This window comes from Tenacibaculum jejuense, assembly GCF_900198195.1.
GTDB lineage: Bacteria > Bacteroidota > Bacteroidia > Flavobacteriales > Flavobacteriaceae > Polaribacter > Polaribacter jejuensis.
In genome coordinates this window covers 3,495,144-3,552,814 of the sequence record NZ_LT899436.1, presented here as the reverse complement: position 1 = coordinate 3,552,814, position 57,671 = coordinate 3,495,144, and the positions used below count along the sequence as shown (strand labels likewise).

General features: G+C 30.0%; 48 protein-coding genes (2 of these 48 cut by a window edge). 41 read left to right on the top strand and 7 right to left on the bottom strand.

Going from position 1 to position 57,671, the window contains the following annotated elements; genetic code table 11:
* The 8 genes from AQ1685_RS15415 to AQ1685_RS15380 all read left to right on the top strand — a co-directional run.
* Positions 1–1,503 carry the 3' portion of a tetratricopeptide repeat protein gene (locus tag AQ1685_RS15415; protein ID WP_095073631.1) on the top strand. 1,503 nt of this gene lie to the left of the window's left edge, so only the last 1,503 of its 3,006 coding nucleotides appear in the window; its start codon lies beyond the left edge, outside the window; its stop codon occupies positions 1,501–1,503.
* A 13-nt stretch (positions 1,504–1,516) separates the two neighbouring features.
* Positions 1,517–3,298, top strand: a complete 1,782-nt coding sequence (locus AQ1685_RS15410) for a TonB-dependent receptor (RefSeq protein WP_095073629.1) — start codon at positions 1,517–1,519, stop codon at positions 3,296–3,298.
* Positions 3,299–3,380: 82 nt separating this feature from the next.
* Positions 3,381–4,523 carry a helix-turn-helix transcriptional regulator gene (locus tag AQ1685_RS15405; protein WP_095073627.1) on the top strand — a complete coding sequence of 381 codons (1,143 nt, stop codon included), beginning with the start codon at positions 3,381–3,383 and terminating at the stop codon, positions 4,521–4,523.
* Between the two features lie 104 nt (positions 4,524–4,627).
* Entirely contained in the window at positions 4,628–6,139 is a 1,512-nt protein-coding gene (locus AQ1685_RS15400) for an alanine/glycine:cation symporter family protein (protein WP_095073625.1), read from the top strand.
* A gap of 84 nt (positions 6,140–6,223) precedes the next feature.
* On the top strand, positions 6,224–7,672 hold the full coding sequence (locus AQ1685_RS15395; RefSeq protein WP_095073623.1) for a M20/M25/M40 family metallo-hydrolase: 1,449 nt from the start codon (positions 6,224–6,226) through the stop codon (positions 7,670–7,672).
* A gap of 34 nt (positions 7,673–7,706) precedes the next feature.
* On the top strand, positions 7,707–8,039 hold the full coding sequence (locus AQ1685_RS15390; RefSeq protein ID WP_157730248.1) for a DoxX family protein: 333 nt from the start codon (positions 7,707–7,709) through the stop codon (positions 8,037–8,039).
* A gap of 5 nt (positions 8,040–8,044) precedes the next feature.
* Entirely contained in the window at positions 8,045–9,658 is a 1,614-nt protein-coding gene (locus AQ1685_RS15385) for an amidohydrolase (protein WP_095073619.1), read from the top strand.
* Between the two features lie 194 nt (positions 9,659–9,852).
* Entirely contained in the window at positions 9,853–10,332 is a 480-nt protein-coding gene (locus AQ1685_RS15380) for a hypothetical protein (protein WP_157730247.1), read from the top strand.
* A gap of 16 nt (positions 10,333–10,348) precedes the next feature.
* Here AQ1685_RS15380 and AQ1685_RS15375 read toward each other — a convergent pair whose 3' ends face one another.
* Complete coding sequence (locus AQ1685_RS15375; RefSeq protein ID WP_162288583.1) at positions 10,349–11,899, bottom strand: tetratricopeptide repeat protein; 1,551 nt, start codon at positions 11,897–11,899, stop codon at positions 10,349–10,351.
* A 354-nt stretch (positions 11,900–12,253) separates the two neighbouring features.
* Here AQ1685_RS15375 and AQ1685_RS15370 point away from each other — a divergent pair, with 354 nt between their 5' ends.
* The 7 genes from AQ1685_RS15370 (at position 12,254) to AQ1685_RS15340 (ending at position 20,546) form a co-directional block, all read left to right on the top strand.
* Complete coding sequence (locus tag AQ1685_RS15370) at positions 12,254–16,306, top strand: InlB B-repeat-containing protein (protein WP_095073613.1); 4,053 nt, start codon at positions 12,254–12,256, stop codon at positions 16,304–16,306.
* A gap of 250 nt (positions 16,307–16,556) precedes the next feature.
* Positions 16,557–17,096 carry an RNA polymerase sigma factor SigZ gene (gene sigZ, locus AQ1685_RS15365; RefSeq protein ID WP_095073610.1) on the top strand — a complete coding sequence of 180 codons (540 nt, stop codon included), beginning with the start codon at positions 16,557–16,559 and terminating at the stop codon, positions 17,094–17,096.
* Entirely contained in the window at positions 17,096–17,680 is a 585-nt protein-coding gene (locus tag AQ1685_RS15360; protein ID WP_095073608.1) for a Crp/Fnr family transcriptional regulator, read from the top strand. The genes sigZ and AQ1685_RS15360 overlap by 1 nt, the downstream gene beginning before the upstream one ends.
* A gap of 69 nt (positions 17,681–17,749) precedes the next feature.
* The gene (locus AQ1685_RS15355; RefSeq protein ID WP_095073606.1) at positions 17,750–18,424 is read left to right on the top strand and encodes a type 1 glutamine amidotransferase domain-containing protein; all 675 of its coding nucleotides are present in this window, start codon (positions 17,750–17,752) and stop codon (positions 18,422–18,424) included.
* 411 nt (positions 18,425–18,835) lie between these two features.
* Positions 18,836–19,429: a Crp/Fnr family transcriptional regulator gene (locus AQ1685_RS15350; protein WP_095073604.1), complete on the top strand. Its 594-nt coding sequence runs from the start codon at positions 18,836–18,838 to the stop codon at positions 19,427–19,429.
* Between the two features lie 93 nt (positions 19,430–19,522).
* Positions 19,523–20,104: a YceI family protein gene (locus AQ1685_RS15345; RefSeq protein WP_095073602.1), complete on the top strand. Its 582-nt coding sequence runs from the start codon at positions 19,523–19,525 to the stop codon at positions 20,102–20,104.
* Positions 20,105–20,204: 100 nt separating this feature from the next.
* On the top strand, positions 20,205–20,546 hold the full coding sequence (locus AQ1685_RS15340; RefSeq protein WP_095073600.1) for a DUF1801 domain-containing protein: 342 nt from the start codon (positions 20,205–20,207) through the stop codon (positions 20,544–20,546).
* A 1-nt stretch (position 20,547) separates the two neighbouring features.
* On the opposite strand, the gene AQ1685_RS15335 is transcribed toward AQ1685_RS15340, so the two are convergent.
* Positions 20,548–22,497 (bottom strand): YgiQ family radical SAM protein, encoded by a 1,950-nt coding sequence (locus tag AQ1685_RS15335; RefSeq protein WP_095073598.1) that lies wholly within the window; start codon positions 22,495–22,497, stop codon positions 20,548–20,550.
* A gap of 72 nt (positions 22,498–22,569) precedes the next feature.
* On the opposite strand from AQ1685_RS15335, the gene AQ1685_RS15330 reads away from it, so the two are divergent.
* Positions 22,570–23,436, top strand: a complete 867-nt coding sequence (locus tag AQ1685_RS15330) for a DUF3667 domain-containing protein (protein WP_095073597.1) — start codon at positions 22,570–22,572, stop codon at positions 23,434–23,436.
* Here AQ1685_RS15330 and AQ1685_RS15325 read toward each other — a convergent pair whose 3' ends face one another.
* Entirely contained in the window at positions 23,437–24,159 is a 723-nt protein-coding gene (locus AQ1685_RS15325) for a DJ-1/PfpI family protein (RefSeq protein WP_095073595.1), read from the bottom strand.
* A gap of 154 nt (positions 24,160–24,313) precedes the next feature.
* On the opposite strand from AQ1685_RS15325, the gene AQ1685_RS15320 reads away from it, so the two are divergent.
* From AQ1685_RS15320 to AQ1685_RS15305, 4 genes are all read left to right on the top strand, one after another.
* Positions 24,314–26,812: a zinc-dependent metalloprotease gene (locus tag AQ1685_RS15320; RefSeq protein WP_095073593.1), complete on the top strand. Its 2,499-nt coding sequence runs from the start codon at positions 24,314–24,316 to the stop codon at positions 26,810–26,812.
* Between the two features lie 75 nt (positions 26,813–26,887).
* Positions 26,888–28,819 (top strand): CocE/NonD family hydrolase, encoded by a 1,932-nt coding sequence (locus tag AQ1685_RS15315; protein WP_095073592.1) that lies wholly within the window; start codon positions 26,888–26,890, stop codon positions 28,817–28,819.
* Positions 28,820–29,324: 505 nt separating this feature from the next.
* Positions 29,325–30,347, top strand: a complete 1,023-nt coding sequence (locus AQ1685_RS15310; protein WP_095073590.1) for a hypothetical protein — start codon at positions 29,325–29,327, stop codon at positions 30,345–30,347.
* A 68-nt stretch (positions 30,348–30,415) separates the two neighbouring features.
* The gene (locus AQ1685_RS15305) at positions 30,416–31,240 is read left to right on the top strand and encodes an endonuclease/exonuclease/phosphatase family protein (protein WP_157730246.1); all 825 of its coding nucleotides are present in this window, start codon (positions 30,416–30,418) and stop codon (positions 31,238–31,240) included.
* Positions 31,241–31,333: 93 nt separating this feature from the next.
* Here AQ1685_RS15305 and AQ1685_RS15300 read toward each other — a convergent pair whose 3' ends face one another.
* Both AQ1685_RS15300 and asnB read right to left on the bottom strand, forming a co-directional pair.
* Positions 31,334–31,780 carry a helix-turn-helix domain-containing protein gene (locus tag AQ1685_RS15300; RefSeq protein ID WP_095073586.1) on the bottom strand — a complete coding sequence of 149 codons (447 nt, stop codon included), beginning with the start codon at positions 31,778–31,780 and terminating at the stop codon, positions 31,334–31,336.
* A gap of 238 nt (positions 31,781–32,018) precedes the next feature.
* Entirely contained in the window at positions 32,019–33,680 is a 1,662-nt protein-coding gene (asnB, locus tag AQ1685_RS15295; protein WP_095073583.1) for an asparagine synthase B, read from the bottom strand.
* 245 nt (positions 33,681–33,925) lie between these two features.
* Between asnB and AQ1685_RS15290 the strand changes: the two genes are divergently transcribed.
* From AQ1685_RS15290 to AQ1685_RS15230, 13 genes are all read left to right on the top strand, one after another.
* Entirely contained in the window at positions 33,926–35,635 is a 1,710-nt protein-coding gene (locus tag AQ1685_RS15290; protein WP_157730245.1) for a glycoside hydrolase family 9 protein, read from the top strand.
* 179 nt (positions 35,636–35,814) lie between these two features.
* Positions 35,815–37,206: an anthranilate synthase component I family protein gene (locus AQ1685_RS15285; protein ID WP_095073579.1), complete on the top strand. Its 1,392-nt coding sequence runs from the start codon at positions 35,815–35,817 to the stop codon at positions 37,204–37,206.
* Positions 37,207–37,280: 74 nt separating this feature from the next.
* On the top strand, positions 37,281–37,862 hold the full coding sequence (locus AQ1685_RS15280; RefSeq protein ID WP_095073578.1) for an anthranilate synthase component II: 582 nt from the start codon (positions 37,281–37,283) through the stop codon (positions 37,860–37,862).
* A 5-nt stretch (positions 37,863–37,867) separates the two neighbouring features.
* The gene (gene trpD, locus AQ1685_RS15275) at positions 37,868–38,857 is read left to right on the top strand and encodes an anthranilate phosphoribosyltransferase (RefSeq protein ID WP_095073576.1); all 990 of its coding nucleotides are present in this window, start codon (positions 37,868–37,870) and stop codon (positions 38,855–38,857) included.
* Positions 38,858–38,883: 26 nt separating this feature from the next.
* Positions 38,884–39,237 (top strand): four helix bundle protein, encoded by a 354-nt coding sequence (locus tag AQ1685_RS15270; protein ID WP_095073575.1) that lies wholly within the window; start codon positions 38,884–38,886, stop codon positions 39,235–39,237.
* A gap of 85 nt (positions 39,238–39,322) precedes the next feature.
* The gene (gene trpC, locus AQ1685_RS15265; RefSeq protein ID WP_095073573.1) at positions 39,323–40,111 is read left to right on the top strand and encodes an indole-3-glycerol phosphate synthase TrpC; all 789 of its coding nucleotides are present in this window, start codon (positions 39,323–39,325) and stop codon (positions 40,109–40,111) included.
* 9 nt (positions 40,112–40,120) lie between these two features.
* Positions 40,121–41,092: a hypothetical protein gene (locus AQ1685_RS15260; protein ID WP_157730244.1), complete on the top strand. Its 972-nt coding sequence runs from the start codon at positions 40,121–40,123 to the stop codon at positions 41,090–41,092.
* Positions 41,093–41,172: 80 nt separating this feature from the next.
* Positions 41,173–41,796, top strand: coding sequence for a phosphoribosylanthranilate isomerase (locus tag AQ1685_RS15255; RefSeq protein WP_095075094.1), 624 nt, complete (start codon positions 41,173–41,175; stop codon positions 41,794–41,796).
* Positions 41,796–42,554: a hypothetical protein gene (locus AQ1685_RS15250; RefSeq protein WP_095073570.1), complete on the top strand. Its 759-nt coding sequence runs from the start codon at positions 41,796–41,798 to the stop codon at positions 42,552–42,554. Before AQ1685_RS15255 ends, AQ1685_RS15250 begins: the two co-directional genes overlap by 1 nt.
* 28 nt (positions 42,555–42,582) lie before the next feature.
* Positions 42,583–43,758 (top strand): tryptophan synthase subunit beta, encoded by a 1,176-nt coding sequence (gene trpB, locus AQ1685_RS15245; protein ID WP_095073568.1) that lies wholly within the window; start codon positions 42,583–42,585, stop codon positions 43,756–43,758.
* Between the two features lie 6 nt (positions 43,759–43,764).
* Entirely contained in the window at positions 43,765–44,238 is a 474-nt protein-coding gene (locus AQ1685_RS15240; protein ID WP_095073566.1) for a hypothetical protein, read from the top strand.
* A gap of 106 nt (positions 44,239–44,344) precedes the next feature.
* Positions 44,345–45,112 carry a tryptophan synthase subunit alpha gene (gene trpA / locus AQ1685_RS15235; protein WP_095073564.1) on the top strand — a complete coding sequence of 256 codons (768 nt, stop codon included), beginning with the start codon at positions 44,345–44,347 and terminating at the stop codon, positions 45,110–45,112.
* 201 nt (positions 45,113–45,313) lie between these two features.
* Entirely contained in the window at positions 45,314–46,582 is a 1,269-nt protein-coding gene (locus AQ1685_RS15230; RefSeq protein WP_095073562.1) for a DoxX family protein, read from the top strand.
* A gap of 79 nt (positions 46,583–46,661) precedes the next feature.
* Here the strand turns inward: AQ1685_RS15230 and AQ1685_RS15225 are convergent, their stop codons facing one another.
* The gene (locus AQ1685_RS15225; protein WP_095073560.1) at positions 46,662–47,315 is read right to left on the bottom strand and encodes a DsbA family oxidoreductase; all 654 of its coding nucleotides are present in this window, start codon (positions 47,313–47,315) and stop codon (positions 46,662–46,664) included.
* A gap of 110 nt (positions 47,316–47,425) precedes the next feature.
* Here AQ1685_RS15225 and AQ1685_RS15220 point away from each other — a divergent pair, with 110 nt between their 5' ends.
* From AQ1685_RS15220 to recQ, 8 genes are all read left to right on the top strand, one after another.
* The gene (locus tag AQ1685_RS15220) at positions 47,426–47,848 is read left to right on the top strand and encodes a hypothetical protein (RefSeq protein ID WP_095073558.1); all 423 of its coding nucleotides are present in this window, start codon (positions 47,426–47,428) and stop codon (positions 47,846–47,848) included.
* Between the two features lie 88 nt (positions 47,849–47,936).
* Positions 47,937–48,692, top strand: coding sequence for an SDR family NAD(P)-dependent oxidoreductase (locus tag AQ1685_RS15215; protein WP_095073556.1), 756 nt, complete (start codon positions 47,937–47,939; stop codon positions 48,690–48,692).
* A 15-nt stretch (positions 48,693–48,707) separates the two neighbouring features.
* The gene (locus AQ1685_RS15210) at positions 48,708–49,613 is read left to right on the top strand and encodes a helix-turn-helix domain-containing protein (RefSeq protein ID WP_095073555.1); all 906 of its coding nucleotides are present in this window, start codon (positions 48,708–48,710) and stop codon (positions 49,611–49,613) included.
* A 36-nt stretch (positions 49,614–49,649) separates the two neighbouring features.
* The gene (locus tag AQ1685_RS15205; RefSeq protein WP_095073553.1) at positions 49,650–50,432 is read left to right on the top strand and encodes a helix-turn-helix domain-containing protein; all 783 of its coding nucleotides are present in this window, start codon (positions 49,650–49,652) and stop codon (positions 50,430–50,432) included.
* Between the two features lie 80 nt (positions 50,433–50,512).
* Positions 50,513–51,145 carry an NAD(P)-dependent oxidoreductase gene (locus AQ1685_RS15200; RefSeq protein WP_095073551.1) on the top strand — a complete coding sequence of 211 codons (633 nt, stop codon included), beginning with the start codon at positions 50,513–50,515 and terminating at the stop codon, positions 51,143–51,145.
* Positions 51,146–51,252: 107 nt separating this feature from the next.
* Entirely contained in the window at positions 51,253–51,801 is a 549-nt protein-coding gene (locus AQ1685_RS15195) for a TlpA family protein disulfide reductase (RefSeq protein ID WP_095073550.1), read from the top strand.
* A 130-nt stretch (positions 51,802–51,931) separates the two neighbouring features.
* Positions 51,932–55,114 carry a S41 family peptidase gene (locus AQ1685_RS15190; protein WP_095073548.1) on the top strand — a complete coding sequence of 1,061 codons (3,183 nt, stop codon included), beginning with the start codon at positions 51,932–51,934 and terminating at the stop codon, positions 55,112–55,114.
* Positions 55,115–55,185: 71 nt separating this feature from the next.
* Positions 55,186–57,291, top strand: a complete 2,106-nt coding sequence (gene recQ, locus AQ1685_RS15185) for a DNA helicase RecQ (protein ID WP_095073547.1) — start codon at positions 55,186–55,188, stop codon at positions 57,289–57,291.
* Positions 57,292–57,339: 48 nt separating this feature from the next.
* Here recQ and AQ1685_RS15180 read toward each other — a convergent pair whose 3' ends face one another.
* Positions 57,340–57,671, bottom strand: the 3' portion of a protein-coding gene (locus tag AQ1685_RS15180) for a hypothetical protein (protein ID WP_095073545.1). The gene runs 289 nt beyond the window's last position; the window shows 332 of its 621 coding nt (coding positions 290–621); the start codon falls outside the window, past its right edge; it ends in the stop codon at positions 57,340–57,342.

The following is a 57,671-nucleotide window of genomic DNA, read 5'->3' as shown; positions in this document are numbered from 1 at the left end:
ATGGCTTATGCATATTTTAAACAAAAAGATTACGATAACGCCACTACATATTTTGAAGAGTTTTTAAAGGAAAATATAGACGAGAATGATTTAAACGATGATGCTTCGAATAGATTAGGTGATTCTTATTATGCAACAAAACGCTATGGTAAAGCTATGCAAGCTTATGAAAAAGTAATTCAAGAAGGCGGTAGCGGATCGGATTATGCACAATATCAAAAAGCAATGAGTAACGGATTAATTGGAGATAGTGATGCAAAAGTGAGTGATCTTAAACAGTTGATTAAAGATTTTCCAACTTCAAACTTAAAAGATGATGCACTTTTTCAATTAGGAACTACATATACCTCAAAAGGAAATTCTAATCAAGCTAAGAAAGCTTACAACCAATTATTATTAGAGCATGCTCAAAGTGGTTATGTACCTACTGTTTTGTTACGACAAGGATTGTTGGAGTATAATAAAGGAAATAACAAAGACGCCTTAATAAAGTTTAAAGAAGTCGTTGCAAAGTTCCCTAATTCTAATGAAGCCAAACAAGCAGTTGCAAGCGCAAGAAATGTTTATGTAGATATAGGAAAAGTAAATGAATATGCTTCTTGGGTAAAAACAGTTGATTTTGTTAATGTAACGAATAGCGATATTGATAATACAACATACGAAGCTGCAGAAAATAAGTTTTTAGAAAATGACCAAGTAAGAGCGATAAGTGGATTTAAAACATATTTACGAGACTTTCCTAACGGAATTCATGCTTTAAAAGCAAACTTCTATCTAGGTCAATTATACTTTAACGGAACAAAAAAACAAACAGCTGTTCCACATTATACTTATGTGATCAAAGCAGGGGTAAATGAATTTTCTGAAGAAGCATTAGCTAAACTAAGTCAATTATATTTAGAAAAAGAGAATTGGAATAAAGCTATTCCGTTATTAGAACGTTTAGAACAAGAAGGAAATATCGATCAGAATTTAATTTTTGCTCAAAGTAATTTAATGAAAGGCTATTACGATAGAAAAGATTATCCGAAAGCTGTTACTTATGCCGAGAAAGTTTTAACTAACGGTAAAATAGACCAAGTTGTTGGTGAAGATGCTCAAATTATTTTAGCACGTTCTGCAATTAAAACAAATGACTTTAATACCGCTCAAGATTATTATAGTGCATTAGATAATACAGCAACAGGAGAGTTGAAGGCAGAAACATTATATTACAAAGCATTCTTTTTACATGAAGAAGAAGCTTATGAAAGTTCAAATGAAGAAGTTCAGAACTTAATAGCAAATTACTCTAAATACCAATATTGGGGAGTAAAGAGTTATATCATAATGGCAAAAAACTATTATAAACTAAAAGATGCTTACCAAGCTACATATATCTTAGATAATATCGTGAAAAATTTTACTCAATTTAAAGATCTTAATGAAGAAGCTAAAAATGAGCTTAATAAAATTAAGAGTAAAGAAGCGAAAACAAATGAATCAATTAACTCTAAACAATAAAAGTTAAACGATAATGAAAAGAGGAATAGTAGTCACTATAGCAATGTTTGTTGTAAGCTTTTGTGTAGCTCAAAATAAACCCAAAACAGAAAAATCGAAAGATTCAATCATAAAAACTGAAATAGTAGAAGTAGTAACTTCTTATGCTCCAAAAGTTACAGATGCTTATAAAATTAAAAAGAAGCCAGTAATTAAATTATCAGATAAGGCAAAACGTAAAGCTTTAAACTATAAAATACAATCTGTACCTGTAGCTTCTAAGTTTAAGCCCAAAAGTGGAGTTTTAAAAGGAATAGATGTTGGTGAACGCGAACGTTTATTTGACAATTATTTATCACTAGGGTTTGGAAATAATTTAACTCCTTTTGTAGAAGCTTATTTCCAAAATACAAGTGCATTTGAATACGAATACGGTGGGAAAATAAATTTTATTTCTTCTCAAGATCCTGTTAAAGATGCTATTCTAAGTAGTAGTTATTACAATGCAAGCGTAGATTTATTTTTAAAGCAAGAAATGAGAAACTTTGATTGGAAAGTTGGATTTAATGCATACAGAAATAAGTATAACTGGTATGGTTTACCTTCTGATGTTGTTTTTTTAGATACAACAATTAGTACAATTGAAGAAGAACAAGTATATAAATACTATAATTTACAAGGATCAATTTATTTCCCGTATAGTGCTACTGAAGAGGTAAATACTTCCATAGGTTATTTTTCTGATGATCAAGATTCTGACGAAATTCATGCAGATGTAGATGCTAAATTTGCAATTTCTTTAGGAAGATTTGGATTAAATTATGAAGATTTACAGTTGAGAACTTCTCTTAACTTTATTTTAGGAGGATTTGATAGATCTTATGCAGATCCTTTACAAAAGATAAATTACAGTTTTGCTACTGCAGGTATAAACCCATCATATGCTTTTTCATTTAATGATTTCGATATCAAATTAGGAGGGAAAGCTTATTACTCTTTCGATCTTGAAAATACAGAAGGGAAGTTTTTTGCCTATCCAGATGTTGAAGTAAACTACCCAATTATTCCTAGATATGCGAATATTTACGCTGGAGCAACAGGAGATTTAACTGTAAATTCTTATGAAAGTTTTTCGAAAGAAAATCCTTATGTATCTCCAACATTAAACATTCAACAGTCTAGTGAGGCTATAAATACATTTGGAGGATTCAGAGGAATTTTAAGTGGAAATTTAAATTACAATGTTAGAGCTAGCTTTAAGAAAGAAGAAAACAGAGCATTTTTTGTTTTAAATGAATCTGCTTCAAACGGAATTACAATTGGGTTTCCAAGTGGTATTTTATTCAGAGGATATAATTATGGAAACTCGTTTGATGTAATTTATGACGACATTACTACAGTTGGTTTCTTTGGAGAAGTAACTTATGATTTTTCTAGAAAATTAAATTTAGGATTAAATGCTGAATTTAATACCTACAATACAACAAATCAAGAAGAAGCTTGGAATTTACCACAAATTAAAGCTGATGTCTTTGCAAATTACAAAGTGAAAAAATGGTACGCAGGTGCAAATTTATATTTTGTAGGAGATAGAAAAGGAGCGCAACGCAACGGAGCAACTTTTACAGCAATAGATTTAGATGCTTATATCGATTTGAATCTTAATGGAGGATATCATTTTAATGATTTATTTTCGGTATTCTTACAGGCGAATAACATAACTAATAGTAGTTATCAAAGATATACCAATTTCGATGCTCAAGGATTCCAAATTATAGGAGGATTCATTTGGAAGTTCGATGCACTTTTTAACTAAAAGAACTTTTTTTAGTTTGTAAACACAGCTATGCACATCATAGTTGTGTTTTTGTTTTAATAAAAAAACGTACCTTGAAGATATGTTAATTCATATTTCAAATTACATTACAGCCATAGTTTGTTTAATTACTTTTTTTGTAATTCAACGCATATATCGCAAAGAAAAATCTAAAAGTGTAACCTCTAATGCAGTTGAAGGTATTAAGTGGTTTGCTTTGGCAATTTTCTCTTGGGGATTAGGAGCTTTTTTGAATATCATATTGCATGAAATCTTTCAGTTAGAACAATCTAATAGTATTATAATTAGTTTAGGAGTTTTCTTTTCATTGTTAAACTCATTATTTATATTATTATCTATTCCATCAATTCAACATAATGAAAAAAGAAACATTGTAATTCGAATTATAGAACGTTTTACAAATAAAGAAGTATTTGTAATCTTCGGAGGTGTTTTGATCATGATCGCTTCCGTTTTTCTAATTTCATTTTATACAAACACACAATCAAACTCAAGTAACAATGTTATTTGGTTAATCGATATTCCAATATCTATCGTGGTTGCGTTTGCACTTTTACAAGAGTTAAATAAAGCATTTAAAAATAGAGGAATGCGTTTTATGGTATTACCAACTCTAGCTTTGTTTTTATTGATTATTGTTGCAGTCACACATCGGATTTTTTCTGAAGAAAGCATGTCGAATTGGATTGATAATACTACCTGGAATATCTTAGGAATAGTAACTAGTATTTCATTTAAGTTCTTGTTTATACTCTTGTTTACGATCTTATTATACAGTTGGAAATTATTAGCCGAGAAAGAAGAAAAACAAACAGAATTACAAAATACAAAGCTCTTACAAGAAGATTTAATTCTTGAAAATGAAAAGCTACAAATAGCAAACGAAAGTCATTTAAGCACAATAAAAAGTTTGAAATCAGAAATTTTAGCTGAGAAAAAGAAATTCAAAGAGTTGCAATTAGCTTCTAAAGTAGAGTTATCTGATCGTCAAAAAGAAGTATTAGGAAATTTAGGAATTTGTGGTGAAAAAAAATCTTATACTGAAATTGCTGAGGCTATGAATATAAGTGTTGACGGATTTCAAACTCATATTTATCAAATCAAAAAAGTACTTAATATTTCAGGAACAGGAGGAAAAGAACAGTTAATTGCTTACGCTAAAGATCATGAATTACTTGATTTTGCTACGATTCAACATGATTAACCATATGCTTAATCACTGCTACTTATAAAAAAGAGCATTGTGTAACCTTTACATGCTTTGTCTTTACAAACATTTTTGTGTGAAACATTTTAATCACACAAATTATGGCATTTCTCATTCAAGAAACACAAAGTTTAGATCAACAAATCAATCAATCTTTTCATGAAGCAACAAGTTGGTTTACCGATGCAATCTTATATCAAATACCGATAACAAATACTATTTCCATTCCTTGGGTATTAATTATTCTTGTACTTGGCGCATTGTATTTTTCAATCTATTTCAAAGGAATAAATATCCGTAGCTTTTTAACTTCAGTAAATATTATCAGAGGAAAATATGATCATATTGATATTCCAAATCAAGAAGATATTAAAGAAACAATACGAGTTGAAGGTAATGGAGAAGTTTCACATTTTCAGGCATTAACAGCTGCACTTTCAGCAACAGTAGGTTTAGGTAATATTGCTGGAGTTGCCATTGCTTTGTCTATCGGTGGAGCTGGAGCTACATTTTGGATGATTGTTATTGGATTACTCGGAATGGCGTCAAAATTTGTCGAATGTACTTTAGGTGTAAAATATAGAGAAATAGCAAAAGACGGAACTGTTTTTGGCGGACCGATGTACTATCTTAAAAAAGGTTTTTCACAATTAGGTTTTTCTAAATTAGGAAAGTTGTTGTCGATTTTATTCGCAATAATGTGTGTTGGAGGTTCTTTCGGAGGAGGAAATATGTTTCAGGTAAATCAAGCATTTAAATTATTCGAATATGTGACTGGAGCAGAAGAAAGTTTTATTTATGGAAAAGGTTGGGTTTTCGGATGTATCATGGCCATTTTTGCCGGAATAGTCATCATTGGCGGAATCAAAAAAATAGCTAAAGTAACAGATAAAGTTGTGCCTGTTATGGTGGTTGTATATGTGTTTGCTGTTATTGTAGTTTTATTGACTAATTTTTCTGAAATTCCTAATGCGATATTACAAATTATTAATGGAGCGTTTCATCCGGAAGGAATCGCAGGTGGTTTTATTGGAGTTATGATTCAAGGTTTTCGTCGTGGTGCATTTTCAAATGAAGCTGGAATCGGATCTTCTTCGATAGCACATGCAGCAGTAAAAACAAATTATGCAGCTAGTGAAGGTTTAGTGGCTTTATTGGAACCTTTTATTGATACGGTAATTGTTTGTACTATGACAGCCCTAGCGTTAATTATAACAGGACAAATAACTGCTGGAAATGAAGTGTCTTTTGAACAAGGAGCAATTTTAACTTCTAAAGCTCTGGAAAGTAGTATTTCTTGGTTTCCATATGTGTTAACTATAGCTGTGATTTTGTTTGCATTTTCTTCTATGATTTCTTGGTCGTATTATGGTTATCAAGCTTGGACATTTCTCTTCGGAAGAAATAAAACCATCGGAAATATTTACAAAATCATCTTTTGCATATTTACAGTTGTTGGAGCGGCAGCGACTTTAAATGCAGTAACTGATTTTTCTGATGCTATGGTTTTTTCCATGATGGTGCCTAACATGATAGGTTTAGTAGTATTAGCTCCGCAAGTATTAAAAGAACTAAAAAAATATAAATTAAAGATCAAGGAAAATAAACATTAATCAAAAATGTGTTTATAAGAACGTGGAACTTACTATGAAAAAAAATAAAACCGTAATTTTAAATTCCATTAATTAAACCAAAACATGAAAAAAACTCTCATTTTTCTGTTAACATCAGCTATAATTAGTAGCTGTAATACAGATAAAAAAGAAAAAACGGATGAATCCAAAGCTGTTGCTATTGTAAGTAAAGCAGAGCAAAAGAAAGATAGTGCTAATATCAAGCATTTTTTTAATGCGGCATTAACTGAAGGAAAGTCATACGAATGGCTACGTGATTTAACTCAAAATATTGGAGGACGTTTATCGGGTTCTCCGCAAGCTGCTAAAGCTGTTGTTTGGGGAGAACAACTAATGAAAGACGTAGGTTTAGATTCTGTATGGTTGCAACCTGTTATGGTACCACATTGGGTTCGAGGAGAAAAAGAAGAAGCGTATTATACCGTAAACGGAAAGAAAAAAGATGTACCTGTTTGTGCTTTAGGTTTTTCAATTGCTACTCCTGGAACTGGAATTAAAGCTGAAGTTATTGAAGTGAAAAGTTTAAAAGAAGCTGAAGAGTTGGGTGACAGACTAAAAGGAAAAATAGTATTCTTTAATGGTGCTTTTGATGAAACTTTAATCAATACTTTCCAAGCTTACGGAGGTTGTGTCGGACAACGTTTTTCTGGAGCTAGAATTTGTGGACAGTTTGGTGCTAAAGGAGTCATTGTTCGTTCAATGACTAACGGAATCAACGATTACCCTCACACCGGAACAATGAGTTATGGAGAAACACCAAAAGATCAATACATTCCTGCAGCTGCAATTAGTTCAAGAGCAGCAGAAAATCTAAGTGCAGATTTAAAAAAGAATCCAAGTTTACAGTTTTACTTCAAACAAAGTTGTGAAACATTACCAGATGCGCCATCTCATAACGTTGTTGGTGAAATAAAAGGAAGTGAAAATCCAGAGAAAATTATTGTCGTAGGAGGGCATTTAGATTCTTGGGATTTAGGTGAAGGTGCTCATGACGACGGAACAGGAGTTGTACAATCTTTAGAAGTAGCCTACTTGTTAAAAAAGAATAATATAAAACCTAAAAATACAATTCGAATCGTATTCTTTATGAATGAAGAAAACGGAACTCGTGGAGCTAAAGAATACGCTAGATTAGCAAAATTGAATAAAGAAATTCATGTTGCTGGTTTAGAAAGTGATGCGGGCGGACACACTCCTAGAGGTTTTTCTATTGATGCAAATGCTGAAAATACTGCTTTAGTTCAAAGTTGGAAAACGTTATTAGCTCCTTACGGTTTACACGATTTAATTAAAGGTGGAAGTGGAGCAGATATTTCTCCGTTAAAAGACGATCATGTTACCTTAGCAGGATACAGACCAGACAGTCAACGTTATTTTGATTATCACCATACTTCTACTGATACTTTTGATAAAGTAAATAAGAGAGAATTAGAATTAGGTAGCGCGTCTATGACAAGTTTAGTCTACTTAATGGATAAATATTTGTATACAGACGAAAAAGTAAAACCATAATATGGAGCAGATGTTTTTATATTCAAGGTTTCTCATGGCGGTAATGTTAATAGCTATAGGACTTCATCATTTTTATAAACCTAAATTTTATTATCCTATTATACCAGCTTTTTTTCCTAAGCTTTTTGTTACGTATGCTTCAGGAATAGTAGAATTAGTCATAGGAATAGGTTTGTGTATTCCAAATTATCAGAAATATGCAGCTTTAGGAATGGCCTTGCTTATGATTGCATTTTTACCATTACACATTTGGGATATTACAAGAGAAAAACCAGCAATGAGAACAAAAAAAGGAGCCTACATTAGGCTTGTTATTCAATTTGTTTTGATAGCGTGGGCATGGTTCTTATTCAAAAAACTAAACTAACTTAAATGAAAAAAATAATTTTATTATCAGCATTAGGATTCTTAGCATATTCTTGTCAACAAAAACAAAAGGTTGCTATTATTGTTAAAAATGCGAATGCCTATACCGTAAATGAAAATTTCGAAACTGTTGAAAGTTTTGCCATTCAAGATGGAAAATTTATAGCAGTTGGATCAACATCAGAAATTGAAAATAAATATGAAGCAGCTTCAGTAATAGATGCTGAAGGAAAAGCTGTTTATCCAGGTTTTATAGATGGACATTGTCACTTTTTTAGATTTGGATTGCAATTACAAAAAGTAGATGTTACTGGAACAGAAAGTTATGATGCTGTTTTAGAGAGATTAGTTGCTTTTCAGAAAGAAAAAAATCTTCCTTTCATCACAGGTAGAGGTTGGGATCAAAATGATTGGGAAGTAAAAAAGTTTCCTACAAAAGAGAAACTAGATCAACTTTTTCCAGATACTCCTGTAGCAATCACAAGAGTTGACGGACATGCAATGTTGGTGAATCAAAAAGCTTTAGATGTTTCAGGAATTACAAACGATTCTAAAGTTGAAGGAGGAGAGTTTATCAAAGAAGATGGAAAAATAACAGGAGTGTTAATCGATAATGCAATGGATTTTGTAAAAGTTCCTGTGGCTTCTAAAGCAGAACAAATTCAAGCATTAAAAGATGCTGAGAAAATCAATTTTTCTTATGGATTAACAACTGTTGTTGATGCAGGTTTAGATCAAGAAACAATCGAACTAATTGATAGTTTACAGCAAGCTGATGATTTAAAAATTAGAATGTATGCAATGGTTTCTGCAACACAAAAGAATTTAGATTACTACATTAAAAAAGGAATTATTAAAACAGATCGTTTAAATGTTCGTTCTTTTAAAGTTTACGGAGACGGAGCTTTAGGTTCTCGTGGAGCAGCATTAAAAAAGCCATATAGCGATCGTCATAATCATTTCGGAGCGTTAATTTTTTCTCCTGAACGTTATAAGGAAATTGCGAAACAAATTGCAGATTCAGAATATCAAATGAATACGCATGCCATTGGAGATTCAGCAAATTATTTAATGTTGAAAACATATCAAGAAGTTTTAAAAGGTCAGACCGATAGACGATGGAGAATCGAACATGCGCAAATTGTAGATCAACAAGATTTCGATTTGTTTAAAAATGTAATTCCATCTATTCAGCCTACACACGCAACTTCAGATATGTACTGGGCAGCAGATCGAGTAGGAGAAGAAAGAATAAAAGGAGGTTATGCTTTTAAACAGCTGTTAAATGTTTATGGAAAAGTTGCTTTAGGTACCGATTATCCTGTAGAAAAAGTAAATCCGTTTTTAACTTTTTACGCTGCTGTTGCAAGAAAGGATTTAAATAATTATCCTGAAAACGGATATCAAATGGAAAATGCGTTAACCAGAGAAGAAACTTTAAAAGGAATGACCATTTGGAATGCTTATGCTAATTTTGAAGAAAATGAAAAAGGAAGTATAGAAGTAGGTAAAATGGCAGATTTCATTATCTTAGATCAAGATATCATGACAGTTGAGATTAATAAAGTTCCTAAGACAAAAGTTTTAGAAACGTACTTAGCAGGTCAAAAAGTAAAGTAATTTTACAAGTAAATAAAATAAAAGAGTACTATTAGCGTTAGCAATTTGGCTAAAAACTATTAAAAAGGTAAAACTTCAATTCCTTTCTTTTGTCAGAAATAGAAATAGTTCAAGCTTAGTAGTAATTAAAATAGTTATAAAGGGTTATTTTTGATATTCTGTAAGGAATTAGAAAATAACCCGTTTTTTATATTATGAGATCAGTAAAATTAATAATTGGATTCTTTTTTGTCGTATTTATGGTAAATGCACAAGAATCAGAAAAACAAGCGTTGCAAAAACTTTCTTTTTTAATAGGTGATTGGGAAGGAACTTCAACTTCTTATGGTAAGAATGGAGTGAAAAAAGTACCTGTTACTGAAAATGTAAGTTACTTACTAGATGGTAATTTGATTCAGTTGAATGTAAAATCTGAATGGATAGCTTTACACACTATTATCAGTTATAATGTGAAAGATAAAAAGTATTACTATTATCCATTTACGAAAAACGGAAATAAACAAGGATATAAAGGAGAAATAGTAGAAGGTAAGTTTATGGTGTATTTTAATGAAAGTAGACGATTAACATTTACAAAAACAGAAAAAGGAGAATTTCATGAGTTTGGTGAACGTTTGGTAAATGGTAATTGGGAGAAATATTTTGAAGATATTTTAGAGCTTCATAAAGAGTAAATTAAAAGGAAAATTATTATTCTTTTTTCTTTTGATATTCAGAAGGAGTGCAACCTACGAGCTTTTTAAAAACTCTATTGAAAGACGGTTTACTCGAAAAGCCAGAATCGTAAGCAATAGTCATAATTTTGTAATTGCTATATTTTGGATCTTTTATTAATCGTTTAGCTTGTTCTACTCTGTATAAATTTATAAAACTATTAAAATTCTGTTTGAAGCAAGTATTTAATATTTCAGAAAAAAGATGCAGATTAATATCCAGTGCCTTAGCCACATCCAATTGTTTTATTTCAGAATTTAAGTAAGGCTTATGTTCATCCATATAATTCAAAATGTGCTCTTTGTATTGATTTTGCTTTTCTATAGATATTGAAGAAGATTTTTTATTTTTCTTGACTTTGTCCTGTTCTATTAGAGAAAGAGAAAGCTTATTTAGTTTATCTCTAAGTAGCTCATTTTCATTTTCCAAAAAGTTGTTATCGACTTTTAATAATGCTATGTCGTTACTATATATTTTTCTTTTTTTATAATACCTGAATACTAAGGTTAAAAGAAGACACAGTACCAGTAAAGCTAAACTTATGTAGGTAACTTTCTCTTTATTTAAAAAGGAAATAATTTGTTTTTGCTTATTAATTTTTAATAATTTATTTCTAGTGTCGTTTTCAAACCTAAGCCTTTGTGTTTTAGTTAGTGTTTTTAGAAAACTTTCTCTAGCTAACATATATTTTTTTTGTTGCGCAAAAGCTTCATCTATATTGTTTGAAGCTTCTTGAACTTTTGCTAGAAATTTATGGGTTTTCATTTTCACTTCAAGAGAATTTTCTTTAATTGCAATTTGATTAGCAGATTGTAAATAAAGTAATGCTTTGTTATAATTTTTTAAATTATAGTGTGCAATCCCCATATTTAACTTTATGGAAGCTTCTGTCTCTATAAATTTTTCTTTTCCTATGATATTTAAAGCTTCTTGTAAATTTTCAATAGCCTTTTCATAATCATTTTTATCGATATAACAAGACGCAATATTAGAATACAATGTAGCTAGTTTTTGTGTATTGTTTTCTAAGTCTTTTATGATCGTTTTTAAGTTGTTGTAATAATTTAAGGCTTCTTCATATTTGTATTCATCACTAGCTATATTGGCTAAAGTGTTGTACGCAGAAGTTATAATTTTAGTTTTTTCATTCTTATGGTGATCAGCTAGAGTGATAACTCTTTCCATAATTAATTTAGCATTATCGTAATCACCTATCTTATAATAAAAATTACCAAGATTAGTATTGAGTATCACTTTTAAATATGAAGATTCTTGTAAGGAAGGAGTAAGTTCTTTTGCTTTTATGTACTTAGCAAGAGCTTTTTGATATTCATCTTTTCGTTGATGATATATGGCTAAATTTATTAACGATCTAATTCTTGCTTCCTTCAAGTCATATTTTTCAGCAATTGACAATACTTGATAACTATAACGTCCAAAACCTTCTAGGTTTCCATTTCTATAACATTCTATAGACTTTTTTTTATATTTTTTTATACTATCTCTTGGAGAGATATTCTCTTGCATAAAGTTGTTTTTTCTATCAGCTGCAAAAATTTCTTGAGAGGCTAAAAAAGACAAAACAAAAATAAAATAACGTAAAAAAAGATGCATTTGCGATTTGGGATTATGCTATTGTATCGTAAAATAACGTAAGAAAAATGATAAATGTATAAAATATAGAAACTTTTCGTGTTTGATTTTAGAATAATGATTAAAAGAAAGATCTTGAAAACAATAATGTTGTTCTGTAGAGAGTTTTATGAAATCTAACTTAACCTAAATACTACTTGTCTCAAATTATAAAATGAGACTTTTTTAATTCTTGACCTTCTTAGATTTACCCAACAAATAATAAGTAGATCAATTAAAGTCAAAAGAATGAAGAACAAATTACTTTTACTATTTATAGGGTGTTTTACTACTCTGTTTTCTCAGAATGTTAGTATACCTGATCCCATTTTTAAATCATCACTAACAAACAATTCATCAATTAATACAAATAATGATTCTGAAATCAGTGTAACAGAGGCAGAAGCTTTTACAGGAAAAATTAGTGTGTCTACGCTAGTTACAAATCTACAAGGTATAGAAGCTTTTACTAATATTACAGAGATAGAAAGCCTCAGTAACAGACGTATAACCAGTATTAATGTTACCAAAAACACGAAGTTGAAGGTTTTAAATTTACAAAGTGCTAGAGGTTTAACAAGTTTAGATATTTCTAAAAACTTGGAGTTAACTCATTTAAATTGTAGACTAACAAGTATAACTAGCTTGGATGTTTCTAAAAACAAAGCTTTAAAAGTTTTAAATACTAGACAAAATAGCGATTTAGTGAATTTAAATATTTCTAATAGTTTAGCTTTAGAAGAATTGTATTGTGGATTTAATTCATTAGGAAGTTTAGATGTTTCTAAGCATATTAAATTAAAAAAATTAGAATGCTCAGGAAATGGTTTAACAAGTTTAAATGTTTCAAAAAATACAGATTTAATTGAGTTAGATTGCCGTAGAAATGACTTGGCGCGAATTGATCTTTCCAAAAACACACTTTTGCAGAAATTAGATTGTAGTGAAAATAATTTACTAGGTCTAGATATTTCTAAAAATTTAGGCTTAATAGATTTAGATTGCGGTATTAATGCAGATCTTAAAAAAATAGATGTTTCTAAACACACAAACCTTACTAAGTTGAATGTAGGTTTTGCTTCATTAAGCACGTTAGATGTTACTAAAAATACTGCTTTAATAGATTTGAATTGTAGAAATAACGATTTAAGAAGTTTAAATGTTTCTAAAAACACCAACTTAATTACATTAAACTGTCAAAGTAATTTATTAGTAACAGTAGATGTTTCTAAAAATATTCTTTTGAAAGAGTTGTTTTCTTCTCATATGAATACATTTACAAACATTGATGTTTCTAAAAATATAGCTTTAACAAAGTTAATAGTAGATCATAGTAATATCAAAAAAATAGATGTTTCTAAAAATATAGCTTTAAAAACTCTCGATTGTGGTATTAATAGTTTAACAAGTTTAAAGCTTTCTGAAAATATTAATTTAGATGACTTAGATTGTAGTTTTAATGATATAGAAAAGCTAGATCTTTCTAAAAACGTAGCTTTAAGAACTTTAGATTGTAGTCATAATAAAATACAAGAAATTAATGTATCTAACAGTAAATCGTTAACAAGTATTACTTGTGATGATAATGATTTAAGAATCTTAAATATAGCAAATGGAAACAATACTAATTTTAGAACAGCTGCTAAAGCGTTTTTCGATCTTACGTCTAATGCTAACTTAACTTGTATAACTGTAGATGATGCTGCTTATAGTAATGCTAATTGGAGTACATTTAAAGATAATGTAGCAAGTTTTAGTACAGATATTTGCTATCCTAAATTAACAATAACAGCAGAAAACGGTCGTGTGAATCCTGATTTAGCTCCAACTATTTTGGAGAATTATACAAATGGAGATATTGTTAATTTAACCGCAGTTCCAGATCAATATTATCAATTTGATGGTTGGAGTGGAGATGCGTCTGGTTCTGCAAATCCATTTACATTAACAATGAATACAGATAAAAATATTACTGCATTATTTAGTAAAATTCAAGTTACTTTAGTTACTAATGCGACAAATGGTACAATTGAAGTAGATAAACCGCCAGTAAATGGAACTTATGATATTAATAGTGAGCTAGTACTAACAGCAGTACCTGATACAGATTATCAATTTGATGGTTGGAGTGGAGATGCATCAGGAACAACAAATCCACTAACAATTACAGCAAATAGTAATAAAAATATTACTGCATTATTTAGTAAAATTCAAACAACTTTAACCACAACTTCAGTAAACGGAACAATTACCGTAGATAAAGCACCAGTGAATGGAAGTTATGATATAAATACTGAGTTAGTATTAACTGCGATTCCAGATGAGAACTATCAATTTGACGGTTGGAGTGGAGATGTTTCAGAGGTAACAAATCCATTAATTCTAACAATGGATACGGATAAAAACATTACTGCACTATTTAGTAAAATTCAAACAACTTTAACCACAACTTCAGTAAATGGAACAATTACTGTAGATAAAGCACCAGTAAATGGAAGTTATGATATCGATACTGAACTTGTATTAACAGCAATTCCAGATGAGAATTATCAGTTTGATGGTTGGAGTGGTGATATATCAGGAACAACAAATCCGATATCTGTAGTGATGAATAGTAACAAAAATATTACAGCATTGTTTAGTAAAATTCAGGTTACTTTAACTACAACTTCAGTAAATGGAACAATTGAAGTAGATAAACCACCTGTGAATGGAACTTATGATATTAACACAGAAATTATTTTAACTGCAGTTCCAGCTCCAGGATATCAATTTGATAGTTGGAGTGGAGATGCATCAGGAACAACGAATCCATTAACTATTATAGCAGATACTGATAAAAATATCACGGCTTCGTTTATCAGAACAGTATTTGAATGGTTAGGAACTGAAGACAATAATTGGAATAATTCAAATAATTGGTCGACTGGAATTTTACCTACTTCTATCGATGACGTAGTAATAGATACTAATTTAGCTAACTACCCAACAGTTTCTACCGAAATAAGTGTGAATACTATTACTTTAAATAATAACACAACTTTAATAGCTAATGCTCCTGTAAATGGAAAAGTTATTTACACGAGAACGCTAACGAATAATAGGCATTTGATATCTTCTCCAGTAATCAATCAAACTTTTGAAGATTTCATAAGAGATAATAATCTTACTTTAGATAATACAACTGCAACTGGTATAGCTACTTATAATAATAACACTGATTTATTTGAATATAAGAGAAATGATGTTTTAGGGAATATTAATCAAGGGTTAGGATTTGCTCTAGAGTTGGAACCTTTAGGCGATGTAAAGTTTATTGGAAACTTAAATTCTAATACTGTGAGTTACCCTACAGAAGTGGGTACTCAAAACAATAATAATTTAATTGGTAATCCGTATACTTCATATGTGAATTCAAGTAGTTTTTTAAATGAAAATTCAGCTTTACTTAGTGAAGGAACAGTTTGGTTATGGAATGGTATACAATATGAGGCATATACTTTGGCAGATCCAATTGAAATTGCACCAACTCAAGGATTTTTTGTTGATGTGCAAAATAACGGAAGTATAATTTTTAATCAAGCGAATCAGAGTCATCAAACTACAAATACTTTTATGAGATCGCAACAAAACACTAATGTAGAACTTACAGTAAATGGTTTTTCAACTAAAGTTTTTTATGTAGCGAATAATACAACAAATGGATTTGATAATGGGTATGATGGTAGTCTATTTAGTGGACAGAATTACGATTTTGCTGTATATACAAAATTACCAGATGATGCTAGTTCAAATAAAAAATTAGCCATTCAAGCATTACCTAATTCAAACATAGAACAAACTATAGTTCCAATTGGTTTGATAGCTAAAGTTGGAGATGAGTTAAATTTTTCAATATCGGCTTCTAATTTAAGTCAAGATACAGAAGTTTATCTTGAAGATAGAGTTAATAGTACTTTTACAAATTTATCTCAAGAGAATTATAAAACCACGTTGACAAGTAATTTAAGTGATGTAGGACGATTTTATTTACATCTATCTAGAAAAAGTTTGAGTACCGAAGAAAATGATTTCTCACAAAATATTGCGATTTATAAGTCATCAGAAAATCAACTTACAGTTAAAGGTTTGGAAGAAAAAGGAAAAATTATTTTATACTCTTTATTAGGAGAAGAAATTTTAAAGAATAAAGTTAATGAAGGAACTAATATACTAACTATACCAGAAATGTCTAAAGGTATATACTTAGTGAAATTGACTTCAGGCACTAAAATCAAGACACAAAAAATGATTATGAATTAAAATAAAAAAACTTTTTTGCATCTTTTTCAAAAGAACGATGTCTATTATATAAAGTTAAAAAAATAGATATTATGATATACAAAGGAGAGTGCACATGTAATTGTGCTGGATGCAAAACAGGAGATTGTTCAAATTGTACATGCGATAACTGTACATGTTCAAACTGTGCTTGTTAATTTATAACAGTTTAAAATAGAGTTTCAATATAAAATTATTGAAACTCTATTTTTTGTAAATTATCTTTGTATTTATGAATACTTATGAAGTTTGGACTAATTATAATGAGGATTTAAAGCGTTTCATTACAAGTAAAGTTAAAAATGAAGCTGTTATAGAAGATATCTTACAAGATACTTTCATAAAAATTCATAGCAAATTACCTACTTTAAAAGATCCATCAAAATTAAAATCTTGGGTTTTTACCATCGCAAGAAATACAGTATACGATTACTTTAAATCTAAAGGTAAAACAGTAACATTTGATACTGTAGAAGTTGAGTTTGAAGAAGAAAATAAAGAACACACAGAACGAGATTGTTTGTCTGGGATAATTAAAAATCTACCTAAAAAATATAGAACTCCACTTTTTTTGTATGATATTAAAGGAATCAAACAGCAAGAAATTGCAGAACAGTTAAACTTACCATTATCAACGATTAAATCTCAAATTCAAAGAGGAAGAAAATTAATAGCAAAAGGTTTTATGGATTGTTGTGGTTATACCATAAATGAAAATGGTAAATTAGTAGGCGAAATACAGGATCGAGAGGACTGTAAAGTTTGCAAATAATGTTATCTAATACTATTGTAACAACCATATTTAAAAATCTTGAGTTAAATAAAACTGAAAAAGAAATTATACTTTCAAAGTTGAATTATATTCAAGTTAAAAAAGGCCAACTATTAATTGCTCAAAATCATGATGTTAAAGATCAGTTTTTTGTGTTAAATGGATGTTTAAGAACCTATCATTTAGATGATTTAGGCAAAGAACATACACTACAATTTGCAATTAAAGATTGGTGGATAAGTGATTATATTGCCTTGTGGACAAGTAAAAAGTCGGTTTTAAATGTAGAGTGTATTCAAGATGCAGAGTTAGTGAAAATAAGTCAAGAAGATTTAGAACAACTTTTCTTGGAAGTTCCAAAATTAAATCTTTTTTTCAGACAAAAATTACAAAAGGCTTTTGTACGACAAGAGAAACGAATTTTATCAAATTTGACTAAATCTGCCAAAGAACGTTACTTAGATTTCATAAGAGTATATCCAGATTTCGAAAAACATATAAAAAACTTTCATATTGCTTCTTACTTAGGAATTACGACTGAAAGTTTAAGTAGAATACGAAAAGAAATTTCATTAAAAGCATAAATTACCATACATCAATTTTTATATGTGAGTTTGACTTTAAATTTGTACTATAATTTAAATCACTTATGTATGAAAAAAGTATTATTTGTTTTAACTAGCCATGATAAGCTAGGAAATACAGAAGAAAAAACAGGTTTTTGGGTAGAAGAGTTTGCTAGCCCGTATTACTATTTAGCAGATAAAGATGTAGCTGTTACATTAGCTTCACCTAAAGGAGGACAACCTCCAATTGATCCTAAAAGTGAGTTGCCAGATTTTCAAACACCGGCAACAGAACGCTTTAATAAGGATACAGAACTTCAAAATAAATTAGCAAATACAAAAGTATTAAACGAAGTAAAATCAGAAGATTTTGACGCTATTTTTTATCCAGGAGGACACGGGCCACTTTGGGATTTAGCAGAAGATAAAGATTCAGTTCGTTTAATTGAGGATTTTTACAATAATAACAAGCCAGTAGGTGCTGTGTGTCACGCGCCAGCTATATTTAAAAATACAACGAGTAATGGAGAGTCTTTAGTGAAAGGAAAAAAAGTTACAGGTTTTAGTAATACAGAAGAAGAAGCTGTTCAGTTAACAGAAGTAGTTCCTTTTTTAGTAGAAAATATGTTACAAGAAAATGGAGGTGAATATTCTAAAGCAGAAGACTGGCATCCATATGCAGTAGAAGACGGACATTTAATTACTGGTCAAAACCCAGCATCATCAGAATTAGTTGCAGAATTATTATTAAAGCAATTATAATAAATCTCTTAATGAAAAAACCACTCAAGTAATTGAGTGGTTTTAATAATCCCCATGAAAAAGAAAAACTACTATTAAAAACTACGAAACAACATATAATACTTTATAGTGTGTTCTAATCGTGTTTAATAAAAGTCTTACAATCTTATTTAGTGTCTTAGCGCATAACCTGCAGCTCTACCTAATTGTCTTAAATTCATTAAAATTATTTTTATTAAATCTCTCATAATCATTTATAATTAATTGGTTAATTATTCATTTCAATACAAAAGTACATCCAAGATCTAATTAGTTTTAGCTCAAAAGATTCAGATATTAACTCATTTGATTTTTACTGCTTAATTAAGTTTTATATGTTATTTTTGAAACTATACAAAGGCTACTTTGTTTGTAGTATTTATAAAATTAGTTTTGGAACACACACTAGCACTTATCCGTTATATCAATAAAATAGTTGAGCTAAATTCAAATGAAGAACAAATTATAATTGATGCTTTAACACACAGAAAATACTTAAAAGATCAATACATAGTTCAGCAAGGAGACGTTTGTAAATGCATTAATTTTATATTAACAGGATGTACTAAAACATCTTATTTAGATTCTAATGGTCATGAGCATATTGTAATGTTTTCTATAGAAGATTGGTGGACTTCAGATATGGGGAGTTTTATAACCCAAACACCAGCAGATTATAATATTCAGTGTATCGAAAATACAGAGTTGCTACAGTTAAACTACACTACCGTAGAAGAATTGTTTAAAAAAGTACCAAAGCTCGAACGTTGTTTTAGAAAAATAACAGAACGCGCTTTAGTAGCTTCTCAAAAGAGAATTATAACAAACTTTAGTGAAACTGCTAAAGAAAGATATTTAATTTTTAAAGAGAATTATCCAAAAATAGAAAAGAGAGTTCCGCAATACTTACTAGCATCTTATTTAGGAATTACAAAAGAATTTTTGAGTAGAATTAAAAGCCAACTCGCTAGAGAAACAAAAAGTTAAACTAGTTTAACATGATTTCATAAAATAGATCATTTCTAACCTTCTCTTTCTTTCTGAAATTTGTCGTATAATTTTAATTTAAAAACAAATACGATGAAGAATTTATTCAACAAAGGATTAGGAATTGCTTTAATAGCTCTTTTTACAGTTTCTTTTACAACAATTAAAAAAGAAAGAAAACAAATTAATATCAGTGAAAGTAATGTTGAATGGAAAGCTTATAAAGTAACAGGTTCTCACAAAGGAATAGTGAATATTAAATCAGGATATTTAAGTCTTGATGATGGTAAATTGTCTGGAGGATCAATTACGATTGATATGACAACTATCAATACTACAGATTTAACGGGAGAGTATAAAAACAAGTTAGATGGTCATTTAAAGTCAGGAGATTTCTTTGGTGTAGAAAAATACAATACTTCAACTTTAGATTTTACTAAAGTGAAGGTTAAAGGAAAGAATGCATACGAAGTAACAGGGAAACTAACTATTAAAGGAATTACGAAATCTGTGAAATTTTTAATTTCTATTTATGGAAATAAAGCCACAGCTTCATTAAAAGTTGATAGAACAAAATATGATATTAAATACGGTTCATCTAGTTTTTTCGATAACTTAAAAGATAAAGCTATTTACGATGAGTTCGATTTAGTTGCTGAATTACAGTTGAAATAAAAGATATAGTTTTACTTTATATTTTAAAACATCATTTAAAGCATAAGTTTTGAATGGTGTTTTTTTATACATTAGATGTCTAGATAATTGTAAAGTTGATATGAAATCTTTAGAAGAGTTTTATTACAATCAAGAAGATGAAGTAAAAGAGTGTTTGCTGGCATTAAAAAGTATTATATTAAAGTACAATGCAGAATTCACACACAAATGGTATTATCGATTGCCTTGCTTTATGTATAAGAATCAGATATTTTGTTATTTGTGGATTGATAAAAAAAGTAAAACGCCTTATATCGCTATCGGAAAAGGAATTCATATTAATCATCCAGATTTGATAAAAGAAAAACGAACCTTTACATCAAAATTAATGGTTGAAATACACCAAGATATTCCAACCACTAAAATTTATACTATTTTCGATGAAGTGATGAAATTATATTAAACTATCGTCTTCTTTTCTTTTTAAATCCTTTGTTTTTTCTTCTCGATTCCTTTACGCTAGTTACCGTGTCGTTAAACGTGTTTTTTGTTTTACCAGGTTTATTCTTTCTCCAAGATTTATCTTCAGGTAATAACTTTTTAACTAAATCTGTTTTTCCAACTTTAGTCAACGTGTCTTTAATCCACTTTCTATTTTCCTTTTTGTACCAAAAGAAAAACTTATGCTGATCTAATTTTTCCTGACGCGTTTTCGCAGTTTTAACTGGTTTTAAAGTATACGGATGATAACCACTATAGTAAATAACTGTAGCAACAGTCATTGGAGTAGGAGTAAATCCTTGAACTTGTTCTAACTGGAATCCCATATCTTTAGTTTCCGCAGCTAAATTTGCCATATCTTCTGGTTCACAAGCTGGGTGACTTGAAATGAAATACGGAATTAACTGAAGTTTCAGTTTGTTCTTTTTATTCAAACGATCAAAACGATCTTTAAACTTATGGAAATACGTAAAAGATGGTTTACGCATTAATTTTAAAACAGGATCTGAAGTATGTTCTGGAGCAACTTTTAATCGTCCAGAAACATGATTTTTCATCACTTCTTCAGTATAATCATCTAATTCTTGCGGATCAGCATTTTTATTGAATTCAGGAACTAACATGTCATGGCGAATTCCACTTCCAATAAATGATTTTTTTACTTTCGGATGAGCATCAACAGCTTTATATAACTCTGTTAATGGTTTATGAGAAGTATCTAAATTACTACAGATAACAGGTGAAATACAAGATGGAGCAACACATTTGTCACAAATCGATTGTATTTTTCCTTTCATCTTATACATGTTAGCAGAAGGTCCACCGATATCAGATAAATATCCTTTAAAGTCGTCCATTTGAGCAACTTTATCAACTTCTTTTAAAACAGATTCCTGACTTCTACTGGCAATAAATTTTCCTTGATGTGCAGAAATTGTACAGAAACTACAACCACCAAAACATCCTCTATGAATATTAATTGAGAACTTAATCATTTCAAAAGCAGGAATTGGTCCGCGCTTATTGTATTTCGGATGCGGTAACCTCGTATATGGTAAATCAAAAGAAGCATCAATTTCGTTTTCCGTCATTGTTGGAAAAGGAGGATTGATGACTAATTTTTTATCTCCAATTTGTTGAAAAATACGTCGAGCAATTAACTTATTGGATTCTTGCTCTATGATTTTAAAATTAGATGCAAATGTTTTTTTATCTTTTAAACAGGCTTGATGAGAAGCAATTTCTACATCTTCCCAATTCTTATTCTTAGGAGTTTTTTCGTCAGGATTTACTAAAAAAGCAGTTTGTTTAATCGTTCGTAAACTAGAGAAAGGAACACCTTTTTGTAATAATTCTACAATTTCACGTAGCGGTTGTTCTCCCATTCCATACACTAACATGTCGGCTTTAGAAGTTTCTAAAATAGAAGGAAGTAACTTATCCGACCAATAATCGTAATGTGTTACTCTTCGTAAAGAAGCTTCAATTCCACCAATAAGCACAGGAACATCTGGGAACTTTTCCTTTAATATTTTTGAGTATACAGAAGTGGCATAGTCTGGTCTAAAACCAATATCACCATTAGGTGTATAGGCATCTTTATCTCTTTTCTTTTTGTTTGCCGTGTAATTACTAACCATTGGATCCATACATCCACCAGTAATTGCAAAGAAAAGTCTAGGAGTTCCTAATTTTGAAAAATCCTGTAAGTTATCGTTTACATTAGGTTGTGGAACAATTGCAACACGTAAACCATAGCTTTCTAATATACGTCCAATTACTGCAGGACCAAATGACGGATGATCAACATACGCATCTCCACTAAACAAAATCACATCTAATTCATCCCAACCACGAAGTTTTACTTCTTTGTTAGTCGTTGGTAACCAGTCAGAAAGTCTTCTTATCCTCATATTCTGCAAAAATACGGTAATATTGGCTAATTCTCATATATTTGGGTAGGATAAACTTAAGTAATTGAAAAGATGAAGTGTAAAAATTGTAATGAAACAATAGAAAATGATGCCTTATTTTGTGATCATTGCGGAGCAAAAGTTTTAAAAGATCGTATTACACTTCGTTTTTTATTAAAAGAACTCTTTGCAAGTTTTGGTTGGGATAGTTATTTTATTTTAACTATTAAAAAGATGTTTACCGAGCCTCATGTTGTTTTACGAGAATATGTTGGGGGTATTAGAAAAAGATATTTAAATCCGTTTACTTATTTAGCTATCAGTGCAGCATTATCATTAATTATATTTAATTTTTTTGCTGAAGATTTTATTAAAATTCAAAGCTCTATTAATTCAAATGAAATTGAAGCACTACAAAAAATTGCAAATCAAGATTTATCTGAGTTAAAAGATGTTTCTGCCGAGCAGTTAAAAAAAATGAAAACAGAAAAAATGACTGCTGGTATTAGGCTGAAAGTACAAGATAAAATAATGACGTTTTTTCTGAAGTACTTTAATCTAGTAATGTTCTTGTTAATTCCAATGTATGCAATAATAAGTAGCTTTACGTATAGGAAACCGTACAATTTTGGAGAACATATAGTAATAAATAGTTACTTAATGGGAACTACAATGTATGTGTCAATTTTACTGTTTTTCTTAGCTCTTTTGATACATCCTGGATTTTACTTTTCTAATTTAATTTTCTTTACTGTTTATTATATGTATGCTTTAAATAAATTGCATGGATACAATTTAAAGCAAAGTATACTTTACTTTTTAAGGTTTTTATTGGTATTATTAATTTTTGCTTTAATACTACTATTTATAGTTGTGATATTAAGCTTAATCATCGGTGTTTTCATAGGAATTAAAAATCCAGATATCTTTAAACAGTAACTATTTAATAACTAAATGTGGAACTTTAGTAACATCCCAATCAATTACTAATCCACCAGAAATAGATTTAGCAACGTCTTTTCCGTATAAAAGTTCACATAAATATAAAGCAGCTTCGAAAGATTTTGCTCCACCTGCTGAGGTGATGTATTTATCATCATGAACAAAAAGGACTTCTTTTCTAATATCTAAATTAGGAAACATTTCACGCATCTTATCGATATCAGAAGGAAATGTAGTAGAAACTTTTTTATCAAGTAAACCAGCTTTAGCTAAAACAAAAGCACCATCACAATGTGAGGTTACAAATTGCGCTTCTTTATCTACCTTTTTTACAAAATCGATCATTTGTTTATTGTTTAAGTCAGTATCTAGATGATGTTCAGCACTTGGTACAACAAGGATATCAATTTTAGGTAGTTTATCTTTTAGATAATTAAAATCAGGAATAATTCGCATTCCTTCAAAAGTGGTAACAGGTTCATCTTTATCAGCAACAGTAAAAACATTCATTGGTCTTATTCCTTCTCTAAAAATGGTATGTTGAAAAATATCGTAAGGAGCAGTAAGTTCTGTATTATAAGTTCCATCCATAATAAGAAATGCAACATTGTACCTATTAGGTTTTAACTCAGGGAAAGTTTTAGGAGTTTTTTCTGCTTTTTTGGTTTGTTGACAAGCAGTTAAGGTGATAATAAATACAAAAAGTAAAATTTTTCTCATTTCTTTAATATTATGATAAATTTCAATGTTTAAAAATAAGTATTTTAAATAAGTTCTGTTTTTATTAAGAATTCTTGAGTTTCTTTAACATTATGTTAAGATTTAATGGGGTGCTCATTTAGTAATTTCGATAAATTTTTCAACAAATTTACTAATGAATATAAAATTATTATCAAGAATTCTTATCGTTCTTATGACTTTGGGTGTCACAATAAATGCAGATGCACAAAGAAGAAAGAAAAAGAATAAAAAGAAGGAGGCGAAAACCGTTGCTCCACCTAAAAAAAGACCAAAAAAAGGAGGGATTCAACCTTATGCAAAGGTCGTAACAAAAAAGCATAAAACAGACGAAGGTTTGTTTAAAGTTCATGAAAAAGATCAGGCATATCTTTTTGAAATTCCAGATTCTTTACTTGGGAAAGAAATGTTAATGGTAACTAGAATTGCTAAAACAGCCAGCGGAATTGGTTTCGGTGGAGGGAAACAAAATACACAAGTATTAAGATGGGAGAAAAAGCATAAAAAGATTTTATTACGTGTAGTTTCTCATTCTGTAGTTGCAGATAGTATTTTACCAGTTCATGAAGCTGTTGTAAATTCTAATTTTGAACCAATTTTATTCTCTTTTCCAATAAAAGCGTTTAGTAAAGACTCTACAGCAACAGTTATTGATGCTACTCCTTTGTTTGCTACTGATGTTAAAGCTTTAGGTTTTCCTCAATCTAGAAGAAGACAATTTAAAATTACAAGAATGGATAAAACTAGATCTTTTGTAGATCGTGTTAGTAGTTATCCAAAAAATATTGAAGTTCGTCATGTAAAAACATACTTTTCTAGTCAACCACCATCAAACGGTAGTGTCGGTTCTATTTCATTAGAATTAAGTAACTCTATGATTTTATTACCAGAAAAACCTATGAAACGTCGTTATTTTGATAGAAGAGTAGGTTGGTTTGCTAGATCTCAAACAGATTATGGTTTAGAAGCACAGAAAAGTAAATCTGTTCGTTACTTAGATCGTTGGAGATTAGAGGTAAAAGACGAAGATATTGAGAAATTTAAAAGAGGTGAATTAGTTGAACCTAAGAAACCGATTGTTTATTATATAGATAGAGCTACGCCAGAAAAGTGGAGAAAATATATTAAGCAAGGTATTGAAGATTGGCAAGTTGCTTTTGAAGCAGCAGGATTTAAAAACGCTATCATAGCTAAAGATCCACCAAGCAAGGAAGAAGATCCGGATTGGAGCCCAGAAGATGTACGTTATTCTGTTGTACGTTATTTAGCATCTCCAATTCCAAATGCTAACGGACCGCACGTAAGTGATCCTAGATCAGGAGAAATTTTAGAATCAGACATCAATTGGTATCATAATGTAATGACATTATTACACAATTGGTATTTTATTCAAACTGCTGCAATTAATCCAGAAGCAAGATCAAATCAGTTTAAAGATGAAATTATGGGACGTTTAATTCGTTTCGTTTCTGCTCACGAAGTTGGTCATACGATTGGTTTACCTCACAACATGGGAAGTTCTACTGCTTATCCTGTAGATTCCCTACGTTCTGCTACTTTTACAAAAAAATATGGAACAGCACCTTCTATTATGGATTATGCTCGTTTCAATTACGTAGCTCAACCAGAAGATAAAGGAGTAGCGTTAATGCCAAATATTGGTATTTATGACAAGTATTCTATCAAATGGGGATATCGTCCTATTTTAGATAAAACTGCTGAAGAAGAAAAACCAGTGTTAGATCAGTGGATTTTAGAGCATGCAGGAGATCCAATGTATCGTTTCGGTAGACAACAATTTGGAGTTATTGATCCTAGTTCACAAACTGAAGATATAGGAAATGATGCCATGAAAGCAAGTATGTATGGAATTGCAAATTTAAAACGAATCCGTCCTAACTTAATAAATTGGACAGCAGAAGACGGACAAGATTATAGTGAGTTAGGAACTATGTATGGTCAGTTACTAGGACAATACAATAGATATATGGGGCATGTATCTGCTAATATTGGGGGAGTGTACGAAAACTATAAATCATATGATCAAAAAGGAGCTGTTTACACTCATGTAAGTAAAGATCATCAGAAGAAAGCAATGAAGTTTTTACAGGATCAATTATTCAAAACGCCAACCTGGTTGATTGATGAAGAAATTTTCAATAAAATTGAAAATTCAGGAAGTGTTGAGCGTTTAAGAGGAACACAAGTTAGAACATTAAACAATGTTTTAGATTTTGGAAGATTGGCTAGAATGATTGAAAACGAAACATTAAATGGAACAGCAGCGTATTCTGCAATTGATATGTTAGGAGATCTGAGAAGAGGTATTTGGAGTGAATTGAATAGTGGAAGAAAAATAGACACTTACAGAAGAAACTTACAAAGAGCACATATTGAACGTTTACAGTTTTTAATGGAAAAAGAACAACGTCCAGTCCCTGCAAGATTTAGAAGGTTTTTCGGAGGAACTAGGGTAGATGTAAGTCAGTCTGATATTAGAGCTATTGTAAGAGCAGACTTGAAAATTTTAAGAAGAAGTGTTAAAGCTGCTATAGGTAGGACTTCTAATCGTTTAAGTAGATATCATCTACAGGATGCTGTTGAAAGAATCAATGAAATATTAGATCCTAAATAGTTAGGAACCTAAAAAGAGGTCTTTTATAGACCTCTTTTTTATTTATATTTACTTCAAAATCAATCAAAGCTAAACATGAAAAAAGTACTAAATCTTTTCGTAGTTGCTAGTTTAATTCTAAGTTGTACAACAGCTAAAAACAATGAAGAAGAAAACAAAGCAGTTGAGAAACAAGATACCTTTGTAGAAGACAATTACACGAAAAAAGAAGTTAAAATTACCATGAGAGATGGAGTTAAACTTCATGCGACTATTTATGCTCCAAAAGATACAACAAAAACATATCCGATCTTATTACAAAGAACTCCGTATAGTTGTGCACCTTATGGAGAAGGTAAATTCAGAAAGCGAATAGGACCAAATCCAAATTTAATGAAAGAAGGGAATATTATTGTATATGAAGATGTTCGTGGACGTTGGATGAGCGAAGGAGTTTACGATAATATGCGTGCTTATATTCCAAACAAGAAAGAAAAGGAATCTGATGAAACTACAGATACTTACGATACTATCGATTGGTTAGTTAAAAATGTGAAAAATAATAATGGAAAAGTTGGAACTTGGGGAATTTCTTATCCAGGTCATTATGCTACAGTATCAGCAATTGATGCGCACCCAGCTTTAAAAGCAGCTTCACCTCAGGCTTGTATTGGAGACTTCTTTTTTGATGATTTTCATCATAATGGAGCTTTCTTATTAAGTTACTTTAGAGCAATTTCTTTATTCGGAACATATAAAGATCAACCAACAGATTCTGTGTGGTACTCATACCCAAAGATGAATACACAAGATCAATATCAGTTTTTTTTAGATAAAGGTCCATTAAAAAATTTGAATGAATATTTTCAATACGATAAATTAGATACAAAAGTTGCTGCTAATGATAAAAATAGAATTGATGATTTCTTTTGGAAAGAAATTGTAGAACATCCAAATTATGATTCTGTTTGGCAAAGCAAAGGTATTATTCAACATTTAAATAAAGTTCCGCCAACTGTTGCAACAATGGTTGTAGGTGGATGGTTTGATGCTGAAGATTTATACGGACCGTTAGAAACATACAAAGGCATAGAAAAGAATCAGCCAAATAATTATAATACAATGGTTTTTGGTCCTTGGGATCATGGTGGATGGTCGAGAAGTAAAGTAAAAAATAAAGTAGGAAACTATTATTTTGGAGATTCTATTTCTTTAAACTTTCAAAAAGATATTGAAACCAAGTTTTTTAATCATTTCTTAAAAGGAGATGGATCTAAGAACTCAGGATTACCAGAAGCTTATGTTTTTGATACTGGAAAAAAAGAATGGAAATCTTATGAAGCTTGGCCTCCTAAAAACATTCAAAAAGAATCTTTTTACTTAGGAGAAAATCAAGAGTTGACATCGGCAAAAGCAGGAAGTACAAAAATTCAGTTTATCAGTGATGTAAAACGTCCTGTTCCGTATTCAGAAGATATTAAAACAGTATTTACGCCAAGAAAATATATGACAGACGATCAGCGTTTTGCTGCCCGTAGACCAGATGTATTAGTCTTTGAAACAGACGTGTTAACTGAAGATTTAACATTAGCAGGAGATATTTTAGCAAAATTAAAAGTAGCTACAACTGGTACAGCTGCAGATTGGATTGTAAAAGTTGTAGACGTGCATCCTTCAGATTTAAAAAATGATAATGAAGACATGCAAACGCATTTAAAACTAAGTAACTATCACATGATGGTGCGTAGTGAAGTAATGCGTGGTAGATTTAGAAATAGTTTTTCAAAGCCAGAGCCATTTTCTCCAAACAAAAAAACAGATGTAAATATTACATTACAAGACGTTTTTCATACGTTTAAGAAAGGTCATAAACTACAGATTCAAGTGCAAAGTACTTGGTTTCCTTTAATAGATTTAAATCCGCAGACTTATGTGGATAATATTTATAAAGCTGAAGCAAAAGATTTTAAAACGCAAACACATACTGTATTTACAGATTCAAGTATTGAATTTTCTGTTTTAAGGTAGTGGGAAGTTTGTGTTTATGTTATTGGTTTATAGTAGGTTTGTTTTTTTTTTGTTTAGTGTTTTTTGTAAAATACAATCTTTATTTGAAATTACTACTATGTTTTGTTTGTAAAGGGCTGATATATCGTTAAAAATTCTTACAATACTTTTGTTAGAATTTAATCTAATATTTTATTTTTTTTAATTTTTTCGAAAAAGTAGATTGATCATAATGTATACTTATTTATTCGTTTTTGAGCATCGGATTTCACTTTTGATAATATTTATTTATTCAATAAAACTAAAACTGTCTGATTTGTGCTATTGCTGTCCGATATGTATTAGCATTGTCCATTTTATTTTAGTTAGTGTCTTTTTATTAGGAGCTAAAATTGCTTTTTTAATATAGTTTTACGGATGTTCGAGCAAATAATTAAACGATTTAGAATAAAAATAATGTGAGTAGATAAAAGTGTGCACAATTACTCTTGTTAAATTATTCTTTAAACTATTAAAATAAAATAAAATGCAAAAAATAATAAAATCACTTTCGTATCTGGTATTTTTTTGTCTTATCATTTCATGTAATAATGATGATGAGCTAGAATCTTTAGATAGAATTGAATCTAGTAAAAAAAACAATGAAGAAGTTGAGTATGTATATGGTCCCATTATTAAAATACAAGATGATTTTAATGAAAATAATTTTTCTAATAGGTTAAGGACTAAAATATCTAATGATTGGAAAAGATTAGATAATAAAGATTTAAAAGGATTATCTGGTAAAAAGACGATTGATTTTACAAATCAACATGATTTAAGAGGCAGATTTGCTTGGGCTTTAAAGAGCGGCGATAAGTGGCCTGTTAGTGTATCAATTAACAATAACAAATTCGAAAGTGGAAAAGGAAGTAAAAATCCTAATTCACAATTTAAATGGTATGCAGATTATAGAGTTAACGGAACTTTAATTAAGAGGACTAAATCTGATTATGGAAAATGGAAAAAAGTTGAAGGTACTAATAGAAGATCAGCCCGTAATAAAAGTGGGAAAAGAAAATTTATGGAATTACCAGGGGAATGGAGAGTGGCTATAAAGAATACTAGCCATTGGAATGTTGAAGGAAATATAGGAGTTGAACTTGGAGGTGAGATTAAAGTTCCTTTAGTTGCTGATGCATCTGCCAAAATTAGCGTGTCTCTTAAACATGGTTTTGGAGGCTCAAAAGATAAAACCATAACTGAGGTGTTTAAAGGTGGTGGTATTTGGGTTCCTGCAGGAAAAGAAGTTGTTTGGGAGTTATCAGAACGTCATCAAACTATAAAGTCAGAATGGAAAGCACCTCTGGAGTTTAAGGGTTTAATAGGTGCAGATTATGGAGCTAAAAAATATGAAGGGCATCATTTTTGGGCTGTAGAAGCAGGTTGGTTTTTTCATGAGTATACTAGAAAAGATAATGAGTTTTTTACTATTAATGTAACAGAAGAATCAGGAAAAGAGATAAGAGTAAGGTCTTGGGTTATAAATGACACTACTGTTGAACAATAGTTTAATTATAGGGATGAAAAAGTATTCTAATCTATTTCATCCCTTTCTTAAGCTTTAAAATGACAAAAATGAAAAAATACTTTAATAAATTTTTACCATTAGTTTTTTTGATTTTCTTTTCATGTACAGATAATATGACTCTTATTGAGGAGAACGAGTTAGAAAGAAAAGCGATTTCTAAAAGTAAAGAAAAAGAACTACAATTTGTAACATATAATATCCATGGAGGTAAGGGACCTAATGATGAAGGAAATTTAAAAGATAATTTAAAAGCTTTTAAAAAGCTATTAAAAGAAGAAAAAATATTGTTTTTTCAAGAAGTAAAACCTGAAATGTTAAAAACAATAAAAGAAATTTTTAATGAATTCAAATATGTTTTTTTTACAGAGATTCAAGCAGAAAAAAAATTTTGGAATTGGAGTAGTTTTTCTTGGAGAACAAAAAAAGGAGGAATTTTAACATTATCTAAAATACCATTTTATCAGTCTCACTCTAAAGAAATACAGAAAGATCCAGGCGGAGATAGATGGAAAAGAAAGGCACAGCATGTATCTTTTACTTTTAAAAATCAAAACATAGATTTTTTTCATTATCATAATACTTATAATTGGAACATAAATAATTTTGAATCTGAGAAAGAAGGTATGAACAAATTTAAAGATTATATTAATTCTAGGCTAGGATCTAATATTGAATTTTATAATAATATTGTTGTCTTAGGAGATTATAATCTTTTTGTAGAAGATGTAAAAGATATTATAAAAACCAAGTCTCATTACTATGATGGTAGAGATCATATCAATTCAAATAGAAAATTTATAAAGAAAGGTAAGTATAATACTATTGAAATGAAACTTTCTGATCATAGGGCAATTTGGGGTAGAATTGAATAGTAATTATTAATAGTACTAACTTCTAAGGTTATTTTCTTAATTAAATATATTAAGCATCACCTAAAGCATTTTGCTTTAGATGATGCTTTTTTTTTATAAGTTATTATTATATTTTTTAATTTCAGAAGGTGTTTTGTTATATGTTTCTTTAAAACATTTGCTAAAGTATGAAGGAGTATTGTATCCTAAACAATAAGTTATTTCAGCAATACTTAAATCTTTCTCTTTGTTCATTAAATGAATCGAGTGTTCCATTTTGCATTGATTAATAAAATTTATTGTTGTTAATCCTGTTTTGGCTTTAATTCTTCTTAAAATAGTTCTTTCAGATAAATTAAATTCATTAGCTATTTCTTTGACATTAATTTTTTCGTTACAGGGTTTAGATATAATGAATAACTTTATTTTTAATAAAAAATCGTCATTTTCAATTGTTGAGAAATTGAATGAGAATTCTTCTTGTTTGTTTTTCTTTACAGAGTAAAAAAAATCTCTTAAACTCGTTTTTTTAAATAATTCGGATAGTTTTTTAAAAGACATAAAATGATAAAAAGGTTAATTTAAATTGTCTTAAGTATGTTTGAGGCTTGTTGTTTTTAATTAAAAATAAAACAAATAAAATAATAAATTCCCTACCTTTAATTTGAATTATTATAGAGAAGAAATTTTTAGAAAAAACAGTCTGAAGTAAAAAAAATAGAATAAAAAAATCCCGAGCAAAAGGACAAAACTTAGCTCGGGATTTATCAATCACTAAAATATAAAAATAAAAATTGTATTAATAAGCATCTTCATGAACCATCTTAATTGCTCTACCACTAGGTTCATTTTGGTTTTTAAAACTTTCATCCCAAGCTAACGCAGTTGGTGTACTACATGCAATAGACGGTACAGAAGGCACTGTTAAAGCGGCTGTTTCACTAGGGAAATGCTCTTCGAAAATAGAACGATAATAATATTCTTCTTTAGCTCTTGGTGTTTGTACTGGGAATCTATGATGAGCACTCTTCATCATTTCATCAGTTACTTCTTGTTCAACTAAATCCTTTAAAGTGTCAATCCAGTTGTATCCAACACCATCAGAGAATTGTTCTTTTTGTCTCCAAGCTACGCTTTCTGGTAAATAACTTTCAAAAGCTTTACGTAATACCCATTTCTCCATACGTTCTCCATTGATCATTTTATCTTCAGGGTTAATTCGCATAGCAATATCCATAAATTCTTTATCTAAGAAAGGAACACGACCTTCAATTCCCCAAGCCATTAAACTTTTGTTAGCTCTTAAGCAATCGTATTGATATAATTTATCTAGTTTACGAACTGTTTCTTTGTGGAATTCTTCTGCATCTGGTGCTTTGTGGAAATACAAATATCCTCCAAAAATTTCATCAGCACCTTCACCAGATAATACCATTTTAATTCCCATAGATTTAATAACACGAGCCATTAAATACATTGGAGTAGAAGCCCTAATTGTTGTGATATCGTAGGTTTCTAAGTTGTAAATTACATCACGGATAGCATCTAATCCTTCTTGAATAGTAAATGTAATTTCATGATGAATTGTTCCAATATGATCAGATACTTTCTTAGCAGCAGCTAAGTCAGGGGAACCTTCTAAACCAATAGAGAATGAGTGTAACTGTGGATACCAAGCTTCTTCTTCATCACCACTTTCTACACGTTTAGAGGCGTATTTTTTTGCAATGGCAGATGTAATTGAAGAATCTAACCCTCCAGATAATAACACACCGTAAGGAACATCACTCATTAATTGACGGTGAACAGCAGCTTCTAAAGCATCTCTTAATTCATCTATACTAGTTTGGTTTTCTCGGACTGCTTCATACTCCATCCAGTCTCTAGAGTACCAACGTTGTAATCCATCTTCACGAGTATAATAATGTCCCGGAGGAAAAACTTCTACTTTGTTACAAAAACCTTCTAAAGCTTTTAATTCTGAAGCTACATAAAAAGTTCCTTTTTTGTCCCAGCCAATATATAAAGGAATAATTCCCATATGATCTCTAGCAACTAAATATTCATCAGTTTTAGCATCATAAACAGCAAAGCCAAAAATTCCGTTTAAATCATCTAAAAATTCAACTCCCTTTTCTTTGTATAAAGCAAGAATTACTTCACAGTCAGATTTTGTTTGAAAATCGTATTTATCTTCGAATTGTTTTCTTAATTCTTGGTGATTGTATATTTCTCCATTTGCAGCTAAAACAAATCTTCTATCGCTACTAAAAAGAGGTTGTTGTCCAGAGGTTGGATCTACAATGGCAAGTCTTTCATGAGACATGATAACTTTATCATCACTATAAATTCCACTCCAGTCTGGTCCTCTATGACGAATCTTTTTCGACATTTCTAAAATCTGAGGTCTTAACACATCAGATTTCTCTTTTAAATCAAACGCACATACAATTCCACACATAATCTTTTATCTTTTTATTTATATATTTTACTTCTAATTATGGTTCAAATTACTTGAATATACTTTTTATTAAAAACAAAAAAATAAGTATTGGTTTTAAATTTTAATTATTTGTGTATTTTTTGTTTTTAAATGTAATATTTTTAAATGAAATGTTTAATTTGAATTAAAGTTTGCTATTTTTCAATACTTCTTTTGTATTAACTTGTAACATTATTCAACAACATAAAGATAAAAGTGAAATAATGATGAAGGTACTCCTTAAGATGGTATTACTTTTTGTTACCGTAAAACTAGCTTCTCAAACTTTAGAAGGAAATCAACTTGAACTTAGAGTAAATCAAGTAGGTTATACAATAGGACAAACAAAATTAATTACTGTAAATGCGAATTCAAAAGTTAAAACTATATATCAAATCAAAGATGAATCAAATAATGTAATTCAATCAGGAAAATTGAATGTAGATAGTTTTTGGAAAGACGCAAATGAGTATGTCGGAATTATAGATTTCACATCTATAAACAAAGAAGGTAAATATGTAGTGTCTGTTTCAGGAAAGCAATCAAACATAAAAGTTCTTAAAAATCCATACAAAAAACTAGCTGATGATGTTTTCAAATATTATTATTTTAATAGAGCTTCAACAGTATTAACAGAAGAATATGCGGGAGTATGGAAAAGACCAAGTGGTTTAAAAGATGATAAAGTTATCATTCATAAATCTGCGGCAAGTAAAGAAAGACCTGAAGGAACAATTATTTCTGCTACAAAAGGTTGGTTCGATGCTGGAGATTACAATATGTATATTACCAATAGTGGAATAAGTACGTATACTTTATTAAGTGCATTTGAAAACTATCAAGAATATTACAAAAGTAAAAGTTATCATATTCCTGAAAATACAAATGAGATTCCAGATATTCTAGATGAGGTAATTTGGAATTTAGATTGGATGTTAGCTATGCAAGATCCTAATGATGGAGGAGTATATCATAAACTTTCAGGATTAAAGTTTTCTGGAGCAATTATGCCTCATGAATACAATTTAGATAGGTATGTAGTTAAGAAGAGTACTTCTGCAGCTCTTAATCTTGCGGCAGTTTGTGCGATTGCTTCTAGAATATTTTCAAAAGTAACAGGAAAAGAAGCCTACAGTAGTAAATTATTGACAGCAGCTTTAAAGGCTTATAAATGGGCAAAAAAACATCCTAAAGATTATTTTACAAATCCAAAAGGTGTGCGTACTGGTCAGTATGAAGATTTTGATTTAAAAGGAGAGTTTCAATGGGCCGCAACAGAATTGTTTGTGGTTACTGGAGGGGAAGAATTTGCAAAAGATATTTCAGTTGAAACCGTTTCTAATGAAGTTCCTTGGTGGAAAGATGCTAGTGCTTTAACATTATTCACTCTTGTGAAATTTGGTGAGAATTTTAAGGATAGAATTCCATTTGAAAAAGCAAAAAGTAAGTTTTTAAGCAAAGCAGACGAATTAAAAGAAAGAATTACAAATTCTCCAATGCGAATAGCAATGAATGGAAAAGATTATGTTTGGGGAAGTAATGGAGTAGCAGGAAATCAGTTAATGTATGTTTTGAAAGCTTACGAACTTACAAATGATAAATCGTATTTAGATGCTGTTTTTGTTGGTTTAGATTATTTGTTAGGAAGAAATGGAACAGGAACTTCTTATATTACAGGAGCAGGAACAAATTCTGCAAAATATCCTCATCACAGGATTTCAGAAGCAGATAAAGTAGATTTACCAGTACCAGGAATGGTTGTTGGCGGACCGCAACCTGGGCAACAAGACAAATGTAAATACACAAGTAAAATGCCAGCAAAATCATATTCTGATACTTGGTGTTCCTATGCTTCTAATGAAGTAACTATCAATTGGAATGCACCTATGGTATATGTTATAAACGCACTTCAATACTATCAAACAAAAAAATAAATAAATACTTGTTTAGATAAAAAAGACTTTATAAATTTGTTGTCAAATGAAAATGAAACAATTAAATAACTGGTGGTGGAAAACTCTTAACTTACGTTAGTGAGACCATCTTGTTATATATAAATAATAACTAAAAAAGGCTTATCTCATGATAAGCCTTTTTTTATTGACCAAATACAATGAAACCTACAAAATTTAAAACACTTTTTAAACAAAAAATCTCAGATACAGTTACTCCTGTAGGATTATATCTGCGTTTGAGAGATAAGTATTCAAATACTTTATTACTAGAGAGTTCAGATTATCATAGTAAAGAAGAAAGTTATTCATTTATCTGTATAGAACCCATGGTTTCTTTTAAAGCAGATAAAGATGAATTTTCAATTTTTCACAAGAATAAAGAAGTGAAAAAAGATAAAATCGATAGAAATTTTAATGAATTATTTAACGATTTTACGCAGATCATAGATTTAGATTGTGAGCCAGAATTAAAAGCATTCAATGGTTTATATGGTTATACAACTTACGATAGTGTTCAGTATTTCGAAACTATCAAATTAAATAATCCAGATGCACCTTCTGCAATTCCAATGATGCAGTACAGTTTTTATCGTTTTGTGATTGCCATTAATCACTTCAATGATGAAATGAAATTAATTGAAAACTTAGAAGAAGGAGAAACATCACGATTAAGTGAAATAGAAACAATTATTGAAGCGCAAACCTTCAATACGCAAAAATTCGAAATAGTTGGTGATGAAACTTCGAATTTAACAGGAGAAGAGTTTATTGAAAATGTAAAAAGAGCAAAATCACATTGTAAAAGAGGAGATGTATTTCAATTGGTATTATCTCGTCAATTTCAACAACAATACAAAGGAGATGAGTTCAATGTGTATAGAGCTTTACGATCTATAAATCCATCACCGTATTTATTCTATTTCGATTATGGAAGTTTTAAGTTAATGGGGTCTTCACCTGAAGCTCAAATTAAAGTTAATGAAGGGAAAGCGATTATTAATCCGATTGCTGGAACATTCAGAAGAACGGGTAATATGGCTGAAGATATAAAGCTTGGGAAAAAACTTTCAGAAGATAAAAAAGAAACTGCCGAGCATGTAATGTTAGTTGATTTAGCTCGTAACGACCTAAGTAAACATGCTGCCGATGTAACAGTAGAGGTGTTTAAAGAAGTACAATATTTTAGTCACGTAATTCATTTAGTTTCTACAGTACAAGGAGATTTAAACGGAGATCCAATTAAAGTTGTTGGAGATACTTTTCCTGCAGGAACATTAAGTGGAGCGCCAAAATATAAAGCAATGCAATTGATTGATAAATATGAAAACCAGTCACGTGGTTTTTATGGTGGAGCAGTAGGGATTTTAGGTTTAGATGGAGATGTAAACTTAGCGATTGGTATTCGTTCATTTGTAAGTAAAAACAATGTGTTGTATTATCAAGCAGGAGCAGGAATTGTAATTCATTCTGATGAAGAAAAAGAGTTACAAGAAGTAAATAACAAACTAGCAGCATTAAAGAAAGCATTAACCTTAGCAGAGAAAATATAAACTGTATTAAGTAAAAAGTATTAAGAAATAAGTTATGTCTTAATACTCGGTACTAAGTACTCAATACAAAAAAAATGAAAATATTAATCCTAGATAATTACGATTCGTTTACATATAACTTGGTGCATATGGTTGAAAAAATTACCGATAAGTACCCAGACGTTTACAGAAATGACGAAATTTCAATAGAAGATGTTGGAGAATACGATTTAATCATGTTGTCACCTGGTCCTGGAATTCCAGATGAAGCAGGAATTTTAAAAGATGTAATTAAAACTTATGCAGGTAAAAAGCCAATTTTTGGTGTGTGTTTAGGTTTACAAGCAATTACAGAAGTTTTTGGAGGAAAGATTATCAATATGAATGAAGTATTTCATGGTGTTGCAACAGATATGAAAGTTACAAAGCCAGAAGCTGTAATCTTTAATGGAGTTCCAGAAACTTTCCCAGCTGCCCGTTATCATTCTTGGATTGCTTCAAACGAAGATTTACCAGCAGAACTTGAAGTTACTGCAATAGATGAAGAAGGTGGAATTATGGCAATTCGTCATACAGAGCACCAAATTAGTGCCGTACAATTTCACCCAGAAAGCATTCTAACAGAAGTTGGAGAACAGTTGGTGCGTAATTTTATTAATTCAGTTTCTAAAAATTAATTCAAATGAAATCGATTCTAAACGATTTATATCAACATAAAAGATTGTCGAAATCAGAAGCAAAAGAGATTTTAATCAATATTGCCAAAGAAGAATATAACGATGCACATTTGGCTTCTTTTCTAACGGTTTTCATGATGCGTCCAATTACAGTAGAAGAACTTGCAGGTTTTAGAGAAGCATTATTGGAGTTAGCTGTAAAAGTTGATTTGTCTGAATTTAATACGATAGATATCGTGGGTACAGGTGGAGATGGAAAAGATACATTTAACATTTCTACATTAACGTCTTTTATTGTTGCGGGAACTGGACAAAAAGTTGCGAAGCACGGAAATTATTCTGTGTCTTCTAAATCTGGATCTTCAGACATGTTAGAAAGCTTCGGGTATGAGTTTACGAACGATGAATCAGTTTTAAAATCACAATTAGAAGAAGCAAATATTTGTTTTCTTCATGCGCCTAAATTTCATCCAGCAATGAAAGCTGTAGGACCAACAAGAAAAGCTTTAAAATTAAAGACATTCTTTAACATGTTAGGTCCTTTAGTAAATCCTAGTTTTGCGCAAAATCAATTATTGGGAACATACAATTTAGAAGTGGCAAGATTGTATAACTATATCTTACAAGAAGAAGATACTAACTACGGTATTGTTCATGCGTTAGATGGTTATGATGAAATTTCTTTAACAGGAGGGTTTAAATTATTTACCAAAGCGGGAGAACAATTAATCACTCCTGAAGATTTTGGAATTAATAGAGTTCAACAATCTGATATTTACGGAGGAGATTCTGTAGAAGCTGCAGCTAAAATATTTAAATCGATTTTAAACGGTGAAGGAACAGAAGCACAAAATAATGTAGTTTTAACCAATGCTTCTTTTGCATTAACTATTGTAAATCCAGAAAAAGAATTTTCAGTAGCTTTTGAAGAGGCTAAAGATTCGTTATTTGGTGGAAAAGCAAAAGCGTGTTTGGATAAGTTAATTACGAATTAGGAATTAAGAAATGGAAATTAAATGCTATGAAAAGAGACAATATAATTCAGATTAAAAGCTATGAGTTTGCTGTAAAGATTGTAAAACTATATCAGCAATTATCAAAAGAAAGAAAAGAGTTCGTTCTAAGCAAACAACTCTTACGTTCAGGAACATCAATAGGAGCGAATATAGAAGAAGCTATTGGTGGACAAAGTAGAAAAGATTTTTATGCTAAACTCACTATTGCGTACAAAGAAGCAAGAGAAGCAAATTATTGGATACGATTATTAAAGGATACAGATTATTTAAAAGAAACAGAGGCTACTCCATTTTTAAAAGATTCGGAAGAGTTACTTAGAATAATTGGGAGTATTCAAAAAACAGTTCGTAGCTCTTAGAATCAAAATAATAGATTACTTATTAATGTTGAATTAATTTTAAAGAGCATAATTCGTAATTATTAATTTAGAATTTATAATTAAAATGACAATTTTAGAGAAAATAGTAAACTTTAAAAAGCAGGAAATAGCAAAAATAAAAGCAGAAGTTCCTGTTAAAAAACTAGTTGAAAGTCCGAGTTTTAAAAGAACTCCAATTTCATTAAAAGCATCTTTAACAGCACAAGATTCTACTGGAATCATAGCAGAATTTAAGCGTCAATCTCCTTCAAAAGGAATTATCAATGATAAAGTTACCGTTGCTGAAGTTACTAATGGATATTTAGATGCTAACGTAGCGGCGCAATCGATACTTACAGATACTTCTTTCTTCGGAGGAACAATGGCCGATTTAATGGAAGCTAGAAATGTAAATTCGATCAAACCGATTTTACGTAAAGATTTTGTTGTAGACGGATTTCAAATTGTAGAAGCTAAAGCAATTGGAGCAGATGTTATTCTATTAATTGCGGCTTGTTTAACTGCTGAAGAAATAAAGAACTATGGTAAGTTAGCCAACGATTTAGGATTAGAGGTTTTGTATGAAGTACATAATCAACAAGATTTAGATAAAATTTCAGATTTAGATCACAAGATTATAGGAATTAACAACCGTGATTTAAAAACATTTAAAGTAGATCTTGAGCATTCTATTAATCTAGCGAATCAAATTCCAAGTTCAGCAGTAAAAGTTTCCGAAAGTGGAATTAGTAATCCTAGAATTGTAACAGGATTAAAAGAATACGGATTCCAAGGCTTCTTAATTGGTGAGAACTTTATGAAAGAAGAAAATCCGGGTGAAGCTTGTATAGATTTCATCAATCAAATTCGATAACTATTAAAAATGAAAACAAAAGGAATCATAATTCTTCTATGCTTTTGCATGTTACTTTCTTGTAGAAAGCAAGAAGATAAATATCCTGATGTTCCATATTTTACTGAGAATTTTTCTGAAGATATAAAAGTAGAATCCTCATATTTTGTGGAAAGTTTTCTGACTGATACAGACGTGTTTATTTATACTTTTTCTAATAATTTTGAAATTAAAGAACACAAAATACATATTAGAGATAAAAAGTCTAAACAAATCATTAAAGAGTTTGAATTTGATTTTAGATATGGTAGTCCTAGAAATAATATACTTGTAGATAAGATAGGAACAATTTACTTCACTAATAAAAAGAGCTGTTATAAGATATCTCCACCTTTATTTGAAAAAATAAAAGTCAAAGAAATAGAAACAGCATATCTAGAGTATATGAATGTTGTGGCTGCAAATAAAAAAGCTTACGAACAAATACCTCTAGATTCTACATTGTATAATAAAAATACATCTCGCAATAATTTTATAGTAGAGAAACAAAAAGAACTTGTAGAACAGAAATTATTGAAAGATTATAAAGAGATTTTATGTAATGAGAGAAATTATATTATAAGATATAATAACGGAGAAGAGCTTTTTTTAAGTTTAGATTCAATAAACGATATTGTTAGAAATTTCGATTTGATATTGAAGGATAAAAAGAAGGCTACTAAAAATCAATCTAAATCATCATATCAAGATTTCACAAATAAAAATTTTACACTTACCGATTTTGATGACCGAATTTTATATGACTACGATGTAGATTGGATGACTAAAAGCAATCGCTTTTTTCCAGACTATAGTACGAAGTATTTGTATTATAAAGAAATTAAAATAGGAGAAAAGGTGTATAGATTTAAAACGCATGCACATATGAATAAAGCCATCAGTTTTAATAGAGATATATTGATAAGTACTTATGGTAAAACATATAAGTTAACGTTAAAGTAATAATGAATAAAAAAAACAACAAAGTTTCAAGCTTTGATAATTCCTCTTCTGAAGCAAAGAAGCTTCTTAAAATTTGTGGAATGAAGTACGTAGATAATATTCGGCAAGTTGCTGAATTAAAACCTGATTATTTAGGTTTTATTTTCTATGAAAAATCAAAACGAAATTTTGAAGGTATCATTCCTGAGATTCCTAAAGGAATAAAAAAAACAGGCGTATTTGTAAATGATTATTTAGAGATTTTAGTTTCTCTTGCTGAAGAGTATCAATTAGAAGCTTTACAATTACATGGTGATGAGTCTGTCGAATATATAAAAGAATTAAAAGGTCACCTTGAGCGCAGTAGAGAGGAAAAACGATTACCAAAAGTAGAGATCATCAAAGTTTTTGGAATTAAAGATGAATTTGATTTTTCTGTTTTAGAACCTTATGAAGCTGTAGTCGATTATTTCCTGTTCGATACCAAAGGAAAGGAGCGCGGAGGAAATGGAGTTACTTTCGATTGGAAAGTTTTAGAAGGCTACAATTCTAATAAACCATTTTTTTTAAGTGGCGGAATAGGATTAAATGAAGTAGCTAAGGTGAAAGAAATTATAAAAACAGATTTACCAGTTTATGCTTTAGATGTAAACAGTAAGTTCGAAAAAGAACCTGGTTTAAAGTCTGTAAAAGATTTGAAAAAGTTTATTAGCCAGGTTTTATAATGAGAAAGTTAGGTCAATTTTTTATACTGTTTACTACAGTTCTAATTTCTTGTAAAGGTCAAGAAAAAGAAAAAGTAGAAAAGATAGTTGTAGAAAAAAAAGAGCCTAAAACTCATCAAATCAAAAGCCTACAAGAATTTGTATTAACTGAAGATAAGAATAGAAACTATCAGCAAATAAGAAATACAATTCTTGAACAAAAAAGAGAATTATTAGAACGTAAGCAATTCGATTCTTTAAGTCAGTTTTTTGAAACAGCATTATTACATCGAATTATTCCTCAATGGGAAGGAACAGTTTGGTCTTTTGAAGGGTATACATCAACACCGAAAAAAGGAGAAATCGCGTGCGGATATTTTATTTCAACAACATTAAAACATATTGGATTCAATATAAATAGATATCAATTAGCACAGCAAAGTCCCATTAACGAAGCTAAAACACTAGCTTTAGAAAATAAAGTAATTGAGATTTTTGATCACGAGACAGACAAAATCATTCAAAAGATAAAAGAAGTATTACCTGAAGGAATCCATTTTATAGGTTTTGATGCAGGTCATGTAGGATATATTCTTAAGAAAAAAGGAGAATTATATCTCATTCATTCCAATTATCTAGAAGGAAAAGTAGGAGTAGAACGCATACAGAAATCAACAGTTTTTGCGTCATTTTTTAAGTTTTATTTAGTCGAATTAAGTACAAATAAACAATTACTTGAAAAGTGGATTAAAAACGAAGAAATAATAATTAAGAAATAACAGACACAACACACAAAATAAAAGTATCATGAAATATAATCCAGATGAAAATGGGTACTATGGACAATTTGGAGGCGCATTTATTCCAGAATTGTTACACCCAAATGTAAAAGAGATTGAAGATAATTATATTCAAATTATAGAATCAGAAGAATTTCAAGAAGAATATAAAGCATTGTTAAAAGACTACGTTGGTAGACCTAGTCCATTATATTTAGCAAAGCGTTTATCTGAAAAATATGGAGCAACTATTTATTTAAAGCGTGAAGATTTAAATCATACTGGAGCTCATAAGGTAAACAATACGATTGGTCAGATTCTAATTGCAAAAAAGTTAGGTAAAACTAATATTATTGCAGAAACAGGAGCTGGGCAGCATGGTGTAGCAACGGCAACAGTTTGTGCTTTAATGGGATTAGATTGTACCGTGTTTATGGGTGAAATTGATATTGAACGTCAAGCACCAAATGTTGCTCGTATGAAAATGCTAGGAGCAAAAATTATTCCTGCAACTAGTGGAAGTAAAACTTTAAAAGATGCGACCAATGAAGCCATTCGTTATTGGATTCAAAACCCAGAAACGTTTTATTTAATTGGTTCAGTTGTTGGTCCGCATCCACATCCAGACATGGTAGCGCGTTTACAAGCTATTATTTCAGAAGAAATGAAATGGCAGTTAAAAGAGAAAACAGGTAAAGAAAATCCAGATACTATTATCGCTTGTGTTGGTGGAGGAAGTAATGCAGCTGGCGCTTTTTATCATTATTTAGAAGATGAAGAAGTAGAATTAATTGCTGTTGAAGCTGCTGGTTTAGGAGTAAATTCTGGTGAAAGTGCAGCAACTTCGCAGTTAGGAGAAGTAGGTGTGATTCACGGAAGTAAAACTATTTTAATGCAAGATGAATACGGACAAATTGTTGAGCCTTATTCTATTTCAGCTGGATTAGATTATCCAGGAGTTGGACCATTACACGCCTTTTTACATGATACAAAGAGAGCTAAGTTTATGAATGCAACAGACGATGAAGCATTACAAGCAGCATATGAATTAACTCGAATTGAAGGAATTATTCCAGCATTAGAAACCGCTCATGCTTTAGCTGTTTTACCAAAAATGGATTTAAAACCAGATCAAACTATAGTAATTAATCTATCAGGTCGAGGAGATAAAGATTTAGAAACTTTTATCAAACATTTGAAGTAAAACAAAATGGGAGTTTTTGAAAAGATAGAAGGTTTTTTCTTGGGAAATGAGCTGACATTTACAGATTCTTATTTTGGAGAGATAACTAGCGAAAGAATTAAAAAAGGTAAAAAAAAGTACAATTGGTATGTTGATGATTATTTGATACCAAATAAAGAAAATGAAACCACTAGTATAATTTTACAAGGCGATTCTAAAACTCCTGATAAAGAACATATAGAAATTCTTAAGCAGATATTGAATAACTTAGATTTTTTATTTGATCGATTAAACCAAGCTTTAAAAGATCAAAATGAAGGAAAAGAAAAAAAGGTTGTTCAAAATTGGCTTGAAGAATATTATTTCATGGGAATTAATTCATTACATAATGAAAAAGGTTTTTCATTTTATTTAGAGCCTTTTTCTGAAGAAAATTCATATCCAAAAGATGTTTCTTTTGATTATGTAGATGGAGAAATTAAAGATTTAGATTTTCAATAACATATCAAATTCAAAATATTATCATTCTAGGTAAAACTTAAAAAGATCTTTTTAGTCAGATGATCTTGATTATTTTATCTTACAATGATGCATAAGAAGAAAAATAATGAACTCAATTCAACAAATATTTCAAAAACAAGAACATAATTTATTATCTATATTTTTCACTGCAGGATTTCCAGAGTTAAATCAAACTGCCGAAATTATAGATAAATTAGGAAGTAACGGTGTAGACTTTATCGAAGTTGGTTTACCTTTTTCTGATCCTTTAGCAGACGGACCAACAATTCAACATAGTAGTACTGTTGCCCTAAAGAATGGAATGAATCTAGATGTTGTTTTTGAACAATTAAAAGCCATTAAAGATACAAATACAACTCCGTTAGTGTTAATGGGATATGTAAATCAAATTATAAAATACGGAGAAGAAGCTTTTTGCCAGAAAGTAGTAGATTGCGGTATTGATACCTTAATTCTTCCAGATCTACCAATGGTAGAATACGAATCACATTATAGAGCGTTATTTAAAAAGTACGGATTAACAAATGTGTTTTTAATTACACCACAAACTTCAGAAGAAAGAATTCGTAAAATCGATGATTTAACTGAATCTTTCATTTATATGGTAGCATCTTCAGCAATTACAGGAGCAAAAGGAGAAATTTCTAAACAACAAATTGATTATTTTGAGCGTATTAAAACCATGAATTTAAAAAGTAAATTAATTATTGGTTTTGGAATTTCAGATAACAAAACATTTTCAAAAGCTTGTGAATATGGTAATGGAGCCATAATAGGTTCAGCATTCATTAAAAGCTTAGATAAAAATGGAGTTGAAGGAATAGCAGATTTCGTAAAAGGAATTAAAGGGTAAAACTATATCTTAATTTATAATTTTTAAAAGCTGAAATATTTGAACTAAACTAGTTTAAATATTTCAGTTTTTTTATGAATAATTACCTTCTAAGTTCACTCTACTATACATTTATTAATGATTAAGGTTAAATTTTATGTATTTATCGTAGATTGGGAGTCATAAAATAAAAATAGTATTAGCTAATAAACTTTTATGACTATGAACAGTGACTTAAAAACTCCTAGAAAACTACTAAAATCTTTTTTAACGAGATTCACCTTGTTATATTTCATATTCTATATCTATCCATATGGATTTGAGTATATATATGGAATTGAAAGAGACGATTTTTCCATCTGGAGAAAAATAACGATGTGGTTTAGTGAAACGTTTTTAGGGTGGGAACTCAATGAAAAGTTACTTTACAATGGTATTGATTCTAGATACGATTACAGTAGATTCTTGCTTATTGCAATATTATCTATAATACTTACTATACTTTGGATTTTTATCGAGTCTAAGCTGAAAAAGAATTATAATACTAAAGTAAAAAGTTTCTTAAGAATCATGTTAAGATATCATGTTGGTTTTACTTTAGTGCTGTATGGTTTTGGTAAGGTCTTTATGACACAATTTGGTAGAATGGATGTTGCTAGCTTAGAATCTACTATAGGAGAGTACAGTGGGATGAGTTTTTTATGGACTTTTATGAGTCATTCAAAATTATATACCATGACTACTGGTTGGGTTGAAGTAGTAGGAGGAGTTTTAATATTGTTTAGAAGAACTACTTTTTTAGGATCATTTATCTTATTTATAGCAATGTTTAATGTAGTCATAATTGATATTGGTTATGATGTATCAGTAAAAATGTTTGCAATTCATTTATTTGTAATGGATGTAATTTTACTTTGGTATTATAGAAAAGTCTTAATCAATATGTTTGTATTTAATAAAAATACAGAATCAAAAAATGAACCTATTTTATTTACAAATGTAAAAAGTAAACAAATCAGGAAATTTATCAAACCTGTACTTTTAGTAGCATATACAATATCACTATTTTTCTTCACCAGAATGTCATTAGGGTATTATAAAACTAATGACAATCCATCTATAACTGGTTTTTTCAAAGTAAATGAACAGAGAATAAATGGAGATTCAATAAATATTCCAAATCAAAAAAAATGGAAAAGTCTTTTAATAAATGGTTCTTCTTGGCAAATAGGAAATATAACTGTACAGAAAGAAAATAATAGTAAAAGTTATTATTCATTTAAAGCAGATACAATTAGTAAAGAAATAATACTAAAAAATCGAAGAGATAGTACTAATACATTTACTTTAAATTATAAGCAGAGTAACAAAAAAACATTTGTTTTTAATGGAGTAATAGAAAATGACACAATTTGGTTTAAAACACAAAGAAAAACCAAAGAAGATTATCGTTTGATGAGAAAAGTAAGATGGATAAGAGATTTAAAATAAAGTTCATCTGAATCATTAAAAAGCCTCACTTAAAAAAGTGAGGCTTATTTGCAAAACATATAATTAACCTAACCTATGCTTAGATTGCTTTAGGCTTGATAAATTCTCTTAAAACACTTTTAAAAACTCCTATAGGTTGTGCACCAGTTACAGCTTCTTTTCTATCAAAAACTATAGTCGGTACAGAACGAACACCTAAGTTTTGCCAGTGTTGTTTGTTGCGTTGAACTTCAAAACGAGCGTCATCATCATTCAATTTAGCTAAAGCTTCTTCTGCATTAAGTCCAACATCTAATAAAGCTTGTTTTAAAACTTCTTGTTTAGAAACATCTTTACGCTCACTAAAATAAGCTGTAGTTAAGCGCATTTTTAATTCTGTTTGTTTTCCAAATTGTTTGGCATATTCTAATAAAACGTGTGCATCAAAAGTATTTACGATTTTCATGTTTTCGTAAAAATCAAATTTAAAATCAACATTAGCTCCTGCTTCTACTAATCTGCTTCTAGATGCTTCGTGTTGTTCTTTTGTAGAACCATACTTTTGAGTGATATGCTCTGTTAAATCCTGCCCTTCTTTAGGCATATTTGGATTTAATTCAAAAGGTTGCCATTCAATCTCTATTTGATCCGCAATATCTAATTCATCTATGGCCTTTTTTAAGTGTTTGTATCCAACTGTACACCAAGGACAAACAACATCAGAAACTATATCTATTTTTAATGTATTTTTCATAAGTTTATTTTGATCTTTTTTTATGATCTAAAAAATGATACTATTTTTTCTATTTGTAGGAAAAGATACTTGAAACTTACACTATTTTTAATGATTATAATTATTACATAATGCAATTAGATAATCTATCTTTTGGATATTGGAATGAATTAGCAAGACAATTTATTCTTATTTGTACTTTTTTAGGAGGTTTTTCCTTAACAACCGTTGTAACGTTATTAATTGGAAAACTTGATACAAAGCTAAAGCGTATAATTTTTAAAACTTCTGTAATTTCTTCATTGGCATTCTTAATAGCGATTTTTGGAATGACAAAAATCTTACTAATGACTACTAAAGGTTATCCTTTAGAAGCAAGCCATGAAAAAATTATGTTTCCTAGAATAATATCATTTATTGCATTTATGATTGGTATCGCTTCTCAAATAACTGTAGTGAGTTTATCTGGTTGGACACAATCTAAATCTTTGGGTTGGTTTACAAGTATTTTTGGTTTTATAGCCGCTTTATTGATTTTTGTTTTTTTGAGTTAAATTGATTTTGGAAAAGTAAATAGTTGATTTGGAAAAATAGAAAGCTTGTAAATGTTTGAATTTTGTATTGCAACAAAAAAATAAAACAATGAGTAAAATAGCAGTACTTACAGGAGGAAGCAGAGGCTTAGGAAGAGAAATGGTAATTAGTTTAGCCAAAGAAGGATATGATATTATATTTTCATATCACACCAATCTTGAAAAGGCCAATGAAGTAATACAAGAAGTTATTGCTTTAGGTAGAAGTGCGAAAGCATTTTCATTTAATGCAAAAGAGTTTCATGATATCAAAATTTTTATAGATAAAGTAACGGCCTATTTAAAAGAAGTAAATGGAAGTCCGAATTTCGATTTTTTAATCAACAATGCAGGAACAGGAATTCATAATTTAATAGCAAATACAAAGGAAGCTGAATTTGATGAAATGTTAAACATTCACTTGAAAAGCGTCTACTTTTTAACACAAGCAGCTTTACCATTTTTAAATAATTCAGGAAGAATTATAAACATTTCTAGTGGTTTAACACGTTTTAGTTTCCCAGGAATGTCTTCGTATGCAATTATGAAATCTGGAGTAGAAACGTTTACAAAGTACCTAGCAAAAGAATTAGGAAACAGAAAAATTACAGCTAATGTTGTTGCTCCTGGAGCTATAGCTACTGATTTTGCAGGAGGAACGAACAGAGATAATCAAGAAAAAAGAACAATTATAGAAAGTTTAACAGCTTTAGGTAGAGTAGGAGAAGTGGAAGATCTAGGTGGAGTTGTAGCTTTTTTATGTTCTGAAAAAGCAGGATGGATAAACGGACAACGAATTGAAGTTTCTGGTGGAATGATTGTTTAAAATAAAAAGAAAAGAATGCTACATTTCAAAAGAATTTTAGAGTACCATAAGTTAGCAGGACTAAAAGCTCCGGAACATCCTTTAATCAGTTTAATAAATTACGATGAAGTTAATTATCCTGATAATATTAAAGAAATTAAATGGAGACAAGATTATTTTACTGTAGGATTAAAAAGGAATGTAGCATATAAATTCTTTTACGGTCAGCAAGAGTATGATTTTGATGAAGGTGTTATGACTTTCATTGCGCCAAATCAAGTAATGAGTTTAGCAGAAAACCCTAATCTCAATACTAAACCATCAGGTTGGCTTTTATTGATTCATCCAGATTTTTTATGGAATACAATTTTAGCAAAAAAGATAAAGAATTATCAATTTTTTGGTTACGCAGTAAATGAAGCATTGTTTCTTTCGGACAAAGAAGAGAAAATGATGATTTCAATACTAAATAATATTCGTTCAGAATATCAATCTAATACAGATCAGTTTAGTCAGAATATTATCATCTCACAGGTAGAGTTATTGTTGAATTACGCAGAAAGGTTTTATGAAAGACAATTTAGAACACGTAAAGTTTCAAATCATAAAATTGTTACACAATTAGAAACATTACTGTCTAATTACTTTAATCAAGAAAACTTAATAGATAAAGGATTACCTTCAGTACAATGGATTGCTGAAGAATTGTGTGTTTCTACAAGTTATTTAACGAGTGTTTTAAAAAATTTGACAGGACAAAATACACAACAACATATTCACAGTCAGCTAATCAGAAAAGCAAAAGAATTACTAAATACTTCAGAATTTACAGTTAGTGAAATCGCATATTACTTAGGTTTTGAATATCCATCTTCATTTACGAAACTTTTTAAAAACAAAACAACAATGTCTCCTTTAGAGTTTAGAAAAACATTTAATTAAATAGCTTAAGTTAATTTGTATCTTTAGCTGTACTTTATGTATAAGACGGAATACATATTACCAAAAGACATACTTCCTTATGTAAATTGTATTATGATTGGAAGTAATACGAATGAAGATTCTCATACGAATATTCCTTTGTATGCTGATGGTTATCCTGGTATTATGTATCAATCTTCTGATCATGGCTTTTATTTATTACCAAAAGAGAAAAAACTTTCAGAGTTGTTTTTATACGGACAAACTTTACAGCCTATTTCTTTGGATGTAAAAGGTGCTCACGAATATATTGTAGTTCAACTATATCCATTTGCCTCAAAATATCTCTTAGGAATAGCGCCTAAAGTTCTTAATGACGACTGTTACGATTTATTACAGTTAAATCATGTAAATACGAACTTTTATCGAAACGAATTAGTAAAAACTTCTGAAATAAATCAGCAGATTTCAACTTTATTTAACTTAATAAGAAGTTTAATTAAGGCGAATACAGTTTCAGAAAATGCTATAATAGAACGAGTAATTCGAATTATTATAGAGAAAAAAGGCCAAATAAAAGTGAAAGAAATTCTAGAGATAGTTCCTATAACAGAACGAACCTTAGAGAGAAATTTTATGAATTATGTAGGTTTAACACCAAAACAGTTTGCCAGAATTATTCAGTTTCAAAGCTCTATTCATTTATTAAGTCAATCTAAATTCGATACTTTGTTAGATGTTGGCTTAGATAGCGGATTTTCAGATCAATCTCATTTTATAAGAACTTTTAAAAGTTACACTGGTCAAACTCCAAAATTCTACTTAAATCAAATCGCTTAAATTTTCATTTTGTCGGTTTTGTTCAATTTTAAGATAGACATTACTAATAATTTTGTGGTGTAATATTAAAATAAATAGATATGAAACTTATAATATTTGGAGCTACAGGAACAGTAGGGAAGCATGTTGTAAATCAGGCCTTAGAACAAGGTTATGATGTAACAGCATTTTGTAGAGATAAACGTAAACTATCAGACGTAAAGAATAAAAAACTACAATATTTTGAAGGAGATGTTTTTAATAAAAAAGATGTAAGTGAAGCCATTAAAGGAAAGGAAGCAGTAATTATTGTTTTAGGTTCTGGTAAGAGTAGAAAAAGTTCAGTTAGATCATTCGGAACAAAAAACATTATTGAAGCCATGGAAAAAAATAATGTGAAAAGATTAATTTGTCAGAGTACTTTAGGCACGGGAGAAAGTAATAATAATTTAAATTTCTTTTGGAAATATATCATGTTCGGATGGTTTTTAAAACAAGTTTTTCTAGATCATGAATTACAAGAAAAATATGTAAGAGCAAGTAGTTTAGATTGGACGATTGTAAAACCAAGTGCTTTTACTGATGGAGAAAAAACAGAAGAGTATTTACATGGTTTTCCATCTAGTTTAAAATCTTTAAAGTTAAAAATTTCAAGAGCAGATGTAGCAGATTTTATTTTAAAACAATTGAGAACCAATATGTATATGTTAAAGTCGCCAGGAGTTTCTCATTAAGTTTAACTAAAGTTTTAGAATACTACATGTTAGTTTTCTTTAAATTGAAAGACCAAGGAAAAAAGTGCGAGTACTTTTACTCGTACTTTTTCTTAATTTAAACAGATTTGAAGAAACATATTACATTATCTAATATTCTTTTTATAGCATTGATATGCTTAATTTTATATAAACCAAGTAGAGTTTGGTTTATAAGGCAAATATCTTTTTCTCCAACTGTAGAAAAAGCTGAAGGAAGTGCAAGAATATTCGATTATAACTGGAAGTTAACAGGTTTAAATACTTATAACGCCAATTTTGCTGAATTTAAAGGAAAAGTCGTTTTCTTAAACTTTTGGGCAACTTGGTGTCCTCCTTGTATAGCAGAGTTACCATACATTCAAGATTTTTATAACGATTATAAAGGAAAGGTTGCATTTGTATTCATTACAAGTGATGATGTTAGAACTTTAAATGAGTTTTTTAAAAAACATGGGTATGAATTTCCAGTTTATCAATCCAATCATGATTTTCCGAAAGAATTACCTCCTGTAACTTCTATTCCCAGAACTTTTGTAATAGATACACAAGGAAATATTAGAGTAGATAAATCGGGCTCTGCTAATTGGAATAGTAAAAGTTTTAGAAAGAAAATAGATGAACTTATTGCCGAGTAAATTTTATCTTAAAACGTTAAAATTAGATTTCTAAAAGCTTTTATTGCAACTGAGTTGTTAAACAAATATTAAAAAAACTACCAACTATCCAAGAAAACTTTAAATTCGTTGTATAATAAATATAAGGATAATGAATTTAAAACAAACTACTTTATTAGTGTTACTAACTTTTATTGGAGTAACGTCCATACAAGGTCAGTTAATACGAAAACCTGCTATAAGCCCCAATGCTAATGAAATAGCATTTAGTTATTATGGAGATATATGGGTATATGATCTCAACACCAAAGGAGCTAAACGATTAACCATAAATAAAGCTTATGAGACTGATCCTATCTGGAATAAAAGCGGAAATGAAATAGCTTTTTCATCAGATAGAAAAGGAAACTCAAATATTTTTGTTACTTCTACAAATGGAGGTGTACCTAAACAATTAACGTATTATCCAGCTTCAAATACTCCAACTTCTTGGGGTAAAGACGGAAATATAATTTTTACAACTAAACGTATTTTTGCTGGTCCTGAGTGGGATCAACAAATGTATACTGTGAATGCAAAAGGTGGAACACCAACCCGTTTATTAAATGCCTACGGAGAAATGGCTACTGCTTCTCCTGATGGAAAATTGATAGCATTTACAAAAGGAGCTTGTAGAATTGCACGAGAAGACTATTCTGGTTCTGCACAAAGAGATATTTGGATTTACAACACAGCTACAAAAAAGTATATCCAAATTACAACAAGTAATAAAAATGATCATTCTCCAGCTTGGGATGCAGAAGGTAATCTATATTATGTAGGTGCTGAGAGTGGTAGATATAACATTTATAAGCAAAAACTTATCTCAGATGGTCAAGTAGATGGAACTAAACAAAAATTAACAAGCTTAAGTAAAAATGGAGTTCGTTCTTATTCTGTGAGTAATAATGGAACTATAGTGTATACATCTGGAATATCTGTTTTCCAACTGAAGAATGGAAGCTCATCTAAATTAACAATGAATATCTCTTCAGACAACAGGATAAATGATGAAACTTCAAGAACAACAACCAGAGGAATTGGAAATTTTGCAATTTCACCAAATGGAAAAATGGCTGCTGTTGCTATTGACGGAGAAATTTTTGTAAAAGAGAACAACAAAGAGAAAAAGAGAACTAACAATGTTAGTAAAGATCCTTACAGCGATAAAAGTGTTGGATGGTTTGATGACAAAACAGTAGTGTTTTTATCTGATAGAGATGGTTTATTTCAATTATATAAAGTAACTTCAGCTGATGATAAAGTTGGAATAGAAAGATCTTTAAAAATCAAGAATGAAAAACTAACTAGTGCAAAAGAAGATATTCAAGGATTTATAATTTCTCCAGATCAGAAAAAAATTGCTTATCAAGTAGGTAGAGGTAAATTAATTATTGCAGATATTGAAGATGGTAAGTTAAAGAATAAAGAAACTTTTGTTGATACATGGTCTGCTCCTCAAGGAGTTTCTTGGAGTCCAGATAGTAAATACATCGCATATTCTCAAACTGATTTAGATTTTGATACTGAAATTTTTATTCAATCTGTTGCAGATAAGAGTAAAAAAATGAATGTAAGTATGCACCCAAGAAACGATATCAATCCAGTTTGGAGTCCAGACGGGAAGAAATTAGCATTCCTTTCAAATAGAAATGATATCAATTATGATGTTTGGATGGTTTGGTTACAAAAAGAAGATTGGGAAAAATCAAGAATAGATCACGAAGAAGGAGATTATTATAAAGAAGAAGACGAAAAGAAATCTAAAGATGCAAAAAAAGATGCAGCTAAAAAAACAAAGAAACCTAAGAAAAAGTCTGTCGTAGTTAAAATTGACGAAGAAAGAATTTTCGATAGATTAGTTCAGGTTACTTCTTTATCAGACGACGAATTTAGTTTAGCATTTAGTGGTGATAGTAATTTTATGTATTATTCTGCTACAGATCCATCTTCTAAAAGAAGAAATTTATATAAAATTAAGTGGGATGGTTCTAAACCTAAGGCTATTAAAGGTGGAAGTAGAGCTGGAGGATTTTCATTACAGAAAGGAAAGTTATACTTCACAGCTGGTGGAGTTTTAAAAGAATTAAATACAAAGTCAGATAGAATTACAGTTTATCCTCATAAAGCAACATACACAAAGTATAGAGGTAAGATTAACGAACAAGTATTTAATGAAGGAATTAGAGCGTTAACAGCAGGTTTTTACGATCCTAATTTCCATGGTTATGATTGGAATGGTTTAGTAAAAAGATATAAACCTTGGGTTTTATCTGCAACTACAGATCAAGACTATTCGTATATGTTCAATTTATTATTAGGACAATTAAATGCGAGTCATATGGGGTATAGAAGTTTTACTCCACCGAATCCTTCTGATAAAATAGGTTTATTAGGATTAGATGTAACAGATACAAGCAATGGAGCGAAAGTAAATTATGTTTTACCAAACTCTGTATCAGATAAATCTAAGAGTAAATTAAATGTAGGAGATGTAATTACTCATGTAAACGGAATTGAAGTTCCGAAAAGAGAAAGTTTTTATAAAGCACTTAAAAATACGATCAATACAGAAACTTTATTAACATTAAGTTCTGGTAAAGAAGTGGTATTACGTCCTCAAAGAAATTTAAGAAGACTTCAATATGAAGAATGGATTCGTTCAAGAAAAAAACTAGTTGATGAGTATTCAAACGGACAATTAGGTTACATCCATATTCAAGGAATGAATCAACCAAGTTTCGAACGTTTCGAAAGAGAATTAAAAGCAAGTGGTTATGGTAAAAAAGGAATTGTAATTGATGTGAGATATAATGGTGGAGGATGGACTACAGATAGATTAATGGCTGTATTAAATGTAAAACAACATGCGTATACAGTTCCTAGAGGAGCTACTAAGTCTCTAAAAAATCATAAGAAATTCGAAAAGCATTATCCATACAACGAAAGAGCGATTTTATCTGTAAACACGAAGCCTGTTGTAGCTTTATGTAATGAGAATAGTTATTCTAATGCAGAAATTTTCTCTCATGCATTCAAAAATTTAGGTTTAGGTAAATTAGTTGGTCAGCCAACATTCGGAGCCGTAATCTCTACTGGAGGAGCAGGATTACAAAACGGATTTATTCGTATGCCTTTCAGAGCTTGGTATGTGAAACAATCAGGGAAGAACATGGAAAATGAAGCACCAGCTGTTCCAGATTACTTGGTGAAAAATGCACCAGGATGGAAAGATAGAGGGGAAGATGCTCAGCTTAAAAAAGCTGTAGAAGTTCTTTTACAAGACATTAGATAAAAAATAAATTTTATTTTTTTAGAAAGCGAAGTGGTAAAAAACTTCGCTTTTTTTATGCTTATTTTTGCCGGATGGAATACCAAGAAGAAGCATTGTTAGAAAAGTTAAAAACTAATTTTGGTTACGATAGTTTTCGACTAGATCAGCAAAAAATAATTACCAATGTATTAGAAAAAAAAGATACACTTGTAATTATGCCAACCGGTGGAGGTAAATCAATTTGTTATCAATTACCAGCATTATTTTTTGATGGAGTTACACTAGTTATTTCACCATTAATTGCTCTAATGAAAGATCAAGTTGATAGTTTAAGAGCCAATGGTATTCCAGCGATGTACTATAATAGCAGTCAATCTAAAGAAGATCAAGATGCTGTTTTTAATGCAGTAGCCGAACGAAAGATTAAATTGTTATACGTAGCTCCAGAAAGTTTACCATTACTTCAAAATATCTTAAATCAGACTTATATAAGTTGTATAGCTATAGATGAAGCACACTGTATTTCATCATGGGGGCACGATTTTAGACCATCATACAAGCAACTTGCTTTTTTGAAAAAATCACTTCCAGAAGTTCCAATAGTTGCATTAACAGCAACAGCAGATAAGGCAACACAAGAAGATATTGTAGAACAATTGGTAATTACACACGCTACACGTTTTATCAGTTCATTCAATAGAGCTAATATTAGCTTAGAAGTTCGTCCAGGAAATGAAAGAATTAAACAAATTATTAATTTCATAAAGAGATCACCAGATGAAGCTGGAATTATCTATTGTCTAAGTAGAAAAGCTACGGAACAATTAGCTAAAAAATTACAAGAACAAAATATAGATGCAAGCGCATACCATGCTGGATTATCTTTTGAAGAACGAGCAAAAACTCAAGAAGCTTTCGTAAAAGATGATGTGCAAATTATTTGCGCAACTATTGCTTTTGGAATGGGAATCGATAAATCGAATGTTCGTTGGGTAATTCATTACAATATGCCTAAAAATATTGAAGGATATTATCAGGAAATCGGACGTTCAGGAAGAGATGGTCTACCAGCTAAAGCTTTATTATTTCATAGTTATGCCGATGTAATACAATTGCGACAGTTTATAGAAGGAACGAGTAATAAAGAAGTACAAGAAGCAAAATTAGATCGTATGAAGCAGTTTGCTGAAGCTACAGTTTGTAGAAGAAAGATTTTGTTGAGTTATTTTGGAGAGCTAATTGAAGAAAACTGTGGGAATTGCGACGTATGTAAAAATCCACCTCAATTTTTTGATGGAACTGTAATTGCTCAAAAAGCTTTGTCAGCAATTTTCAGATTGAAAGGAAAAGAAGCTATGGGAACAGTAATTGATGTTCTTAGAGGAGCACAAAATGCCACAGTTTTAGATAAAAATTACAATACATTAAAAACCTACGGAGTAGGAAAAGATATTTCTTGGAGAGATTGGCAGCATTATTTAGTGCAATTAGTCAATCAAGGGTATTGTCAAATTGCGTTTCATTTAAATAATGCTTTACAGTTAACAGATTTTTCAAAAAAGGTATTATTTGAAGGAGAAAAGATTCAATTAACAGCACCTGTAGAAATTAAAAAAGAAGAAAAAAGAATAGTAGCTAAAACAACTAAAACTGTTAAAAAAGATAGTTTATTTGAGCGTTTAAGAGCATTACGTTATAAAATCGCAACAGAAGAAAATATTGCTGCTTATTTAGTTTTTAATGATGCTACACTGCGAGAAATAGAAAAAGATCGTCCGTTAACAGATAATGAGTTTTTATCCATTAGTGGAGTAGGACAGCGTAAACTTGAGGTATATGGGGGAGAGTTTATGGAAGAGATTAAAAATTTCCTTGAAGAGAAGAAAAGAGGTAAAAAAAACACAGCTTTAGAAACCTTTAAATTATACAGTCAAGGTTTAACTATTGAAGAAATCGCAGAAGCGAGAGCTTTAAAAATACCCACAATATTCTCTCATTTATCGAAATTATATCTAGAAGGAAAAGATATCAATTTAGATCAGTTTACTTCACCAGAAACAATAAAAGAAGTTGCAAATGCGAAGAAAGTATTAAAAAATGAAACCGCATTAAAACCATATTTTGAATTTTTAGGAGAGAAAGTTCCGTATGAACAAATTCGAGTAGCTTTAACTATTTTACAGAAGAAATCAATTTGATACTAAATAAAAATCGTCATCTCAGTTTATGAAGATGACGATTGTAGTTTATTTATTTTTTAAACCCTCGATTTCATTAATAAGATCATCTAATTTAGAGAATAAAGTACCATATAGTAATTTAGTTGAAAGTTTAAAAACTAGCATCGCAAGTATTGAAACAATAAGTGCTACCGATCCACCAATTCCTATAATTTCTAAAAGGGTAGTTTCTTCTTTAATAAATAGTGACAAGAAACTTTTTTCTTTTACAAAGAAAGCTAAAATAAAAATAGACAAGACGACAAACGGAATCACAAAAATGAACATTCGTTTCGTAGCTAAAGAAACTGATTTTATTACTTTTCTGTAGTTTTTTAAATAAGTTAAATTATCTGATT

Excerpts from the sequence above, each read along its gene's own strand:
- AQ1685_RS15380 (WP_157730247.1), top strand. The coding sequence starts at position 9,853 with ATGAGATCAGTAAAATTAATAATTGGATTCTTTTTTGTCGTATTTATG.
- AQ1685_RS15315 (WP_095073592.1), top strand. The coding sequence starts at position 26,888 with ATGAAAAAAGTACTAAATCTTTTCGTAGTTGCTAGTTTAATTCTAAGT.
- AQ1685_RS15360 (WP_095073608.1), top strand. The coding sequence starts at position 17,096 with ATGTTATCTAATACTATTGTAACAACCATATTTAAAAATCTTGAGTTA.
- AQ1685_RS15200 (WP_095073551.1), top strand. The coding sequence starts at position 50,513 with ATGAAACTTATAATATTTGGAGCTACAGGAACAGTAGGGAAGCATGTT.
- AQ1685_RS15410 (WP_095073629.1), top strand. The coding sequence starts at position 1,517 with ATGAAAAGAGGAATAGTAGTCACTATAGCAATGTTTGTTGTAAGCTTT.
- AQ1685_RS15250 (WP_095073570.1), top strand. The coding sequence starts at position 41,796 with ATGAGAAAGTTAGGTCAATTTTTTATACTGTTTACTACAGTTCTAATT.
- AQ1685_RS15255 (WP_095075094.1), top strand. The coding sequence starts at position 41,173 with ATGAAGTACGTAGATAATATTCGGCAAGTTGCTGAATTAAAACCTGAT.
- AQ1685_RS15310 (WP_095073590.1), top strand. The coding sequence starts at position 29,325 with ATGCAAAAAATAATAAAATCACTTTCGTATCTGGTATTTTTTTGTCTT.
- AQ1685_RS15300 (WP_095073586.1), bottom strand. The coding sequence starts at position 31,780 with ATGTCTTTTAAAAAACTATCCGAATTATTTAAAAAAACGAGTTTAAGA.
- AQ1685_RS15405 (WP_095073627.1), top strand. The coding sequence starts at position 3,381 with ATGTTAATTCATATTTCAAATTACATTACAGCCATAGTTTGTTTAATT.
- AQ1685_RS15335 (WP_095073598.1), bottom strand. The coding sequence starts at position 22,497 with ATGAGGATAAGAAGACTTTCTGACTGGTTACCAACGACTAACAAAGAA.
- AQ1685_RS15290 (WP_157730245.1), top strand. The coding sequence starts at position 33,926 with ATGATGAAGGTACTCCTTAAGATGGTATTACTTTTTGTTACCGTAAAA.
- AQ1685_RS15320 (WP_095073593.1), top strand. The coding sequence starts at position 24,314 with ATGAATATAAAATTATTATCAAGAATTCTTATCGTTCTTATGACTTTG.
- AQ1685_RS15305 (WP_157730246.1), top strand. The coding sequence starts at position 30,416 with ATGAAAAAATACTTTAATAAATTTTTACCATTAGTTTTTTTGATTTTC.
- AQ1685_RS15210 (WP_095073555.1), top strand. The coding sequence starts at position 48,708 with ATGCTACATTTCAAAAGAATTTTAGAGTACCATAAGTTAGCAGGACTA.
- AQ1685_RS15215 (WP_095073556.1), top strand. The coding sequence starts at position 47,937 with ATGAGTAAAATAGCAGTACTTACAGGAGGAAGCAGAGGCTTAGGAAGA.
- recQ (WP_095073547.1), top strand. The coding sequence starts at position 55,186 with ATGGAATACCAAGAAGAAGCATTGTTAGAAAAGTTAAAAACTAATTTT.
- AQ1685_RS15385 (WP_095073619.1), top strand. The coding sequence starts at position 8,045 with ATGAAAAAAATAATTTTATTATCAGCATTAGGATTCTTAGCATATTCT.
- AQ1685_RS15325 (WP_095073595.1), bottom strand. The coding sequence starts at position 24,159 with ATGAGAAAAATTTTACTTTTTGTATTTATTATCACCTTAACTGCTTGT.
- AQ1685_RS15375 (WP_162288583.1), bottom strand. The coding sequence starts at position 11,899 with ATGCAAGAGAATATCTCTCCAAGAGATAGTATAAAAAAATATAAAAAA.
- AQ1685_RS15370 (WP_095073613.1), top strand. The coding sequence starts at position 12,254 with ATGAAGAACAAATTACTTTTACTATTTATAGGGTGTTTTACTACTCTG.
- AQ1685_RS15285 (WP_095073579.1), top strand. The coding sequence starts at position 35,815 with ATGAAACCTACAAAATTTAAAACACTTTTTAAACAAAAAATCTCAGAT.
- AQ1685_RS15190 (WP_095073548.1), top strand. The coding sequence starts at position 51,932 with ATGAATTTAAAACAAACTACTTTATTAGTGTTACTAACTTTTATTGGA.
- trpD (WP_095073576.1), top strand. The coding sequence starts at position 37,868 with ATGAAATCGATTCTAAACGATTTATATCAACATAAAAGATTGTCGAAA.
- AQ1685_RS15395 (WP_095073623.1), top strand. The coding sequence starts at position 6,224 with ATGAAAAAAACTCTCATTTTTCTGTTAACATCAGCTATAATTAGTAGC.
- AQ1685_RS15240 (WP_095073566.1), top strand. The coding sequence starts at position 43,765 with ATGGGAGTTTTTGAAAAGATAGAAGGTTTTTTCTTGGGAAATGAGCTG.
- AQ1685_RS15330 (WP_095073597.1), top strand. The coding sequence starts at position 22,570 with ATGAAGTGTAAAAATTGTAATGAAACAATAGAAAATGATGCCTTATTT.
- AQ1685_RS15280 (WP_095073578.1), top strand. The coding sequence starts at position 37,281 with ATGAAAATATTAATCCTAGATAATTACGATTCGTTTACATATAACTTG.
- trpA (WP_095073564.1), top strand. The coding sequence starts at position 44,345 with ATGAACTCAATTCAACAAATATTTCAAAAACAAGAACATAATTTATTA.
- asnB (WP_095073583.1), bottom strand. The coding sequence starts at position 33,680 with ATGTGTGGAATTGTATGTGCGTTTGATTTAAAAGAGAAATCTGATGTG.
- AQ1685_RS15355 (WP_095073606.1), top strand. The coding sequence starts at position 17,750 with ATGAAAAAAGTATTATTTGTTTTAACTAGCCATGATAAGCTAGGAAAT.
- AQ1685_RS15230 (WP_095073562.1), top strand. The coding sequence starts at position 45,314 with ATGAACAGTGACTTAAAAACTCCTAGAAAACTACTAAAATCTTTTTTA.
- AQ1685_RS15340 (WP_095073600.1), top strand. The coding sequence starts at position 20,205 with ATGAAATCTTTAGAAGAGTTTTATTACAATCAAGAAGATGAAGTAAAA.
- AQ1685_RS15270 (WP_095073575.1), top strand. The coding sequence starts at position 38,884 with ATGAAAAGAGACAATATAATTCAGATTAAAAGCTATGAGTTTGCTGTA.
- sigZ (WP_095073610.1), top strand. The coding sequence starts at position 16,557 with ATGAATACTTATGAAGTTTGGACTAATTATAATGAGGATTTAAAGCGT.
- AQ1685_RS15205 (WP_095073553.1), top strand. The coding sequence starts at position 49,650 with ATGTATAAGACGGAATACATATTACCAAAAGACATACTTCCTTATGTA.
- trpC (WP_095073573.1), top strand. The coding sequence starts at position 39,323 with ATGACAATTTTAGAGAAAATAGTAAACTTTAAAAAGCAGGAAATAGCA.
- AQ1685_RS15225 (WP_095073560.1), bottom strand. The coding sequence starts at position 47,315 with ATGAAAAATACATTAAAAATAGATATAGTTTCTGATGTTGTTTGTCCT.
- AQ1685_RS15260 (WP_157730244.1), top strand. The coding sequence starts at position 40,121 with ATGAAAACAAAAGGAATCATAATTCTTCTATGCTTTTGCATGTTACTT.
- AQ1685_RS15345 (WP_095073602.1), top strand. The coding sequence starts at position 19,523 with ATGAAGAATTTATTCAACAAAGGATTAGGAATTGCTTTAATAGCTCTT.
- AQ1685_RS15220 (WP_095073558.1), top strand. The coding sequence starts at position 47,426 with ATGCAATTAGATAATCTATCTTTTGGATATTGGAATGAATTAGCAAGA.
- AQ1685_RS15390 (WP_157730248.1), top strand. The coding sequence starts at position 7,707 with ATGGCGGTAATGTTAATAGCTATAGGACTTCATCATTTTTATAAACCT.
- AQ1685_RS15400 (WP_095073625.1), top strand. The coding sequence starts at position 4,628 with ATGGCATTTCTCATTCAAGAAACACAAAGTTTAGATCAACAAATCAAT.
- trpB (WP_095073568.1), top strand. The coding sequence starts at position 42,583 with ATGAAATATAATCCAGATGAAAATGGGTACTATGGACAATTTGGAGGC.